This is a genomic window from Ruegeria sp. YTSA135, assembly GCF_059610165.1.
Window position 1 is genome coordinate 282,381 of the sequence record NZ_JBXWNC010000001.1, and the last position, 56,915, is coordinate 339,295.

A 56,915-nucleotide genomic window follows, 5' to 3' on the forward strand; every position below is an offset into this window, starting at 1 on the left:
GCTAAGATTCATTCTGGGATATCCCTCGTGCAAGGTCAGCCTAGCGGGGGCACACCCTCATTTAAACCCTTTGTTTAAATGTATCTTTTTCAGCACCCGCGGCACCGCGCAGACGACATGAGAGAGGCAAGTTCAATTCACCAATCGGTACAGGAAAGACAGGGGGCAAACCCCGTGCATAGCTTAATCGCCCTGCGCCTCGGATCGGCTTTTGCCCGCCACGTTCAGCGCAAGTGTCGCTGCCATGAACCCATCCAGATCACCATCCAGAACGCCCTTGGTGTCCGAAGTTTCATAATTCGTGCGCAGGTCCTTGACCATCTGATAGGGCTGCAAAACGTAGGATCTGATCTGGTTGCCCCAACCCGCATCACCCTTAGCCTCATGAGCCGCGTTGATGTCCGCGTTCCGACGGTCCAACTCTTGCTGGTACAAACGCGATTTCAGGGCCTTCATCGCGATGTCCCGGTTCTGGTGTTGAGATTTCTCGGACGAGGTTACGACGATACCTGTGGGAATATGTGTGATCCGCACCGCCGAATCCGTGGTGTTCACGTGCTGACCACCTGCACCTGAAGACCGGTATGTGTCGATGCGGATATCGGACGGGTTAACTTCAATCTCGATATTGTCGTCGACCACCGGATAAACCCAGACCGAACTGAACGAAGTGTGCCGCTTGGCTGCCGAGTCATAAGGTGAAATTCTGACCAGACGGTGCACGCCGCTTTCAGACTTTAACCAGCCATAGGCGTTATGCCCCGATATCTTATAGGCGGCGGATTTTATCCCCGCCTCCTCGCCCGCGGTCTCAGACTGCAATTCGACCGTATAGCCCTTTTTTTCAGCCCACCGCACATACATCCGCGCGAGCATCGACGCCCAGTCGCAACTTTCGGTGCCACCCGCGCCCGAGTTGATTTCGAGGAATGTATCATTTCCGTCGGCCTCGCCGTCCAGCAACGCCTCAAGTTCTTTCTTGGCGGCTTTGGATTTCAGGCCCTTTATGGCCTGCTCGGCATCGGTTACGACCTCTTCATCCTCTTCCATCTCGCCCAGTTCGATCAGTTCGATATTATCGCTCAGATCGGTTTTGATGGATTCGTAGGTCTCAATTGCATCGACCAAAAGCTGCCGGTCACGCATCAGTTTCTGCGCGTTTTCCGGGTTATCCCACAGATTGGGGTCCTCGACACGCGCATTGAACTCTTCAAGTCGATGTGGAGCGGTTTCATAGTCCATACGCTGCGCCAGCAGCTCTAGTGACTTTTCAATCTCTGCCACGATATTCTGGGTTTCGGCGCGCATGGTCTTGTTCCAACTCACTCAATAAGGACTGCCTGATAGCAAGAGGTTACGGGCACCACAAGACAGCAGCGCCGCGAAACACTTCAGATGTCAGTAAAGGCCACCGCCCTGTAGATCACCCTGGCTGGCATTGGGTCCGACGGTGACGGTACTGCCGGTTGACGTGGTGACCTGACGGCCCGAGCTTGCCTCTTCGAACAGCGGCAAGTCAGATCCCATCGCAAACCCACCGTCATAGACGCGGTCGATAAAGCCATCGACGCCGTCGCGGAAATATTCTGCCACCACATAGTCACCGGTGGCATCTTCCGGCAGCCGCGCTCCGCTGAAACGGTCGATTTTTATGAATTGACCACCCGGTGGCACCTCGAACGGTCCACCCCCATACTTCTCAACCGCTTTTTCCATGAAGCTTTGGAAGACCGGACCGCACAACGTGCCGCCATAAGCCCCCCGCCCCATCGGACGCGGGCGGTCATAGCCGATATAGCAGCCAGCCACGATGTTCGAGGTGAAACCGATGAACCACGCATCTTTGGATTCATTGGTGGTACCTGTCTTGCCGGCCGTCGGCACAGGCAGGTTGACAACTGACGACGCCGTACCGCGATCGACAACGCCCTTCATCATCGACGTCAACTGATACGCGGTAATCGCATCCATGACCTGCCAACGATCAGTCACTATGGTGGGCGACTCGTCTGGCTCCAGCCAGCCAGAGTCGCAGTCTACGCACTGGCGGTCATCGTGGCGGTAAATGGTCTTGCCGAAGCGGTCCTGAATACGGTCGACCAGCGTGGGCTCGACCCGCTCACCGCCATTTGCAAACATCGCGTAGGCGGCGACCATTTTGTAAAGCGTCGTTTCCTCGGCCCCCAGCGAATTCGCCAGGAATGCACCCATCCGGTCATAAACGCCAAAGCGTTCCGCATAACCTGCGACAACAGGCATCGTGACCTCTTGTGCCAGACGGATCGTCATCAAGTTTCGCGATTGCTCAATCCCTGTCCGCAGCGGCGTGGGACCGTAGAATTTGTTCGTAGAGTTCTTGGGACGCCACAAACCCTGTGGCGTATTCACCTCGATCGGAGCATCAACAACAATCGTCGCCGGGCTATAGCCGCTATCCAGCGCTGCCGCATACACGAAGGGTTTGAAGCTTGAACCTGGCTGGCGCTGTGCCTGCGTGGCGCGGTTGAACACCGAGTCCTGATACGAGAACCCGCCTTGCATCGCCAGAACACGCCCCGAGTTTACATCCATCGCAACAAAGCCGCCCTGCACTTCGGGCACCTGACGAGCGGACCACTGGCCTTCCTCGCCAGCCATCACCAAAATAACATCGCCGCGTTTAAAATTGGCCGCGAAATCGCCCTGCATCCACTTGATATCAGACCGCGGGACAACACCGTCTGCTGGTCCATCCTCAATACCCACTGTCAGCGACTGTTCGGCCACGTTCAAAACCACCGCCGGGTACCACTGTGTTGGCAGCACCACGTCGCGTGGGATTTCCATGATCGCCAGCGCCTCACGCCACTGGGTCTCATCGGCCAGTTTTTCTTCGGGGAGGACCTCACCCGTGCCGCGCCATCTGCCACGCGACCGGTCGTATTTCTGCAAAGCTTCACGCAGCGCACGGGCCGCCTCGACCTGCATTTCCTCATCGACCGAGGCGCGGACGGTAAAGCCACCGGTAAAGAACTCCCCCTCGCCAAAATCCTCGCTCAGTTGGCGGCGAATTTCGTCAGTGAAGTAATCACGTGGCGGCAAGGCTGTACGGAAGCTTTCAAAATCGCCGTTCTGAACCGAGCGCAGCGGTTGCGCGACTTCGTCTTCATAAGTGGCCCGATCAATGTAGCCGTTCTGCTGCATCTCGCGCAGAACATAGTTCCGACGCGCCAGCAACCGATCCTTTTGCCGAACAGGGTGGTAATCAGACGGCGCCTTTGGCATCGCTGCCAGCGTCGCGGCCTCGTGCGGTTCCAGCTCTTGCAGTGTTTTGTTGAAATAGGTCTGCGCCGCAGCGGTCACACCATAGGAATTCTGACCCAGAAAAATCTCGTTCATATAGAGTTCGAGGATCTGTTCCTTATCCAGCGTATCCTCAAGCCGGGTGGCAAGGATGATCTCTTTGATCTTTCGCTCGGCGCGTCGATCACCAGACAATAGAAAGTTCTTCATAACCTGCTGGGTAATCGTAGAGGCACCGCGCACGTTTTCGCCCTTGGATTTCACCGCCTCGACCCCGGCGGCAATGATCCCGCGCGGGTCATATCCCTGATGGGTGTAGAAATTCTTGTCTTCGGCCGAGATAAACGCCTGCTTCACCAGATCAGGTATCTCTTCCGACGGAGTAAAAAGGCGACGTTCCTGCGCGAACTCGTCAATCAGTTGCCCCTTGCCCGAATAAATCCGGCTGATCGTCGGCGGTTTGTACTGCGCCAGCGATTCATGGCTGGGCAGGTCGCGCCCATACATCCAGAAGATCGCGCCGATCACCAGCGCGGCCATGAAAATACCCAAGGTAACGAGGCTGAAGATTGCCCCGAAAAACGAAAGAATGAAACGGATCACGTCACTGCCTTTTACTCGCGCTGCCGCCTATATAGTGATGCCCCGTTGCGAGGTCAAAACGTGGTGGCTTATATTAGCCGGTTTGCGCCGCAGGGTCACTGGCCAATCAGGGACCTTTTTACCTGATCATCCCGGCGCCATTGCTCTAACCCGTGCAGAATTCCAAGCGCCATGGCTTTGCGCCATTCGGGGTCCTTTATGTTTTTCAGGTCTCTGGTGTCGGAGAGAAACCCAAGTTCTACCAAGACGGAAGGAATGTCAGCCGCCTTGAGAACAGAGAAAGACGCCCTGCGGACCGGGTGGTTGTTCATCGGCCCGCCCTGCTGCGCCATCCCGCCCGCAAGCGCCCGAGCCAGGGCGTCGGTGCGGGGCTTGGTTTCCTGGCGGGCAATGTCCAGCAGCACATCGGCTACTTGGTCATCTGCCCCGCTTAGATCGATACCCGAAATCAGGTCGCCCCGGTCATGACGTTCAGCCAACTTGCGGCTGGCGACGTCCGACGCATCGTCGGACAGCGTGTAAATAGCTGCTCCGTGCGCTTGTCCTTCCGACAGGATATCTGCGTGCAACGAGATAAAAACATCTGCGCCCGCCCGGTGTGCCAAGGCAATGCGGCGTTCAAGGCTGACGAAATGATCGTCAACACGCGTCAACACCACCTGATAGCCACCGGCACGCAACAGCGTTTCGCGTAACTCGCGTGCGAAGGTCAGCATCAGGGTTTTTTCATTTGTCCCGCCGGCCTCGGCCCCAGGATCAATGCCACCATGGCCGGGGTCCAGCATAACCAGTAATGGGCGCGTACCATCGCGTCCCGGCTTTGCAGGCCAGATTGCCGGTTCCGGCAAGTCCCAGTCCAGTTGGCGCGGCGCGCCGGCATTGGTGGTGAAACTGTCGAAATCAGTGCCGCGTAACCCAAGTGAAAGATGCGCTGTTCCGGTCACCTGATCCACGCGCAAGTCCGCAGTATCCACGGCCAACGGAGCACCAAGCTCTAACACCATCCGCGACCAACCCGGAACATACGCACCAAATTTCACGTCGCTGATCCGGTCAGTCTGCAAAAAACTTTCAACCTCAAGCCCCGTCCAATCAACTTCCTGGAAATCCAGAACCATTCGATAGGGATCGCGAAGGGTGAAAACCCGGTATGGCACACCCTGACTTAAACCAAGATCGACACGAACACCCGAGCGACCGTGATCCGCAATACGGCTCTGATCGGGCAGAATGCGTGCAAGCGCACTGAAGTCGTGCGCAAGCGCAGCACCCGTCAGCGCCCAGATCAGGGCGATGGTGTAGAAAATCCTGCTCATGGCCTCAAGTTTTCCCGAGATCGTTTGACCAACAGCCTAACCGAACCGCGCTGCTTTGTGAACGGGTTACGCTGGTGTTGTGCGCGCCGCACGTTGAGCCATGAAACGCTGCAGGCGAAGCAGCCCTTCCTCGATATCTTCGGACGCGCGGGCATACGAGAACCGCAGCGTGTGATGGCCCCTCACCGGATCGAAATCCAACCCCGGTGTAACGGCCACCCCGGCCTTTTCGAGAATTTCAGCAGCAAAGGCGCGGCTATCATCGGTCAGGTCTGAGACATCAGCATAGACGTAAAATGCCCCGTCAGGTGGAGCAATGTTGGTAAACCCGGCCTTTGGCAGCCCATCCAACATCAGCGAACGGTTGCGGCGATATACGTCAAGGTTGGCCTGAAGCTCGTCTTCACAATCCATAGCCGCCAGCGCCGCGACCTGGCTGGCATGTGGGGCGCAGATGAACATGTTCTGGGCAATACGCTCAATCACGCGCACCTGATCTTCGGGCACGACCATCCATCCGACCCGCCAGCCTGTCATTGAAAAATACTTTGAGAATGAGTTGATGACGTAGCACTCATCCGTCAATTCCAGCGCGGTTACGGCTTTGGCCTCATATTCCAGACCGTGGTAGATCTCATCACTGATAAAGGACGCCCCCTGCCCGTGCGCCGCCTCGATCAGCGCACCCATGGCGGTATGGTCCAACATCGTACCAGTTGGGTTGGCCGGGGATGCAACCATCAGACCTTGCAGATCAAGACCGTCAAAATCAGCAGGCACCGGTTGCAAACGATTTTCCGGCGCAGTCGGCAGATCGACCGGAACCAAACCCAGCGCCTTGAGGATCTGCCGGTAAGATGGATAGCCCGGCGCGCCGATGCCTACCCGGTCCCCGCTGTCGAACAGCGCCGTAAACGCAAGAAGGAATCCGCCCGACGAGCCCGGCGTAATCACCACCCGATCCGGATTTAGATCGAGGTTGTAACACTCGCCGTAAAGCCGCGCGATCCGCTGGCGCAGCGCGGGCAGACCCAAAGCCACTGTGTACCCCAACGGGCCCTGCTCCATTGCTTGTGCCAGCGCCTTGGTCGCCCCAGTGGGTGCGCCGGTTCCAGGCTGGCCCACCTCCATGTGGATAATGTGGCGCCCGGCTTCTTCGGCGCGGCGTGCGGCCTCCATCACATCCATCACGATAAAAGGATCGACCCCGGACCGGGTTGAGTTTTTCATGCCCATCTCCCATGTTGCGACCATGGCTTTTGAACGCTTATGCAGGGTGGCGTCAATCCCAGCCGTGTTGCTGGCAGCAGTGACATGGATGGCAGGCGTTGTTCCGGCATCCGCGCAAGGTTTGATTCGGGACCCTGATATAGAGCACGGATTGCGGGAATTGGCCTTTCCGATACTGCGTGCCGCGGGCCTGAATACCAACCGGGTTAGAGTTCTGGTTGTCAATGACGGCACATTCAACGCGTTTGTCATCGACTATGGAGCGATCTATTTGAATTACGGGCTGATTTTGTCGGTTGATAGCCCCGAAATGCTGCAGGCCGTTATCGCGCATGAGGCCGCGCATATCGCCAATGGTCATCTGGCCAGGCGCGTTGAGAACCTGGGGGCTGCGAACCGTAACGCCGGAATTGGCACTGCGCTGGCTCTGATTGCAGCAATTGCTGGCGGCGGCGAAGCCGCAGCAGGTATCGCTGCGGGCACCCAAAGCGCGGCTTTACGCAGTTTTCTGAGCCACACACGCACCGAAGAAGCCTCGGCCGATCGCAGCGCCGCCAGCTATCTCAGGTCGGCGGGAATTTCGCCCGCTGGTATGGTTGCATTGCATCGCAAATTCGCAGGTCAAGAACTGCTGAACCCGGTCAATCAAGACCCCTATATGCGTTCGCACCCCACCAGCCGCGAACGTCTGCGCGCAGCCGAGGCCTTTCTGGACCAATACGGCGACTGGTCGAAGACAGACCCAAATGCCGAGTACTGGTTCGCGCGTGTGAAAGGTAAATTATCCGCCTTCCTTCGATCATCAACGTGGACGATGCGGCGCGCGAAAGAAGAAACCGCACGGGACATACGACTGATGCGCGAAGCAGCAGCCTTTCATCAAAACCGTGATCTGCCATCAGCCCGATCTGCGATAGATGGCGCATTGGCTATTCGTCCGGACGATCCGTTCTATTATGAGTTAAAGGGCCAGATCTTGCTGGAAAACCGCCAGTTGCAGGACGCAGTCACTGCCTATAGCAATGCTGTGGACAAAGCCCCGAATAACGCATTGATTCTTGCTGGCTACGGACGCGCCCTTTTAGCAAGCGGTCAAACGAAGAAAGCACTACAAGCGCTTGAAAAGGCAAGACAAAGAGACTACCTGAATGCCCGCCTGATGCATGACCTTGGAATGGCGTATGCGAAGGTTGGAAACAACGGAATGGCTTCGGTCGTGACCGCAGAACGATATGCTTTGCAAGGCCAGTTGGCCGACGCGGGTATTCATGCAAAACGGGCCTTGGGACAACTGCCCGAAGGCTCACCAGGTTGGCAACGGGCACAGGACGTGTTGATTGCCTCGGAACGCGCAAAGAAAGCGAAAAGGAAACTGAAATGATCCTCAGACGTGCAGCACCCGCCCTTGTCGGGCTTTCTCTTTTGACCGGCCCGGCCCTGGCGTTGGACCTGAACGCGCTCAGCGATGCTGAAAAAGCAGAGTTTGGCGCACAGGTGCGCGAATACCTGTTGGAAAACCCCGAAGTGATCCTTGAAGCGATCGACATCCTGGAACAGCGCAATGCCGCGCTGGAAGTGGCGGCCGACAAAGAATTGGTCAAGGCAAATACGGATGAGCTGTTCAACGACGGCTATAGCTGGGTCGGCGGCAACCCCGAGGGCGACATTACCTTGGTCGAGTTCATGGATTATCGCTGCGGCTATTGCCGCCGTGCAGTGTCCGAGGTTGCCAGCCTGCTGACCGAAGACGGCAATATCCGGTTTGTAATAAAGGAATTTCCGATCCTGGGTGAGGCTTCGGTTCTGTCCTCGCGTTTTGCCGTGGCTACCAAACACGTGGCCGGTGACGACGCATATAAACAGGTCCATGACGCCCTGATGGAATTCAACGGTGAACCGAATGAAATCTCTTTGCGCCGTATTTCTGACGGTTTGGGATTGGACAGCGACGCAATCATTGCGGCGATGGACAGTGAACAGGTGACCGACGAAATCTCCCGCACCCGCGCGCTGGCCCAGCGTATGAATATCTCGGGAACGCCTTCTTTTGTCTTGGGGACCGAAATGCTCCGCGGCTTCCTGCCTGCCGAGCAAATGCAACAAATCGCCGACGGTGTACGCGCAAGTCGTAGCTAAACAATCGGGGCGGATAATCCGCCCCCTACCAGATTGATGGAGCATCGGAGCAAAAACTGCACATTCATTAAGCTCCGATTTGCCCACGAGTCGCAAAACGCTGCAAAAAGGGCTGCATCGCCGATCAGCCACAACTCTCTTAGCTGCGCCGGGAAGGACCACAGGCAGGATTAACTCCCCTCGCAACTGCTGAGACGTCACTCATGACCGCCTGCCTTGGGTGTCGGCAAATTTCAAGTTCACAACCCGCGTTTTGAACGATATCTTTGAATATATCAAAGTCATTGACCTATAGGCCGGGGTGCGCATGAGTAACAACAAGAACTCTGGACTTTCCCGCGCCGCGCGGCGTGTTCGTGATGCGGGACGAGTTCTTCGGGGAAAGAAAATAGCCTCTGATCCAGATGCTAATCGGCCGAAAGTCTCAAAAACGACCTCAGACGACACACCCCAATATCCAAAGGCGGATCAGGGTATCATTGTCGATGTCGGCATGAACGATGGTAAGGACACGCATTATTACCGAAAAAGAGGGTTTCATGTCATTGCTGTCGAGGCCATTCCGGACTTGTGCGCCACAGTGGCCAAACAGTTTGCAGATCTCGGCGTCGATGGGGTCGATATCCGAAATTTTGCTGTAACCGACGACACCACAGACGAAGTCGCGTTTTACGTGAATAAGCATATTTCAGCCTGGAGCTCAGTCGACGAAAGAATCGGCAGCCGACTCAAAGGGGCCGAAAAGATCAGTGTCCCGGCGGTAGATTTGTCCAGTGAACTAAGCTCGGTTTCCGGGCAGATTCTTTATATTAAGATCGATATCGAAGGTTATGATAGTGTTGCGCTTTCACAAATCATGAAACTTCCGAACCTGCCACGTTATGTTTCGGTCGAGAACGGCAGCTCGGACATGCTCAACATCCTGCATGAGAACGGGTATGACGGGTTCAAGTTTTCGAACCAAAAATATGTTGAAACCCAGACGGTTTCGCCCCTTTCGCCGCACGGCAAGATCGTTAAACATAAGTTCAAATCAAGCGCGTCGGGCGTATTTGGCGAAGATCTGCCCGGAAAATGGATTTCTTACGAAGACGCTTTGAAAATTCAAAAGGCGCTGAATCTAGCCACTCAAACCGCGCCTGACAACCTCTTTGCTCAGATCATCGGGTGGTTTGATCTGCACGCAAAGCATTCATCTGCGAAGTAAAACTGATAGCTTGTCTGGCACAGAACGCGGACCAAACGCACACGTTTTCCCCAGACAGAGCTGGTATACCCAACGCTGCAACGGCTGACAGATGTCTACCACTTGCAATTGTCCTTCAGCGGCTTTGATATCATCCACGCTTACCCACCGAGGTGGTTTACTCGGCGGCTTCCTGCGCCGCGTCTAACTCAGCCGCCTTTTTCTCAACCTGTTCGACGATGTGATCAATCATCTGATCGTTCGACATCTTATGGCTGGCCTTGCCCGCAAGATAGACCATACCTGACCCCGCACCGCCGCCTGTGAAGCCGACATCGGTCATCAGCGCCTCGCCCGGGCCGTTTACCACACAGCCGATGATCGACAGGCTCATCGGTGTTTTGATATGTTCCAGCCGGTGCTCCAACGCCTCAACCGTCTTTATCACGTCAAACCCCTGCCGCGCGCAGGACGGGCACGAGATGATGTTTACGCCGCGATGGCGGAGACCAAGAGATTTCAGGATTTCATAGCCAACCTTGACCTCTTCGACCGGATCGGCGGACAGGCTTACGCGGATCGTGTCGCCGATTCCCATCCACAGCAAATTACCCAGCCCGATAGCCGATTTGATAGTGCCTGAGACCAGCCCCCCAGCCTCGGTAATACCCAGATGTATCGGTGCGTCGGTTGCCTCGGCGATACCCTGATACGCAGCGGCCGACAGGAATACGTCGCTGGCCTTTACGCTTATTTTGAACTCGTGAAAGTCGTTGTCCTGAAGGATGCGGATATGCTCTAACCCGCTTTCAACCATCGCCTCGGGGCATGGCTCAGCGTACTTTTCAAGCAGGTGCTTTTCCAGACTGCCCGCATTCACCCCGATCCGGATTGAGCAATTGTGGTCTCGGGCTGCTTTGATGACTTCTTTCACCCGTGTTTCATCACCAATATTGCCCGGATTGATCCGCAAGCAGGCGGCGCCGGCCTCGGCAGATTCAATCCCTCTTTTGTAGTGGAAGTGGATATCGGCAACGATCGGCACGGGGCTTTCACGCACAATCTCTTTCAGCGCCTTGGACGATGCCTCATCCGGGACCGAGACCCGCACGATATCCGCGCCCGCCTCAGCCGCGGCTTGCACCTGGGCCACGGTCGCAGCCACGTCGGTTGTCAGCGTGTTGGTCATCGTCTGAACAGCAATCGGCGCGTCGCCGCCGACGGGAACATTACCGACCATGATCTGACGGGACTTGCGGCGATAGATATTGCGCCACGGACGAACATGATTAAGCGACATAAAGACAAATCCAAGGCTGGCTAGATTAGGTCTTTAAATAGTCCGCCTACCGGAGCATCGCAATGGCTAGATCACTCAGCAGGGGCTTCGGCTGCTTGCGCCTGCAATTCGGCCACCAACTGTTTGAGGGCGCTGTTTTGTTCTGCCTCAAGATCAGCAACGGCATAGCTTTCAGCAACGGCATCCTTGGACAGCACTACACCTTTGGCAACTGTACCCGGCGCACCCGCAGGTCCGTAGTGTTCGCCATTCATCGAAAAGAACACAGATCCCGAAGCACCTGCACGCAACAATGGTGGTTCTTCGGTCAGCGGAACCTCAAAAACACTGCCCTGTTCAACTGTGCCAAGGGTGCCTTCGAAAATCACGCTTCCATCCGCAGCCGTTACCCGCATCCATGATGGGTTCACTGCAACGATCTTTAACGTCGTATCAATCTGTTCAACCACCTGCGGCAACGCAGGGCGCTCAACCGTGTGAACCTCGGCAATCTCGACCTGCGGCAACTGCTGCGGCAGGAAGGTTCCAACTGTGCGCGGGTCCAGAGTTGAGATCGGCGCATCACGCGCCACTAAAACCGGCACGTCCAAAGCCTGTGGACGATACAGGCGGTCCAATGCCTCGGTGCTGGGATTGTCTGCAACGTTGGATTCGGTCGCAGAACCAGAGCGCGCGGCATCCAGTGGATCAAGATCAGACAGAACGACGGGCGCTTGCTCAACCGGGCTGACTTGCACTTGCTGAATCCGGTTCAGAACCGACCAGCCGCCATAGCCGATACCGCAGATCACCGCGATCAACACCAATGACGATCCAATAGCCCGCGGTTCAATCTGGCTGACCAACGATTCCCGACCCGGTAGGTACGGCGTATTGGGAGAGATGAACGGATCGCGGCCCATCGAGCCTTGCGTACGCAGACCGCCACTTGGTTTTCGCACAACCGACGCTTCGGCCGACATACCATGCGCGACCTCAAAACCGCTTTCTTCACAGAATGCAGCAAATGTATCGTCTGGGTTCATCCCGAGATATCGCGCATAAGAACGCACGTAACCGGCAATAAAGCCGGGTGTGTCGAACGCGTCTGGGTCCGCGTCTTCGATCGCAGCAATGTAGTTGGCTTTGATGCGCAATTCCCGCTGAACATCGAGAAGGGACTTGCCCATTGTTGCGCGCTCACCCCGCATCCTGTCGCCAAGCCGAACTTCATAATCATCATAGCCCTTTGGCCTGACGTCAGTATCGCGTTCGGATTCGCGCTGAGATCTGCGCCCAATCATCCCTGCTGCCCCATTTTGCCTTCGCGTGTTTCACGCTAACGGAGAATCGCTTTGTAAATGATTCGCCCGCTAATTTTGTTACTTAACTCTAACACGCGACAAACCAGTTGCACACTTTCCCGTGAGGCTAACCTGCAAGTTCGGCGCGATTTAGCGCACAATGTGACCAAAGTTCGTCCATGGCGTGAACCAAGCGGTCCATTTCGTTGGGTCCGTGTACTGGGGATGGGGTAAAACGCAGCCTCTCTGTTCCGCGCGGAACAGTCGGGAAATTTATCGGCTGCACGTAGATTCCAAAGTCATCAAGCAACCGGTCGCTGAGGATTTTGGTATGCACGGGGTCGCCGACGATCACAGGAACGATGTGGCTTCCATGGTCAATCAGCGGCAAACCCAGCCCCTTGAGGCGCAGCTTCAGGATTTTGGCCTGCGTTTGATGCTGCTCACGCAGTTCAACAGCTGTTTTCAAATGGGCGACGGATGCTGCCGCGCCCGCCGCAACCGCTGGCGGCAAAGACGTCGTAAAGATGAAGCCCGGCGCGTAAGAGCGTACGGCATCGCACATTTTCTCGCTGGCTGCAATATAGCCCCCCATAACGCCAAACGCCTTGGCTAGCGTTCCGTTGATGATGTCGATGCGATGCGCCAGGCGATCACGCTCAGTCACACCACCGCCGCGCGGGCCATACATACCAACAGCGTGCACTTCGTCGATATAAGTCAAGGCACCGAATTCGTCTGCCAGGTCACAGATCGCTTCGATCAGACCAAAATCACCGTCCATCGAATAGATCGATTCGAAGGCGATCAACTTGGGCGCATTAGGATCATCTGCTTCAAGCAGTTCGCGCAGATGGGCAACATCGTTGTGGCGGAAAATACGCTTGGCACCGCCATTACGGCGTACGCCTTCGATCATCGAGGCATGGTTCAGCGCATCAGAATAAATAATCAGGCCCGGAAACAGTTTCGGCAGGGTGCTAAGCGTGGCGTCATTGGCAATATACGCGCTGGTGAACAAAAGCGCAGCCTCTTTGCCATGCAGATCAGCCAGTTCAGCCTCAAGACGTTTGTGGTAAACCGTGGTGCCCGAGATATTGCGCGTACCACCCGAGCCTGCCCCGGCTGACTCAATAGCTTCGTGCATGGCATTCAGTACAATAGGGTTCTGCCCCATGCCCAGATAGTCATTGCCACACCAAACGGTGACATTCTGCTGTGACCCGTCCGGGCGAGTCCGCACCGCATGTGGGAAATGGCCGTTTCGGCGTTCGATATCGATGAAGGTCCGGTAACGTCCTTCATCATGTAGCCTGGCAATCGCTGTATCGAGCTGAGCAGTATAGTCCACCGATGTCTCCTTACGTGCCCGACCCAAGACTTATTCGGCCCGGCGATGTTCCTGACGCCATCACCGGACAAAGCCGAGCGCGCGCCTATGCGTTCCCTTGTAGCAATTACGTATAAACGACATTGGGATCACATGTTTGATTTGCATCAAATATCCCGTCACATCAGCATGGACAAGTAAAGTTACGGCCCCCAGACGCGGGGAAACGACGCAGGTGTTTCCAAGTGTTTCCGATATTGTACCACATCCAGCCACAGCGGACTGGACGGCGCTGGTGGCGCTGTTAGGTTCCCGCCAAGTTTTACAAGCAGGAGACCCCCATGTCGCTGGACGACGTTTTGAACCGCATCGACGCCGATTTGCAAACCTCTATCGATCGTCTGATGGAACTGCTGCGCATTCCGTCAATTTCGACAGACCCGGCCTATGACGCGCAGGTGGATCAGGCTGCCGATTGGCTGGTGGCTGATCTGCAAACGATTGGCATCGCAGCAGAAAAGCGCAAAACAACTGGTCATCCAATGGTCGTAGGCCATATCGGAGAAGACGGCGACGCGCCGCATGTCCTGTTTTACGGGCACTACGATGTGCAACCGGTGGACCCCTTGAACCTGTGGACGCGCGACCCGTTCGATCCAGCCATCGAAGAGACCAACAACGGACCCGTCATCCGGGGGCGTGGATCGTCGGACGACAAGGGCCAGTTGATGACATTTGTCGAGGCCTGCCGGGCGTGGAAAGCGGTGCATGGGTCCCTGCCCTGCCGCATCACCTTTTTCTTTGAGGGCGAAGAGGAATCTGGCTCTCCTTCCTTGGTTCCCTTCCTTCGCGAAAACGCGGCCGAATTGAAGGCTGACTTGGCGCTGGTGTGCGACACCGCTATGGTCTCGCGCGGCGTGCCATCGATTGCCTCGCAGTTGCGCGGGATGCTCAAGGACGAATTCACCATCATCGGCCCGCGGATCGACCTGCATTCGGGCCACTACGGCGGCCCCGGATTGAACCCACTGCGAGAAGTGTCGAAAATCGTCGCCTCATTCTATGACGATGAAACCGGTCGCGTCGCAGTCGAAGGGTTCTATGAAGGTGTCCACGAAGTGCCTGCCGAGCAGTTGAAGCAATGGGAAATCTGCGGCTTTGACGAGGACGACTACCTAAAGTCCGTCGGATACTCGCAACCCCATGGTGAAAAGGGATACTCAACGCTGGAACAGCAATGGGCACGCCCGACGCTTGAGGTTAACGGCCTGTGGGGTGGATATAACGGCGCCGGATCGAAAACGGTCATCCCGTCGCAAGCGCATTGTAAGATCACTTGTCGGTTGGTCGGCGACATGGACCCTGACGACCTGCGTGACAAAATTCGCAAACATGTCGAAGACCGCCTGTCACCCGATGCAAAGATCGAGTGGGACAACGATCTTGAGGGGTCTCCTGCTTCGGTCATGAACTTGGATCGCCCGGAATTCGAAGCTGCCCGTGGTGCCTTGTCAGATGAATGGGGCCGCGAGGCCGTGTTCACCGGAATGGGCGGATCGATTCCGGTTGTCGGATATTTCAACACGGAACTCGGGCTGGATTCGATGTTGGTCGGTTTTGCGAATGAAGACGATGCCATCCACTCGCCGAATGAAAAGTATGACGTGAAAAGCTTTCACAAGGGCATCAGGTCCTGGGCGCGCATCCTGGATGCCTTGACCCGCTAAAGAAAAAAGGCACCGCTTACCCAGCGGTGCCTTCAACTTGGTTTCAAGCCAAACTTACATGTGAATGACTTGACCGTAAGCGTCCAGAACGCTTTCATGCATCATTTCTGACAGCGTCGGGTGCGGGAACACCGTGTTCATCAGGTCTTCTTCCGTTGTTTCCAACTGTCGCCCTACAACATAGCCTTGAATCAACTCGGTCACTTCCGCACCGATCATGTGCGCGCCCAACAACTCACCTGTCTTGGCGTCAAACACGGTTTTGATCATCCCCTCGGGCTCACCCAAGGCGATGGCTTTGCCGTTGCCGATAAAGGGAAAGCGGCCCACTTTGACATCATGGCCAAGTTCTTTAGCCTTGGCTTCGGTGTATCCGACCGAGGCAACCTGCGGGTGGCAATAGGTGCAGCCTGCGATGCTTTCGGGTTTGACCGGATGCGCGTGTTTGCCTGCGATCAACTCGGCCACCATGACGCCTTCATGGCTGGCCTTGTGCGCCAGCCAGGGCGCGCCCGCGATGTCGCCGATGGCATAAAGCCCATCGACGCCGGTGCGGCAGAACTCATCAGTCACAACATGGGTTCGGTCTACTTTAACACCTAGCGCCTCAAGCCCGAGATTTTCAACGTTGCCGACGATGCCCACAGCCGAGATCACGGTGTCAAACTCGTGCTTTTCGACTTTTCCTTTCACTTCGATATGCGCGGTGACTTTGCCCTTGGCGCGGTCCAGTTGCTTGACCATCGCCTTTTCCATGATGGTCATACCTTGCTTGGTGAAGGCCTTCTTGGCAAAGGCGCTGATCTCGGCATCTTCAACCGGTAGCACCCGATCCATCACCTCGACCACCGTCGTATCCGCGCCGAGGGTATTGTAAAAACTGGCAAATTCGATGCCGATCGCGCCTGAGCCGATGACCAGCAGTTTCTTAGGCATGCGCGGCGGCATCAGGGCATGTTTGTAGGTCCAAACCAGATCGCCGTCAGCCTCAAGCCCCGGCAGCTCACGCGCCCGGGCACCCGTCGCAAGGACGATGTTCTTCGCGGTCAGCTCTTCGCTGCCCTTGTCGGTCTTGACGCTCACCTTGCCTTTTGCCGGGATCGTTGCCTCACCCATAATCACGGTGACCTTGTTTTTCTTGAGAAGATGGCCAACGCCGCTGGTCAGTTGTTTCGCGACTCCGCGAGAGCGTTTGACGACAGCATCGAGATCATAGCCGAACTTGTCTGCGGTCAGGCCAAAATCTTTGGCGCGCTCCATCAGGTGAAACACTTCCGAGGACCTCAGCATCGCCTTGGTTGGGATGCACCCCCAGTTCAGGCAAATGCCGCCCAGGTGCTCACGCTCGACCACGGCCGTTTTCAAGCCTAGCTGTGCCGCGCGAATGGCAGCCACATAGCCGCCCGGACCAGCGCCGATTACGATCAGATCAAAAGATTGTGCAGCCATGTTTCCCTCTCGGCGCAGGTCGGTTGTCAAATTAGTTTACCATTAAACTATATCCCGAAACGCATCAACACACCTTTCCCGCGACAAAACAGACGCGGGCGAAATGTAACGCTTCATGCGGATTTCAGCCTATACCGCACGAGTTTCAATGGCTAGAACATAGGTGTCGAATTAGACGTTCAGTCCTAAACGCAAGTTATTCGAGAGGCTTATCATGGCCAAAACGTTCAAAGACCTTTTGCTTGCCCTGCTCAATGCCACGCTTATCCTTGTGGCGCTATGCCTCTTTCTGGGGTGGCGGCTGGCAACGGCCGTAGAAGACATCACCACTGTATTTTCTGAAAAAGTGCAGATTGTCGCGCCGTTAAAAGACGAAATTCGCGGTATCCGAGGCGAAATTGCAGCCCTGCGCAGCGATCTTACAAATATTCAGGACAGCGGAACTGTTACGGATATTGCCGAGAAACTGCGCATTTCAACGGCTTTGGCAACGCTGGAGAACATGGAAGCCAGGATGCAGGATTCGCAGGCACGCATTGCTGAGATTACCGAGTCACCACAGACGTTGATTAACTCTGCCATAGAAAAATCGGCCGACGTGGTCGCCGACCGGATCATCGCTGTTCGAGGTTGCGTGCCCCAGTCCTAGCCGGCGGCCTGCAGTTCGCGAACCGTTGCACCATATCCGCCCATGTCAACATAGGCCGCTTCGTGTGCCGTCATCGGACGCTTCAGGGCTTCGTTTCGGTATGGAAACCGCCCAAACTTGCGGATCACTTCACGATGCGCACGTGCGTGCAACAGATTACTTTGGTCGCTGCTGGGCATATTTTGACACATCAGACGGACACAGCGTTCCTGATCGCACAAGTTTTCCGAATGCATCAAAGGCAGGTAAAAGAACTGCCGCGCGGGTTCGTCAATCTTCAGATCCCAGCCTTTGTCTATCGCACATTTGGCTGCCGACAAGGCGGCGCGATCTGATGCGAATGCCTTGGCGCTGCCGCGGAACATGTTACGCGGGAACTGGTCCATCAGGATGATGTAGGCCAGCGACCCATTGGGATAGGTCAACCAAAGAGAAAACTTGCCTTCATTCGCGACTTCCCAAGTGGTTAAAAACCGTTCGCGAATGTCTGCGTCCAAAGCGTCGTCTTGTAGATACCAACCCTTGGGACCAATCTTATCTAACCAAAAACTCAATACTTCTTCAGGCCCAACCATTGCCCTAAACTCCGTCTTGTTGCCCTCCCCAGGGACGTAAGGACATTAAATGCCTATTTACAGATTTGTTACAGTAAAAATTTGCAACACTTGCGACATAATCTTGTGTTTCAGGCAACATCTTGCGTTTCAGCGTCGGCTTCGGCGGCTTCTATAGCGACCTCCTGCGCCAGTTCGACCGCAACGGGCGAAGCTGTCGCATAGACCGTGGACATGGTGCCTGTCTCGTCAACCGGGATCGCGGCACGCTGGGTCATGCGGTACAGCGCGTAAACAGCCGTGGTAACAAGAAGCGCGGCGATGAACAGGAAAAACCCTTGCGGGCCGAACACCGCATCCCCCATAAGCCAACCCGTAATCAGCGGGCCAGCAATAGCGCCAAGGCCGTTAATGAACAACAACCCACCCGATGCGGCGGCCATATCCTCATGCTGCAAAAAGTCGTTCGCGTGAGCGATGAGAAGGGAATACAGCGGGTTCGACATCCCTCCGATCACAAAGGCCGAAACCAGCAGGATCGGGAAAGCCAAACCAAACAGCATTCCTGCAATCGCGCCGCACGCACCAGTGACCGCAACCACCATGATCAGGACGCGGCGGTCCATACGGTCCGAGAACCAGCCCAGTGGGTATTGCAGCACCAACGCGCCGATATAAAAGGCGGCCACAAAAGTCGAGATTTCGACCAGCGAAAGCCCTGCCCGCGCACCGTAAACCGACGCCATGCCGAACTGAGCCGAGAACACTCCGCCAAGCAAGAACATACCGACGCAGCCAAGCGGTGAATACCCAAACAATTCGCGTAGGGTCATCGGTTTGGTGGTGTCAAATGCGGGCGTAGGTGAAATCGACAACAGGATCGGCGCAAACGAAACCGAAACCAGGATCGAGGCGATCACGAACGTATCGAACCCAGCAGGGTCGCCCAAAAGGACCAAACCTTGCGCGCTGATAATACCTACCATCTGAAAGATCATATAAAGCGACAGGGCCTGTCCGCGGTTCTCGTTGCTGGCGGCGTTGTTCAACCAACTCTCGGCCGTGACATACACGCCGGAAAAGCAGAACCCGATCAGAACGCGCCCCAGAATCCAGACCACGGGATTGGTCATCAACGGGTACAAAATCATCACTGCCGAGATGAACGACGCCAGTGCCGCGAACACGCGCACATGGCCGACGCGTCTGATCATCTCGGGTGCCAGGCGCGAGCCGCCAAGAAAGCCAAGGAAATACGCCGACATCACAAACGACATCTCTAGGGTCGAAAACCCTTCGATTTCACCGCGAACACCAAGAATCGTGCCCTGTAGGCCGTTGCCGACCATCAGAAGCCCCATCCCCAGAAGAAGCGCCCATGCGCTGGAAAGAACCTGAAGCATTCGCGCCTCCAAGAAAAAAATTCGACCTGAACTGTGGAATCGCTTGTATAGGAAAAACGTCTCTGTTCGTGCTTGTCTACGACATTGCGGGCAAATGATCCCGACAACGCGCCTCTTACGGGATCAAAAGCGACGCGTCACCATAGGAAAAGAATCGGTATTCCTGCTCGATGGCATGGGCGTAGACTTCGCGCATTCTGTCCTGCCCCATAAGTGCCGACACCAGCATCAAAAGTGTGGATTTTGGCAGGTGGAAATTGGTCATCAACGCGTCTGCCACATGGAATTTAAACCCGGGGTAGATGAAAATATCCGTCTCACCTTCCCAAGGTTCAATCCGGCCAGAACGTCCTGCGCTTTCGATCAGGCGCAGGGCAGTTGTTCCGACGGGGATGATCCGACCGCCAGCCTCTTTCGTGGCGCGGATTTCTTCTGCGGCCTCAGCGCTGACCCGACCCCATTCCGCATGCATTTTATGGGTGGTTACGTCTTCAACCTTGACCGGCAGAAAGGTGCCAGCGCCCACATGCAGCGTCACATGGCTAAGCTCGACGCCGCGCACTGCAAGCGCCTGCATCAGGGGCTCATCGAAATGAAGCGAGGCTGTAGGAGCCGCAACCGCGCCAGAGTTTCGCGCCCAGATCGTTTGGTAATCTGTCTTATCCTGCTCGTCCGCCGGGCGTTTGGCGGCGATATACGGTGGCAGAGGCATCGCACCTGCCTGTTCCAATGCCGCGTCGAAATCATCCCCTGTCAGGTTAAACCTCAGATAGGCCTGCCCACCTTCCGCGCGTTCAAGCGTCGCGTTGAGGTCATCGGAAAACTGGATGTCTTCCCCTAGCCTAACCTTTTTTAACGGCTTGATCAGTGCCGCCCATGTGCCATCGGCCTGCGGGTCCAACAAGGTTGCCTCAATTGCAGCTGAAACTGGTCCCTGAGCGCTGTCACGATGGCGGCGACCATTCAGGCGCGCGGGGATGACGCGTGTATCATTTAGAACCAGCCGATCGCCGGGTTGCAGCCAATCGGGAAGATCGAACACATGCGCATCCGACAGCGTATCCTTGCTCGCAACAAGCATCCGCGCCGATGAGCGCGGGCTGGCGGGCCGCGTTGCAATCAAGTCTTCGGGAAGGTGGAAATCAAAATCGCTGAGTTTCATGGCCGCGCCATACAGCGCCCTTCAATCCAAATCAACGCTCCTCGGCCGATGATCCAAAAGTTCGTTTTGGCTCATCGGGCTTTATGGGCTGTGCGTTGGGTCCATCGGAAACTGTTGGGGCCGGGGGACGTAGCAGATTGCGCAGGAATAGTGGCGCCAGACCGGAAAGCGGGTTCACCGAGACCTTCGGCTGCCGCAACGGCCCGGTCAGAGTATAGTTGAACCCTATGACGCCCTCACCTTTCCGGGTGAAGACGCTGCCAATTGCGTTGACCAGATAGATCGGTGAGATCGCACCCCGCAAATCCAGAACTCCGGCCACCGTGTCGATGGTACCGTCGAACGACAGGCCCATTGACGGGCCAACGGCGCTGCCACTTAGAACTTTCACTTCGGTCGGCGTAATCCGCATGCGGCTGTCGATGCTGGCAAAAAAGATACCTTGCCCCGCCATTTCATCCAGCAAGCCCACAAGGCTGATTGCATTCAGCAGCGCAGCCATGGCCGGAGCGTCCTTGATGCGCGTGTCAGAAATATTGAGGATCACGTCGTAATTGCCCGGACCCGCCACCGGTTCCAGTTGTAAATCCAAATCTCCCCCACGCGCCTGCGTGATCATTCCCGCCGACCGCAACACCGCCCCGGCATCCCCCGACTTCAGCGTCACCGCGCTGCGGCCCTCACGCGGGGTGACCTGTCCGCGTACCGGTGCGCCACCGTTCACGGTGGCTGTGAAGGCACCGGTAGCACCCCCGCTGGTCTGAAACGCACCGTTAAACCCGGTCAAAGCAACGGTTTCAGTGACCTGAAGGCGATCCAAGGCCACATCAAGCCGGGGACCGGCGCCAGAGCCTCCACCGCCTTCACCACCGCTGCCGAAGGTCGCGCGCGCAAGGTTCATCACACCGCCCAGAACGCGGATATCGGGCACTGCCCCGCCGCTGTTGACCAGTTCGGCAGGTACCGCCAGCCAATCCCCCAGATCGAACGAGCTGAACTGTAAACGGTCGAAACCCCCGTCATTGAAGGAAATGGAGGCCGAGGTGCGCAATCCAGCGGCGTCGAGTACCAGTTCATCAACGCGTAGATTCTCGCCCAGCGTGGCCTCAACCTTCATGGTTCCAGTTGAGCCCGGCCCCTTGCGCCAGCCGAGTTCGGGAATGGCTAGGGAAACACCTGCCAGATCAGAAGACGCGGTTAGCCGTGGCGGCGTACCCGCACCCAGCCCTAGCGCAATATCCGCAGTGCCCCGCCCTGTCAGCATTCCCTGCGGCAGACCGGCTTTCAGTTCAGTCATCAGACGGGGGGACAGTTCGATCTGGCCGGTGACCTCGCTGCGTTGTGGTTCGGTCCCACCGATAGGTTGCCGCCAAGTGGCTTGGATCGGAACGTCACCGAACACCCCGTCGCCGGATACTTCAATCTCGGTCTCATTGCCCTTTAATTGAAGCCGGTCGGCACCGACTGAAAAACCCGGGACCAGCTTTTCGCTTTGGACATCATCTATTTCGCCGAGGAAGTGGAACTGCGTTTCGTCGAACTGCAATTTTTTCTTCATCGGCAGGAACAGCGTCCCGGACAGGCCCACCTGCCCTTCAGCCACGTCCACGGGCAGGTTAGCCTTGGTCAGCAATTCCAGCGGTGGCCTGTCAAGCAGAGACAAGGCCGCTGTCGTAGTGCCCTTTGCGGTGATCCGTGTGATCGATGGTGAGTCTTTCTTGATACCCGTATCGGGGATGATGAACGACGTGCCGGATGCATCGATTGCGCCCCCTTCATCTGCAAAGACCACGCCCGCCTCAGCCGTCGCGGTAAAGCGGCGATTGATCAGGCTGGCTTGGCCCTGCGCGTGTTCAAGCGGCGGCAGGGTCTTTGCAAACTGAATCTTTGCATCCTCGAACCCAAAATCCAGATATATGTCCGGCTTGCTTTCGGGCCGGGAACGCAGCGCGAAATCAACATCCGAAACCCTGCCTTCATACAGGTTTTTCTCTACCCAGGTCCGTGGCTTCGGTGCCAATCGTTCGGGCCAGTAATTCAGAAGTTCACCTGCGTTCATGCCGTCCAGATGCGCGTCCAAATCTGCCACCCAGCCATTGGCTTCACCAATCAAATTACCCGAGCCGAGCAGCTGGTAATTGGCGTCTTCGACCATGATCTGACCCAAACGCAACCGGAACGGAGCCAGCTTCATCTGCATGTCCAGATCGGCGCGCGCCAATGACAGCGGTACTGGAAACAGGTCGGCCGGATTGATGTTGATATTGCTGAGGCTGAGCTGCGAGGTCAGACTGTCCAGAGTACCATTCTCGATTCCCTCAAGATACGCTTTGCCCTCAGCCTGAAAAGAGCCCCACGCCGAAACCACTGAGACCTCGTTAAAGTCCAGTTCCTGCCGCTTGGGCTCATAAGTGAAGTAGGTTCGGGCGGACTCGAACGGGATCGGCTTGGTTTCTTGTGTCGGTTGCACCACCCCTGCCCCAAGATTCAGTGTGGCATAGAGCGGCCCAAGTGCCGTGGTTGCGTCGATGCTGCCACGCAACGCGCCTGAAATCGGTGCTTTGAGGACCTGCAACCATGACAGGGCCAGACTTTGGCTAGCGATGTCTTCCGCCGGAAGGTCGGTGATCGAAACGCCGAACTCAGCCTGAGATGACCCAAGAACGCTTGAGTAATTGGCCTCAATCGTGCTGGCATAATCGCGCCCGGTCAGAACCGAGAACCCGGTCGCCAGACGCAACTCATCCTTGTTGCGCGTAACTGTGACGTGACCGCCATCGAACACCCAAGCTCGGCCAAGGCGCAGGTCCTGATAGTCCAGCGTCAAGGACTCCAATTCCACCGACCGAATGCCAGACAGGATTGGCGATAAGAACACATCATTGGATTGGTCTATCAACTGGGCCAGATCCGGAGCTTCCTGAACCGGCGTACTTCCCGAGCCGACGGTCAGCGACAAGGCCCCATCCTGCCCTCGGGTCAGCGAGATTTGCGCATCCCGCACAATGATGCGGCGCGGACGGATTTGCCCCCTCAACAAGCCGCGCATTGAAAGGCGGGTCCGCAGGTCCGACATCTGCGCAATCTGTTGGCCTGACGCATCGCTGATCGTGACATCGGTTAGTCGCAGCCGTGGCCGCCATTCCTCATTGACGACGAAACTGGCGTCGCCGAACCGGAACTGAAGCCCCCCAAGGCTTTCTTCCAACCGCTGCTCGACCTTTTCGCGCACCCATTCAGGCGCGTGAAGGTTCTGGCCGAACAGGAAGTACCAACCGACGAAAGCCAGAACCCCAATCGAAAGCACGGTCCAACCAGAAAAATGCACAGCGACACGACGGCGCGACCGACGGCGCGGAGGGGTCTCCGACTGCGGCGCACTTTCGTCTTCGTGCTGCATCAATTTTCCATCCACGTCTTTCAACCCGCTCGCAGCGCCCTATGATGACGGGCAGCCCTTAGAAAACTTTAACGGAGTTTCCAATGCCCGACGTTTCAGACATCGCCCCGGATTTCACTTTGCCCCGCGACGGCGGCGATGAGGTCAGCTTGTCAGCCATGCGCGGCGGCGTTGTTGTTCTCTTTTTCTATCCCCGCGATGATACGCCGGGCTGCACCAAGGAATCCATCGGTTTCTCGGAACAACTTCAAGCCTTTGCTGATGCGGGCGCTCACGTTTTCGGGATTTCGCGGGACAGCGTTGCCAAGCACGACAAGTTCGTTGCCAAGCACAATCTGACCACGCCCTTGCTGTCAGATGAAGGCTCAACCGTTTGTGAAGACTACGGTGTTTGGGTCGAGAAAAACATGTACGGCAAAAAGTCTATGGGGATCGAGCGTTCGACCTTCATTATCGACGCCGAAGGCAAGATCGCCAAGGTTTGGCGCAAGGTCAAAGTACCCGGCCACGTGGATGAGGTGCTGGAAGCCGTGCGCGCGATGTGAACGCTCTCGACCGCAGTCGCCAACCGGTCTAAGACCCGTGCAACTCAACAGGTGGAGATACCCGGTGTCCAAGACGTTGACCCAGATGGCGACCGAAGTTCTGATCACGGCGAATGGGCGGGAAAAAACTGCCCTTTCCAAACGCCATGCCGCAACGTGGTTTGCCTCGCGCAAGGGTGAGTCACCCGCAATTGAGATCGGCACAGCGACACCTCCGTTGCAGCCCGCCCGCCCCGAGCGGCCCGAGCTTCTGTCTCCGCGCGAAGTTCCCAAACGCAAGCCCGGCTCTGAGGCTGGCCGCATCGCCTTGCTGCACGCAGTGGCGCATATCGAGTTGAACGCTGTCGACCTGCACTGGGACATCATCGCCCGGTTCGGGCACGTGCCCATGCCGATCGGGTTTTATGATGATTGGGTCAAATGCGCCGAGGAAGAGTCACGCCATTTCGAGATGGTCTGCGACTGCCTTGAAAACATGGGCAGTCATTATGGTGCCCTGCCCGCCCATGCCGGCATGTGGCGCGCGGCAGAGGACACCGCCGACGATCTGATGGGCCGATTGGCTGTCGTTCCCATGGTGCTTGAGGCGCGCGGGTTGGATGTGACACCCGGCATGATCAACATCTTCCGAAAGGCCAAGGACGAACAGGCCATCGCCGCGCTGGAAGTGATCTATGCCGAAGAGGTCGGGCATGTGGCCTATGGCTCGAAATGGTTTAACTTCTTGTGCGGGCGTGAGAATGCGGATCCCAAAGATGTGTTTCACCAACTGGTCCGGCGTTATTTCCACGGCGTTCTCAAACCTCCTTTCAATGAGGAGAAACGCGCCGAAGCCGGGCTGCCGCCTGACTTTTACTGGCCACTGACCGAGGATCTGCCGGCGCCCGGCAGCGCGGATTAGGTTTGCTCAAATCAGTGTTTTCGGCAATTTCCCGCCGAGAATTGGCGGGAAAAAGATGGTTTCAAGGGTGAACAGGTTAACAAACTTGCCCTATTCAAACGCGCCCTTTATGCAATGCGCCAAGGGACGGCGGACGCTCACGACCGGTCCCGATCATGGGGATTGAGAGGTAAAGACGCGTGCGAACCCGTCTGGCAATAAAACTACACTCACTGTTCGAACGGTATTTCCCGGAGCGCCGGGTCTTTCTTAAATCTGATAACGATACGCGGTTTATCCGGCTCAGCTCGGAAACGCAGGTGGCTGCTGTTGCCGGGGTGTCCGTAATCATAGGCTGGACCGCCGTTGCAACTGCAATCCTTTTAATGGACAGCATCGGGTCAGGCAATTTCCGCGAGCAGGCCAAACGGGATCAGGCAACCTATCAAGAGCGTCTGAACGTCCTGTCCGCCGAACGCGACGCCCGCGCGATCGAGGCGCTTGCCGCGCATGACCGGTTCAACGCAGCGCTTGAGCAGATATCGGCGATGCAATCCGAGCTTTTGGCGTCGGAAAACCGCCGCCGCGAGCTTGAAACAGGCATCGAGGTCATTCAGACCACCTTGCGCGCCACAATGAAGCAGCGCGAAGAGGCTCGCGCTGAACTGGCCAGCCTGCAGGTCGAAGCTGGCGAGAGCGATACGTACGTGACCGCCTTGGCCGCTCCCGAACAGATGACCTTTATGACTGAGGCGCTGTCACGCACGGCACAAGAACGCGATCAGATCGCGTCGGATGCACAAGACGCGTTGGAACAGCGTGAAGAACTAGAGCTGGAAATCCAGCTGATGCAGGAACGCAGTGACGAGATTTTCCGCCAGCTGGAAGAGGCGATGGTGATTTCGGTCGAGCCACTGGACAAGATGTTCCGCCAGGCCGGCATGCCTACGGACCGCATCATCGAAGAGATCCGCCGCGGGTACAGCGGCATGGGCGGCCCTCTTACCCCCATTTCGTTCAGCACCCGCGGCGGGGAACTGACGCCGGACGAAATCCGCGCTAATGTGCTTCTGCAACAGATGGATCAGCTGAACCTGTACCGCATTGCCGCCGAAAAAGCCCCCTTTGCCAGCCCTGTGCACGCAGCTGTCCGTTACACCAGCGGATTCGGAAAGCGCCGCGATCCCAAAACAGGTGGTCGACGCATGCATAACGGCGCAGATTTCGCTGGCGCGCATGGCACCGATATCTTTGCGACGGCTGACGGAGTGGTCACCCAGGCAGGCTGGCAATCCGGTTTTGGACGCTTGGTGAAAATCAAACACGCCTTTGGAATTGAGACGCTTTACGCTCATAATACCAAGATCCGCGTAAAGGTTGGTCAAAGGGTCTCGCGCGGGGATCATATTGCTGATATGGGTAGCACTGGACGGTCTACCGGAACGCATCTACACTATGAAGTGCGCGTTAATGGAAAACCTGTTAACCCAATGACTTACATCAAGGCTGCGAGAAATGTTTTCTAAAAGCAAAATCAACGAGCCCGCGTCCAACGCCCATGAGGCGACGAAACCCGCGGCACCGGCGAAACCGGCGGCACCTGCACCCGCAGAAAACAAGGCCAGTACCGCGCCAAAGCCCAAGCCTCCGGCATCGGTTCTGTCGTCGGACCTGCACATCACCGGCAACCTCAAGACATCGGGCGACATTCAGGTCGAAGGTACCGTAGAGGGCGACATCCGCGCGCACCTGCTGACCATCGGCGAAACGGCGACCATCAAGGGTGAAGTCACCGCAGACGACGTCGTCGTTAACGGCCGCATCGTAGGCCGTGTGCGGGGCTTGAAAGTACGCCTTACGTCGACTGCACGGGTCGAGGGCGACATTATCCACAAGACCATTGCCATCGAAAGCGGCGCGCATTTCGAAGGCTCGGTGCAGCGTCAGGACGATCCGCTGAACCCAGGCCGCAGTGCAAAACCGGGTGCGAACCCCGCGGCTGAGGTCAAACAGTAACACTGCACCTGCAGAAGAACGAGTGAGCGCCGCGGGTTGCCCTGCGGCGTTTTTCTTTGCTCTTGCTGAACGAAAAGGTCGGTATAATGTCTCTCTATGCTGATCTTTTTCTCTGTCCTGCTGCTGATTGTCGGTTTTTTCCTGTACCGCCATTGGTCAAAATCCCAAGCGCGGCAACGGCTGCTTGCGACATCACTGACCGATCATCAGCTCAAGATTATCGAGCAGCAAGTCCCGCTGATCCGCCGACTGCCCGCAGACCTGCGCGCCAAGCTTGATGGCAAGGTGAACCTGTTTCTGGATCAGGTCCACTTCTTCGGCTGTGATGGACTTGAAGTCACCGAAGAGATGGAGCTAGCCATCGCCGCACAAGCCAGCCTGCTGCTGGTCAACAGTGACCAATGGTACGATCATCTGACCACCATTCTGATCTACCCAAACGCGTTTAAGTCGCGGCAACGCAGGCAGGACGGCTATGTCGTGAGCGAAAAAGAAATCGTTCGCACCGGCGAAAGCTGGGATCGCGGTCCAGTGATCCTATCTTGGTCGCACAGCCGCAAAGGCGCAGCAAATGACCATGACGGCCAGAATGTTGTTTTGCACGAGTTTGCGCATCAGGTCGACGATATGTCCGGCGGAACCAATGGCGTTCCGATCCTGAGCGACGGGCAAAGCTTTGCAGAGTGGGAGCGCGTGTTTCTGACTGCCTATGACGCCCACGTAAACGCGGTCGAGCATGGCAGGCATACCGTCATTGCCCCTTACGGAGCGGTAGGCCACGAGGAATTTTTTGCCGTTTCGGTCGAGGTCTTCTTTGAACAACCAAAACAGTTGAAAGCTGCTGTGCCCGATGTCTATGCACAGCTTTCCAAACTGTTTCGGCTCGACCCTGTCAGATGGAGTTAAGCCGGGTCAAGCTGTGTAGTTTTGCAAGTGGTTATCAAATAACGGTAATTGAATTATAGTGAAACCGGTTGTTTTCGGGAGGATTTTTCATGTTGCCAAAACTCATGGCCGAATTTTTCGGTACGTTCTGGTTGGTACTCGGCGGCTGCGGGAGTGCAGTATTGGCGGCAGGCGTTGCAGATGTTGGCATCGGATGGCTGGGTGTTTCCTTTGCCTTTGGACTGACCGTTTTGACGATGGCATATGCTGTCGGGCATATCTCGGGCGGACATTTCAACCCGGCAGTCAGCCTCGGCCTGATGATAGGCGGCAGGTTCCCGGCAAGCGAACTGATCCCCTATTGGATCGCACAAGTGATCGGCGCGATTGCTGCCGCCGCAGTGCTATACCTGATCGTGAGTGGCGCGCCAGGCTTTGAGGGCGTTGGCAGTTTTGCCACAAACGGATACGGCGAGGCTTCACCCGAGGGATATTCGCTGACCTCGGCGCTGGTGATCGAGATCGTGATGACCGCATTCTTCGTCGTGGTCATTCTTGGCGCAACATCCAATTTCGCACCTGAAGGATTTGCTCCAATCGCCATTGGCCTGTGCCTTACGCTGATCCACCTAATTTCCATCCCTGTAACGAACACATCAGTAAATCCCGCGCGTTCAACTGGTGTGGCTCTGTTTGCTGATGGACCAGCTTTGGCGCAGCTTTGGCTGTTCTGGGTTGCCCCACTAGTCGGCGCTGCCATCGGCGCGCTGATCTGGCAAGCGATGGGCGACGACTAGACACTTGCAAGAGGAAAGCCCCGCAGCGATCAACTCCGGGGCTTTTCTATTCATTCAGTGACGGTAACCGTTTTCATCACATCGGGCTGACCAATCACGGCACCGTTGGGTCCGTCGCCCCGCTTGATCATATCAACCACATCCATGCCATCAGTGACCTGCCCAACAACCGTGTACTGGCCGTTCAGGAATGGACCCGGTTCAAACATGATGAAGAATTGCGAGTTCGCACTGTCCGGGTCCTGCGCCCGCGCCATGCCCACCACACCGCGGTCATAGTTGAAGTCCGAGAATTCGGCGGGTAGATCGGGACGATCCGACCCACCGGTGCCCGCCCGGCGCATGTCACCACCGATGCGACCGAACTCAACATCCCCGGTCTGCGCCATGAAACCGTCGATCACGCGGTGGAACACCACGCCATCATACTTGCCCTCGGCGGCGAGGGTGCTGATCTGTTCAACATGCTTCGGGGCAAGATCTTCGAATAGGTCAACGGTGACCGTCCCATTGGCCCCCTCACCTTCGATCTCGATCTGTAGGCCTGTAGCCAGCGCGGGGCTGGCCAGCAGTACAAATGCTGCAGCCAGTTTATACATCTGCTGCCACCTTGACGCTGATCATGCGGTCAGGGTTCGCAGGCGGCTCACCACGTACGATAGCGTCCACATGCTCCATTCCGTCGATTACACGGCCGTAGACGGTGTATTGGCCGTTCAGGAAGTGATTGTCCTTGAAGTTGATGAAGAATTGCGAGTTTGCCGAGTCAGGGTTCTGCGACCGCGCCGCACCCAGAGTTCCGCGATCATGCGGCAGCTTTGAGAACTCTGCCGGAACGTTGGGCAGCGACGAGCCGCCAGTTCCCGCCATGCGAATGTTAAACCCGTCTTCCATATCGCCGTGCTGCACGTCGCCGGTCTGCGCCATGAAACCGTCGATCACACGGTGAAAGGCCACGTTGTCATATTCGCCACCGCGCGCCAGTTCCTTCATCCGGGCACTGTGCTGCGGTGCTACGTCGGGCAGCAGTTCAATGACGACCTTGCCATCTTTCAGTTCGACGATGATGGTGTTTTCGGGATCCTTGATCTCGGCCATGTGGCCCTCCTGTCGTTTGTCTTGCGCATTTACCTATTCGCCATGCGCCTGAATGCCAAGTGACGCATTGACCTGAGGGCAAAATGCAGGAAAAGAACCGCCTAAACTTGTTTCAAAATACCAAGGATTGCGCGATGGGCTGGAAAACTCTTGACGATATGGACCTGAACGGCAAACGCGTGCTGATACGTGTGGATATCAACGTGCCGGTCGCTGACGGGGTGGTGACGGACGATACCCGCATCCAGCGCATCGTGCCGACCGTTCGCGATGTTCTTGCAGCTGGCGGCAAGCCAATCCTGCTGGCCCATTTCGGTCGTCCGGGGGGCGAACGGAAAATGGACCTTTCATTGCAACAACTGGTTCCTGCACTTGAAACCGCCTTTGGTGCCGCTGTCCGTTTCGCTCCCGATTGCGTCGGTGCCGAGGCTGAACAGGCCGCGGAAGCGCTGCCATCGGGTCAGGTTCTGCTGCTGGAGAACACGCGTTTCCACGCAGCTGAAACCAAGAATGACGCCGAATTGGCCGCAGGTATGGCCAAGCTTGGTGAGGTTTACTGCAACGATGCCTTCTCGGCCGCGCATCGCGCCCACAGCTCAACCGAGGCTATCGCCCGCCTGCTGCCCTCCTGCGCCGGTCGCTTGATGCAGGCCGAGCTTGAGGCGCTGGAGGGTGCTTTAGGTGATCCCAAGCGGCCCGTGACTGCCGTGGTTGGTGGGGCAAAAGTGTCGACCAAGCTGGAACTGCTGGGCAACCTGATCAACAAGGTGGATTATCTGGTGATCGGCGGCGGTATGGCGAACACTTTCCTCGTTGCTAAGGGGCTGAATGTCGGAAAGTCACTGGCCGAAACCGCGATGAAAGACACCGCAGCTGAAATTCTGGCCAAAGCCGAAAGCGCAGGCTGCACGATTGTTCTGCCTTCGGATGTGGTTGTTGCCGAAGAATTTGCAGCCAACGCGGCATACGAAGTTCTGCCTGCCAATCAATGCACGGATGACGGCATGATCCTTGATGCCGGTCCCGAAAGTGTCGCGGCCATCTCGGACATCTTTGCCAAAAGCAGGACCCTGATCTGGAATGGCCCGTTGGGAGCTTTTGAGATCGCACCGTTCAACGCCGCGACCGATGCCGCAGCGCTGAAGGCGGCGGAGCTTACCCGCGCGGGCAATTTGGTGTCCGTCGCAGGCGGGGGCGATACCGTGGCCGCGCTGAATGCGTCCGGTGCGGCAGCAGATTTCTCGTACATCTCAACAGCAGGTGGCGCATTTCTTGAGTGGATGGAGGGCAAAACCCTGCCGGGCGTCGCCGCGCTGGAAGGTTAATCATCTGGTCAATTTTGGGCAAATGGCACTGCTCATGGTAAAATCGCCTTTTGAGCGGAGGTTTTGCCATGAGAGGCCTTGCATTTCTGATAGCTTTCCTGCTTCCACCGTCTGCTGTCGCGCAATCCAGTTGCAATGGCCAAACGCAGATCGATGCCAATTTTTGCGCCAAGGAAAAGTGGGAGATCGCGGACCGTGAACTCAACCGCACCTGGGGCGAAGTCAAACCTTTGGCAGACGCGCGCGGTGACGGACAAGCCCTGCTGGAGCAGCAGCGCGCGTGGTTGAAGTCACGGGATGCGACCTGCGAACCCGAATTATTGGCAGGTGGCAGCGCAGACGCGATGTTCTACTGGAGCTGCATGGAAGAACAGACGCTGGCGCGAAACAAGGCGCTGAAAACGTGGCAGTGATTATCAACCACCTACACATGAAAAAATACCAAGTAAGGGATTCACAACCCGAATCACCTGTGACATAGTGCTTCGAGATGCCCGAAAAGGGCACGTTATTGAGGCAAACTTCATACGGCGGTAAACAGAGTGTCCCGTTCTCATCGACCCGGCTTGGGCGCAGTCGTCTTCTTCATGGTGGCATTTATGCTGGGTGTGTACTTCACCTTTGCCGCCGTGCAGGGCGACTATGGCCTGTTCAGACGGGTCGAAATTGCAGCAGAACGGGACGCCCTGTCGCGCGATCTTGCCAAGCTTGAGGCCGAGATCGCGGAAATGGAAAACCTGACACGTCGTTTGTCCGACACCTATCTGGATCTTGATCTGCTGGACCAACAGGCGCGTTCGGTTCTCGGCATGATCCGCTCGGACGAAATCGTCATCCGCTGAACTCGGTCTGATAATTCGTTTCAACCGCTGGCCTGGCCGCAAGCCAAAGGTCTGAACGCGCGCGATCCGATGCCGCGTCACATTTACCCTCGCCAGATTGCCGGAAATGCTTTATGAAATAGTTTAACGCTAAACTATCTGTCCGAAAGGGGGAGATCGCCACAATGGCTGCGCGAAAAACCACAAAGAAACCAAACGTTTCTGCGGAAGAACTCAAAACGTATTACCGCGAAATGCTGTTGATCCGCCGATTCGAAGAAAAAGCTGGTCAGCTTTATGGCATGGGTCTGATCGGTGGATTTTGCCACCTCTACATCGGGCAGGAAGCCGTCGTCGTGGGCCTTGAGGCCGCTGCCAAAGAGGGCGACAAGCGCATCACGTCCTACCGGGATCACGGTCACATGCTTGCCTGCGGGATGGAGCCAGGCGGTGTGATGGCCGAATTGACCGGACGCATCGGCGGGCTGTCCAAAGGTAAGGGCGGCTCGATGCACATGTTCTCGAAAGAAAAGCACTTTTACGGCGGTCACGGTATCGTCGCCGCGCAGGTGCCGCTTGGTGCGGGACTGGCCTTTGCCGACAAGTACAAGGAAAACGGGGGTGTGACCTTCACCTATTTTGGGGACGGTGCCGCAAACCAGGGTCAGGTCTATGAGACGTTCAACATGGCCGCGATCTGGAGCCTGCCTGTGGTGTTCGTGATCGAGAACAACCAATATGCGATGGGAACCTCTCAGGCCCGTTCGACTTCGACCAAGGATATCTACCACCGTGGTGAGGCGTTTGGCATTCCGGGTGAAATCGTCGACGGTATGGATGTGTTGGCCGTGAAGGCCGCCGGTGAAAAGGCCGTTGCCCACTGTCGCGCCGGAAAAGGTCCGTACATCCTCGAAATCAAGACGTACCGCTATCGCGGCCACTCGATGTCCGACCCGGCCAAGTACCGAACCCGCGAAGAGGTTCAGAAAGTCCGCGAACAAAGCGACCCGATCGAGCACGTGCGCGAGCTGCTGCTGACCGGCAAGCACGCAACCGAGGATGATCTGAAGGCGATCGACAAGGAAATCAAAGAGATCGTCAACCAGGCAGCCGAATTCTCGAAAGAAAGCCCCGAGCCTTCCGTCGAAGAGCTCTGGACCGATATCTACGCCTGAGAGGACGAATAAGACATGGCAACCGAAATTCTCATGCCCGCGCTCTCACCCACGATGGAAGAGGGCACGCTGGCCAAATGGCTGGTAAAAGAAGGCGACACCGTTTCCTCGGGCGACATCATGGCCGAGATCGAAACTGACAAAGCAACGATGGAATTCGAAGCAGTCGACGAAGGTATCGTTGGCAAAATCCTGATCGAAGACGGCACTGAGGGGGTTAAGGTCAACACCCCCATCGCGATCCTGGTCGAAGAAGGCGAAGACGCTTCCGCCCTGCCCGAGGCTGCGCCCGCAGCCGCAGCGGAGGCTGAGGCCGCCCCAGCGGCGGTTGAGGCCCCCGCTCCTGCTGCATCATCAGCCCCTGCCGCTCCGAAGGTCGATCTGTCGCCTGACTGGCCCGCCGACGCGGAAATGGCGCAGCAAACCGTGCGTGAAGCGCTGCGCGATGCGATGGCCGAAGAGATGCGTAGCGACGAAGACGTTTACCTGATGGGCGAAGAGGTCGCGGAGTACCAAGGCGCTTACAAGGTCTCTCAGGGTCTTCTGGACGAGTTCGGCAGCAAGCGCGTGATCGACACCCCAATCACCGAGCACGGCTTTGCCGGGATCGCCGTTGGCTCCGCTTTTGGCGGGCTGAAGCCGATTGTCGAATTTATGACCTTCAACTTCGCCATGCAGGCGATTGACCAGATCATCAACTCTGCCGCGAAAACACTGTATATGTCCGGCGGTCAGATGGGCTGTCCCATTGTGTTCCGAGGTCCTAACGGTGCCGCCGCCCGTGTGGCCGCGCAGCACAGCCAGGATTACGCGGCGTGGTATATGCAAATCCCCGGTCTTAAAGTCGTTATGCCCTATTCGGCGGCCGATGCAAAAGGTCTGTTGAAATCGGCAATCCGTGACCCCAACCCGGTGGTCTTTCTGGAAAACGAAATCTTATACGGTCGCTCGTCCGATGTGCCGCAAGTCGATGACCTGACCATCCCTCTGGGCAAGGCCCGCATCTGGCGCGAGGGATCGGATGTAACCATCGTCAGCTTTGGCATCGGTATGCAATACGCATTGGAAGCCGCCGACAAACTGGCCGAGGAAGGCATCAACGCTGAGGTGCTCGACCTGCGCACGCTTCGTCCAATGGATACGGGCGCAATCATCAACTCGGTGATGAAAACCAACCGCCTGGTAACCGTCGAAGAAGGTTGGCCGCAGGGTTCCGTCGGCAGCTACATAAGCTCGATCGTGATGCAGGAAGCGTTCGACTACCTTGATGCGCCCGTAATCAACTGCACCGGTAAGGATGTTCCGATGCCGTATGCAGCAAACCTTGAAAAGCTGGCCCTGATCACCACCGATGAGGTGATCGCCGCCGTCAAACAAGTGACCTACCGGTAAGGAGCGACAGACAGATGCCCACCGAAATTCTGATGCCCGCCCTTTCACCGACTATGGAGGAAGGCACACTTGCAAAATGGTTGGTCAAGGAAGGCGATACCGTGTCCTCCGGCGACCTGCTGGCCGAGATTGAAACCGATAAGGCAACGATGGAGTTCGAGGCCGTCGATGAAGGCACCATTGGCAAAATCCTGGTCCCCGAAGGTTCTGAAGGGGTAAAGGTCAACACCGCCATTGCGGTACTGCTGGAAGAGGGTGAAAGCGCCGATGATATCGCTGCCACACCCACAGCAGCACCGGAGGCTTCGCCAGAAGCCGCCGCAGGCAACGAGGCCGCCGCTCCAGTGGCGCCCGAGGCGCCTGCCCCTGCCCCGGCTGCTCCAGTCAAAGCGGATGGCGGTCGCATTTTCGCATCTCCGCTGGCTCGCAGGATTGCCGCTCAGAAAGGTCTTAACCTATCGCAGATCAAGGGGTCCGGGCCGCATGGCCGTATCGTCAAAGCAGACGTTGAAACTGCGACCGCCACTGCTCCGGCGTCCGCACCTGCCTCGGCTCAGGCAGCACCTGCACCCGCAGCCGCCCCGGCAGGACCATCAGCGGATGCTGTCGCCAAGATGTACGAAGGTCGGGAGTACGAGGAAATCAAACTCGATGGTATGCGCAAGACGATTGCCGCACGCCTGTCCGAAGCCAAACAGACCATCCCGCATTTCTACCTGCGTCGCGACATCAAGTTGGATGCGCTGCTGAAATTCCGCGGCCAGTTGAACAAACAACTGGAAGGCCGTGGCGTAAAGCTCAGCGTTAACGACTTTATCATCAAAGCCGTCGCTAACGCTTTGCAGCAGGTCCCTGAATGCAACGCAGTTTGGGCCGGTGATCGCGTATTGCAACTGAAACCTTCGGATGTGGCCGTTGCCGTCGCTATTGAGGGCGGCCTGTTCACCCCGGTCTTGCAGGATGCTGACACGAAATCTCTGTCAGCTCTGTCAACTGAGATGAAGGACCTTGCAGCCCGTGCCCGCGACCGCAAGCTGGCCCCGCATGAATACCAGGGCGGGACCTTTGCCGTCTCGAACCTGGGCATGTTCGGCATCGACAATTTCGACGCAATCGTGAACCCACCCCATGCCGGTATTCTTGCAGTCGGCACCGGCCTCAAAAAACCAGTGGTGGGCGATGATGGAGAGTTGACGGTTGCCACCCTGATGTCAGTTACAATGTCGGTCGATCACCGAGTTATTGACGGCGCGCTTGGCGCACAACTGCTACAAGCTATCGTCGATAACCTCGAAAACCCGATGGTTATGCTGGCCTGAAAACCGGACAAAACTGGACCGTGCATGAATCGAAAAGCCCCTCCTTATTGGTTGGGCTTTTCGATTTGCCCTGCGGCACTGATAGATTGCCCCGTCCGGAAACGTCGGATGGTGTCACACTTTTGCAGGATACACTTCGTATCCTCGGTGTTGAAACACCAAAGCGAGACAGAAAAAGCACGCCAGGTGGGGCGCGCTTATTTGGCTGGGCCTCGTTACCTGTCTTTGCCCAGCATGTGATCCATCGAGATTGATGGCTGATCACAGCCTGCCTCACCAACGATCTTGGCTGGAATGCCAGCAACCGTTTTGCAGGCCGGCACGTTTTGCAAAACGACGGAGCCCGCAGCGATACGGCTACAACGGCCAACCGAAATATTACCAAGCACTTTGGCCCCGGCACCAATAAGCACGCCATTTCCTATTTTTGGATGGCGGTCTTCTTCTTCCTTACCTGTTCCGCCCAATGTTACGGAATGCAGCATCGAAACATTGTCCCCTACCACGGCCGTTTCACCAATGACGATGGAATGTGCGTGGTCGATCATGATACCCTTGCCGATTTTTGCGGCGGGATGGATGTCGGTTCCGAAGATTTCGGACGAACGCATCTGGAAGAAATACGCCAAATCATGGCGCCCTTTCCGCCAAAGCCAATGCGCAACGCGGTAGGTCTGCATGGCCTGATAGCCTTTGAAATACAGGATCGGTTGCAACAAGCGGTGGCAGGCTGGATCACGTTCGTAAACGGCCATCAGGTCTGCACGCGCCGCCTCAATCAGCGTTGGGTCATCCGCATATGCTTCGTCCACGACCTCGCGCAGGACCATCATCGACATTTCGTTCGAACACAGCTTGGCCGAGATGCGATAGGACAGAGCCCGACCCAGGCTGCGATGGTGCAATATGCAGGCATGAACTAACCCGCCCATCAACGGCTCATTTTCGACAGCCGCTTGGGCTTCGCTCGTAATACGTGTCCAGACCGGATCAACCGGTGTCACATGACTGCGCTTTTCCAACATAACTATTGTTCCTTTGCTGCGCTTAGCATGCCATTTAGTGGGTAAAACGCCAAACGCAAACCCGTGATCGGTATGGTAACGAAAAAATATGAAACGGAATAAACCGGCAGCAAGGTCCACAATTGCATCTAAATCTGCATATGATCACGGCAAATTCCCTTGCTTTAACGGCATGCTGCCTGAAACAGGCGCAGGTGGCGCAGGACCAGTTCAAAACACCGGCAATATTGTATGTCATCAAAGCAAGGCTCATCGGCTAGCCGTCTGTTGCGCGCGACGGCCATCAACGAGCCATTGCCGAACTCGGGGTGCAGTTGTCCTGTCTGGGAAACGTGTTTGTAGGCCAGTTGAGCTTCGCGGAACATGCGAGCACACAAGCTTTCACGATCTTCCAGCGGCGCGGCCAGCAAAGCCCGCGCCGCCGCGCTGACGTCCCCGTGTAATACAGGACGCATCGTTTGGCCTACCCAACTGTCAGGTTGGCGTACAAGCCCGGCCCATAGCTGGCCGATACTTGCGCAACCCGAAAGCTGTACGCGCCGCTGACACCATCTGACGCCTTGGTCGCGGTGGGGTAGAACAGGTTTGGCTCATTTACGACCTGTTCCCGCACCAAAGTGCCATTGACGCTAATTTGAACAAGGTAGGATTCATTCTCCTCTGCAAGCGGCACGTCTAGACCCGCCCAATCATCCCCATCCAGACGGGTCCGACGAATCCAGGACAATTGATCACCGGCTGGCGTGTGCTTTGCGCATAGGTGTACTGGCGAGTACGGGCGCAATCCGTTTCCGTTGAATGCCTCGACCAAGTGTACAAAAGACGGGTCTTCATAACCACGTGCCGCGGGACCGATACGATAATGCTTGGTCACCCGCCGCTCGGATCGCAACAGGCCGGTTTGGTAGACGCGTTGATCAAGCAAAACGAACATCGAACCTTCGGGCCAGACATCGGGAATGATTGCATCTGTTCCAAGCTGACCACGCAACCGGCTGGACAAGGAGTACGTGCCCGCCTCTTGCAAATTTGCCTCGGCGAATTGAAAGACTTCCCAGTTTCCGGGTGTTCCGTCTCCAATTGCGGCCAGGTTGGCGCCATTCAGCAGCGCCTCTTGTGTGTGCGACTCCAACAAGCCGTCGATAAGCCTGATCCGCAGCGCCGCCCCTTCATCCCAGATGCCTGAGCTTGCGCGTTCGAGGGGCGTTTCAGTAAAACCAATCACTGCCTGCCCCGGAATGACGTCTTGCAATGCATAGCCTTCGTCGCCTGATGCCGAATAGACCGCAACGCTGCCGGGCCACGGATTTGCCGACGCGGCCAGATACGGTGCATGCGGTGTTTCCGACCCGGTGATCAGCGGCAGGTCCAGGAACACGGGCAACACAGGAACAGGTGCAACGAAGGGTTTTTCGGAAACCGCGTCGTCCGGCAGATTCGAAGGTGCATAGACATCCGGCTCAACCCGGACCGCCTCGACCAACTGCAATTCAGACTGTTCCAACCGGTCGATGCGATAGCGCGCATTCTGCCCCTCATTAGTCAGGCTGACGATATCACCTGCACCCAAGTGTAGCATCGACGGCGGCAAGGCAAATCTGGCTGTCTCGCGCGCAGTACGCGCCTCACTTAACCACCGTTCGGCGGTCTGGCGACCTTCGGCACGGGTCATCGACAGGGGAAACTCGTTCACCGATACTGAATGCGTTTCATTGTCCGGCAAGATGGCCTCTTCCGAAACGACGTCATGATCCGCATCGGATTGAACAAAGCTAATGCGCACACGGCCGGTCATCTCGGCCTCTGCCTCGCGGCGAAACTCGACACGTCCAGTGATTTCAGAACTATCGGCCAGAACGTCGCTTGCAAGCTCTTTGGCCCCGTGACCGCCGCGCATCTGAAACCGCAATACACCGTCCCCTTCGATCGCATCGAAACCATAGCGCAGCATCAACGGCTGCAAAGCTGCCCGCGCAGTTGTGACATCCTCGACCACATACCCTCGAACAACCCCGTAAAGGCGAGAAACATCAATATCCGTAACACCAGCGCCGCAGCAGATTTCCGCAACGACCGAGGCCAAAGTCCGCGTGCCCGATCGCCCGTTCAGCCAGTGACCACGTGGATAGTTTTCCCCATCGCTCCACTGGCTTTGCAGGTTAGGAAAAGCAGGAAAGGGACGCGCATCCCAAGCCCATATGTATGCGTTCGACATATCCACCATCTGACCGCCATACTGATCGGAAACGGGGTTTGCGTTGGGATCAGACCAGTAGCCAAGCATAGCCTTCAGGTACTGCACCTGCATAAAGTCGTCGCGCGCACCATTGGAATAGCGTGGAATACTGGATTCTGACGACTTGGGGTCAAGAAACTTGTTTGGTTGATTGCTTCCCTTGTCGATCGCCGCGCAACCCAGTTCCGTGAACCAGATCGGCTTGGATCCAGGCAGCCAATCCGTCGGGTCCGTTTGCCGGACACCGCCGATACGTTCATGGTGGCGGTTCGACCACCAGTTTCGCAAATCCTTGTACCGCCAGACCCACGGTTCATCGTGTTCATGATCCGTTATTGGCGTCCGAATCTGCGCTTCGGCTTCCTCGGGTGAGGCATAGAACCAGTCGTATCCTTCACCGCCCTCGATATTTCCGCGAAGATAGTTGAGATCATAGATCGCATCGGCCCCGGCCTGTCGGTCCAGGTGATCCTCGCCGTTCCGCCAATCGGACAATGGCATGTAATTGTCGATGCCAACAAAGTCGATATTCTCGTCGGCCCAAAGCGGATCGAGGTGGAAATACCTGTCTCCTGTTCCATCGCTGGGCTGATAGCCAAAATACTCACTCCAATCCGACGCATAGCCGATTTTCGCGTCCGGCCCCAATATCTCACGCACATCCGCGGCAAGCGCCCGCAACTGTGCAACAGCCGGAAAACCAGAAAGGCCACGGATTTGTGTCAGCCCCCGCATCTCAGAGCCAATGCAGAACGAATCCACCCCACCGGCGGCCTTGCACAGCGCCGCATAGTGCAGGATAAACCGGCGAAAGCCCCATTCCTGCGGACCATTGTAGGCGACGACACCATCGCCGATTTCAAAATCGCTGGCACGCGCGTCTCCGAAGAAAGAAGCTACCTGTGCATCCGCCGCTGCCGTCTGATCAGGCGATCCTTCCCGCCCCGGAGCGATGCTTAGCGTGATCCGCCCCCGCCACGGCAAGTGTGGCTGGCTGTCCGAACTTGACCACGGATCGGGCAGACCGTTGTCCTGCAGCTGGTCCATCAGGATAAACGGGTAGAACATCACACGTTTTCCGATGCTTTTCATGTGCTGAATCGCCTGTATGACGGAAGGGTCCGCTGGAGTCGCACCGTAAACGGGACGTTCATCTGCATACCGAACAGTCTCGGCGGTTTGACGGTTTACCCCGGCTACGGACCAGGGCATGTTTTCCCCTTCAATATCCTTGTGCAAAACCTTTGGCTGTATCTGACATTGCCCACACCGCAGGTCGCCCCCAAACCAAGATACGATTAGCGAAGCCGCATCACAGGCTGGCAGTTCGGCTTGCAGCGCCCGGACCGAGGTCACCAGATCCGGCTGCCCCGAAGCAGAGTTGACATTCGCGGCCCAGCTTTGCCCCCGTCCCTTGGTGTAGTTGATCTGTTCGCTGGCCAAGGCGTATTCTCCGGTACCAGGCATCAATGCGACGCCCCGGACCGTTTTCGACAATGCATCAGATGTGTCCGGCAAATCCAGCTGTTCTTGTCGCACGACTTCAAACGAAAACTGTGGCACCCTGTTTCCGAAAGGTGCCAATTGAAGATCTTCGATAACGACGTAGGCTGTCCCGCGATAGGCTGGAACACTATCTGACCCTTCGATGGCTTCAATCAGGGGATCCGGCAGTTGATGATTGTCGCCCGGATAAATCCGCATGTTCAGACCCGCACGCTCTAACTCTTCTCCGTCCGCCCAAATACGTGAGACGTCCGAAATCTGGCCGCCACCTACTGCGATGGCCAGCGAGATCGAGTAGCTGTAGCTATGTGTGGTTGTCGTGACCTCTGGCGATTTAGGAGAACCCTTGCCACCACCGCCACCTTGGGTGGTCGTGCTCGTGCTTTTTGTCTCAAGAAAATCCGAGGCCCAGATGACCTGACCACCCACACGCATACGCCCATAGATCGTTGAAACCGGGGCGCCTTCTCCGGTCTCTGTCAGGCGAAATCGGTCCAGGCGTCCCGTCTCAACGACTTCGCTGCCGCCACCCATAACCGACTGCCCCATCAAACGCTGATCAATGACCCGACCCAGTGTCGCACCAACAGCACGCCCAACAACGGCCGAGGACAACCCCGCAACAGTGCCGCCGATTGCGCCACCGACCGCAGCACCGGCTGCAGACAGAATTATTGTTGCCATTCACTTGTCCTCCAGCGGAAATTCAAAACAGGCAACCACCCGGCGTCGCCAGGGGGTGCTCAGCGTGCTTTCGACGACTCCGTACCCGGAATAGGCGTGGACAAAGCGCGGCACGGGTTCTGTTTCACTGACGATACCTACATGCTTGGCGACGCGACCGTCGCGCATGCGAAACAACAGGACATCGCCGGTCATCACATTGTCGGCTTTCTTTTCGATCAGATGACGGCGTGTAGCAGCCCACATTCGTTCTTCGCCCTGCGGTTCGGACCAATCCATGCTGTAGGTCGGTACAGCTTCGGGTTCGTTCCCAAGCAAAGCGCGCCACACACCGCGCAAAAGGCCCAGGCAATCCGTACCGACCCCCTTGACCGACGCCTGATGCACATAGGGTGTGCCCAGCCAACTGCGCGCCTGATCCGCTACACTCTGCCTTTGCGCACTCATCGTCTGCTGCCCCCGGTATTTGGATTACTCTGCTTTGGGACAGCCATCATCCAATCCTCGCCAGGAAGATCAGGAAACCCCTGAAAGTTTATGAAATTATTGAATTTCTCGCGACACGCATCCATGCTTTTGTCGCAGCCAGCGGTCAGCCTGACGCGATCGCCGACTGCCAGACCACCCGTGATACCGGACCACAGCGTGATGTTTCGTCCACCCGCCAGCCGTTCATCTTCCTTGATCGAGGCCCACAGCCCTTGCGCTTGTCCAGAGACTACGTCCACCCTGCCGTGCTTAAACCACGCTGTGTCCGGCCCTTCGGCACCTTTCACTTGCAAAACGGCGTGTGAAACCAAGCTTACAATTTCGGCCTCTCCCTGATAGCCGGGCGTATTCAGATTAAACTTGCAAGCCTCATCCCCCAGAACCGCCGTACACGGTTTCTGATAAATCCGGCCCAACGGTCGGTTCAGCAAATCCGTCAGGCCGCGCAATTCTGCATGGAACGCGCCGCCAGCACGGCGCATTTCACCGATCGAGCCCTTGAACTGCAGCACGCGTTGTTCGGGCTTTGCCCAGTTGACCAACCAAGCGCGCACCTCTGCACCATCGAAACGGCCCGCCTCGATGTCCTGCTCAGCAACGGCTGCATCAGACAGGGCACCCATTGCCTCAGAGTTATCAATGGACAGACCGGTGGCCTGCTCGATGACCGAGGCAGTCAGGCCGGTACTGGCCTTAAATTCAATCCCTTCAAAGCTCAGCTTCATGTCGTGGTCCGTAAAACCGTATTCTCGCCCGTCCTTACGTCGGATAGCCCAACACCGACAGGTTGTGGTCAGCCCACTTTGTAGGTGGGCGTAGAGGCCTTGCTTATCACTACTCATCAGACACGCACCTCGACCACTGGAACATTGGGTACGTCGCCCGCTTGAAAGCTGGCTACACTGGTCTGGATTTTGTCGGTGTCGAAACGAACCGGAACGTCGAACTCAAACCCGGCAGTCACCTCTACCTCTTCGGGTGGCGGCGCTAAAAAGGTTACAAGCCCATTTGTAAGGTCTATTTCAAAATCGACCCCCTCGCGCATCTGATCTTGTTCCAGGCCGATCCGGACCGTCCCCAAAACGGGTTTGACGATGGGACGGACATAGGTGAATCCACCGGAACTGTAGGTTTTCACCAACTGAAACGCAGTACGGGTTCCGTCGCCTCGTGCTATGACCTGATCGCCTTGGCTTACGTCTGCGGTTGCCGGACCGGACTTGTAGTCCGACCAGTCTTTCCACCGAAAACCAAACATTTGCCCCTGACGAGCCTCAAAGAACGAAACCAGCGTTTCGATATCGTCCAGCGATCGCATCCCAAGCCCGGCGTCATAGCGACGACGCGAATGCGCCCAGGGCGTGTTGCGCTCTTCGAACCCGTTGGCAAGCGTCACGATATCGGTTCGCCGCTCGGGACCACCAACCGAACCAAAGCTCAGACTGGCGGGAAATCTTACTTCATGGAAATTCATCGGCTGCTCTCTCGTGTTACCTGTTTCGATTGCCACGTCCAAGCGCGCGGCCCATCTGAGCGGCAATCTGCCCCTGGCTGCGCCGGAAGCTCTGCACATCTGGTGTTGTGATGTTCATCACCACGTTCACTGCGCGGCCGGCACCGGATGTGCGCACGCCCAGTTTGCCGTCGGGACCGCGCGCCAGCGGCATGATGGCCTCTGGTCCAGCCTCGCCCATCAGACCGGTGCCGCTGCGCATTGGAAATGTCGTTGGGCCACTGATCACGCCGCCATTGGCAAAGGGCATCACCCGCCCCTGAGAAAAGCTGCCGCCATCTGCAAAAGGCAGGACGCCTTGCACGAAACTGCCGACCGTATTGGCCAGCATGCCGCCAAAATGATCTGTCACGGGCTTAATTGCAGCCGCATATGCTGTCTGAATCATCGAATTTTTTAGCACGCCTAGCGCATCGGACAGGTTCATCCCATCCAGCACCACACCATCAAAAGCCTTACGCAATCCGCCGGACATACCGCGCTCAAGTGTTGCAACGTCTTTGCCTGTCTCTTCAAATGCTGCGCCAATGCGTTTCATTTGACTGTCAAAAGCCGCAGCCATCGACGCCGCATCCCCAAGCGAGTCACCCAGTGCCTCACCCCGTTCCTGCAGGTCGTCCAAACCATCACGATCCGTCATCACGGTCTCCTTGTTTTTTGTCCGGGTAAGCCGCAAGCAGCGCGTCAAGACCCGCCCGGTTCATCGCTGGCAGCCCTGCGCCCTGTCCTAACATCAACCTCAACTCTGCCGGGGTCAGACGCCAGAATTGATCCGGCGTCAGACGCAAGCCAACGAAACCCGCCCGCATAAGGGCGGGCCAGTCGAACCCATTCATGCGCCACCAGGTGCCATGAAGGCGCGAGCCAGCAGCTCAGCCGCGGCCCGTACACCAGCCATCGGCCCACCTTCGATCTCGGCACGCAGCAAGTCGGCTTGGGCTATATTGGCCCCACCGCCCCGCAGCCCGGCCACGATCAACGCCAGCACGTCACCGCTGGAATAGACCCCGCCTTCGAACCGCTGGACCAAGTCCACCAAAGACCCCGTACCCAGTGCCTGCTCCAATTCAGCCAAAGCGCCCAGCGTCAGCTTGAGCACCTTCCGCTCCCCATCGATGGTCAATGCCACCTCGCCCGTCCATGGATTAGCCATCGACTACAGCGCCGTGAATGCCAGTGCGCCGGCGCTGGCCAAGCTCATCTCATACGTTGCCTCGCCATTATGTGAGCCTGCGTACTCGATTCCGGTCACCTGAAACGCCCCTTCAACGATTCCAAAATCAGGAATAATGACTTGGAAATTGGGCGTTTCCCCGTCAAAGAACAGCTGTCGCGCGCGTTCATCGGTGTCAGCGTCTTTGAAAACCCCCGACCCAGAAATCGCGGCGGATTTCACCCCGGCCCCCGACAAAAGCTCACGCCAGCCGCCCTGACTTTCAAGGCTGGTAACATCCACACTTTCCGCGTTGAAACTGACCCGCGTGGCCCGCAAGCCCGCGATCGTCTCGAACAGGCCCGAGCCGTTCATATCCACTTTGACCAACAGGTCTTTTCCGTTTTGGGCAGCCATGTGCTCTCTCCGTTGATTGGTTAGTCATCTTCCACGCGGGCGCGGAATTTCAGGTCGATCTGGCGAACTGCACCGCCAGTACCCGTGCGACGGGCAGAAGCGCGCTCGAACCACAATCCGACCAGCCGCCCGCGATCCAGCGTCAGCGCGGCACCCTCAAGCGCATCGCACACCGATCCAGCCAATGCTTTGGCGGCACCAAACCCGCCGGCCTCAGATATTACCGACACGATGAAGCGATGCGTCGCCCCTACGCCAGATTGGTCCGACGCGTCGCGTACCTCTTCCGGTCCCAGCGTGACATAGGCCTGGGGCACCGATCCCGCAGGTACCGCGTCGTAAATTGCGCCATCCGAGAGCGTGCTGACCTGCGCATCATCCGAAAGCTGTTGAAACACCGCCGCTTGCAGGGCGGCTGAAACACCGTAGCTCATGCAGCGACCTCCTCATCTGCGAAACAGGTCAGGTATTGACCGCGGGGGTCACGGTCCGCGACGGCGCGGATCACAAAACGACGCGATCCCTCTGCAAAACGCTGATCTGGTGAAGGCCGCATCTCTGTCCCTTCGGGTGCACCGCGAACCACGATCCGATACCCGACACGTGATACGGGCACGCCCGCCACCTGACGCTCAGACCCGCTGCGCGCAGTGATCTCGGCCCAAACGATGCCAAGCGCCTGCCAGGTCTCGGTGTATCCACCCGCGCCATCAGCCGTACGGACTGGCGCCTCAAGCACCAGCTTTCGGTTCAGTTGTGGCTTTTTCATCAAGCCACCCCTGCGCCGAAGCGGACCGTGCGATAGCGCTGGATCAGGCTGGTCACACCAAACGGCATGCAACCTGCACCAAGGGCCGTTTCGTCCCGATATTCGTAGTAGTGCGCCGCCAGCAACAGCACTGCCTGCCCCAGATCAGCTGGTAAGCCATCCCAATCCACCGACATACCTGCGATAAAGGTGATCTTGGCCGTGCCACCAGTTGCAAGTCTCGGCAACATCAAGCCAGCCGGGCGCAGCCGGGGGCGTTGGCTATCCTGTTCCAACCGGTAAGCTTCCGGCGCGATTGCGCTTTCCGCACCCGCTGCGTCAAAGACTGAAACCCCTCCCACAGCTTTCACTGGGGCGACCGGCAGCACCTCGCCAGCAGAGTCACGCCACGCATTCAGGGTCCAGGAAAAGTCGCGTTCAATCAGCACCTTGCCGGTGCGCGCCTCAATCGCTGCGATCGCTGCCCGCAGAAAGCCATTCAAAACCTCGTCCTGCACGCTGCCCTCGGCAAAGCCGGTTCCCAGCCGCAGATGCGCCTTGAACTGATCCACCGGCAGCGCCGCATCCGCGATGGCGGTTTCTTCGATCAACATCATCCATTCACTCCGCAATCTCGGCCCCGTTACGGGGGTCGTAACTTCAGTAAACTGGCGGGCACGTGCCGCCCCACGTTGCTCGGACGGAGGGGAGCAGCTAGACAACGCGGGGGATCTCACCCCAGCCCGCGCCCGCCGCCCGAAAGGCCGATTTCCGGCCCCTCGGATCCGTCACCGCTTAGGCGATGCCGAATTTCACAAGCTTGATTGCGGCAAAGTCGCTCACATCACCGCCAACGCGTTTGGTCGCGTAGAACAGGACATGCGGCTTGGCGCTGAAGGGGTCGCGAAGCACCCGCAGGTCAGGACGTTCGGCGATGGTGTAACCGGCCTGGAAGTCACCGAAAGCGATCGAGAAACTGTCGGATGCCGAATCCGGCATGTCCTCGGCGATCAAAACGGGATAGCCCATCAGGCGCGCGGGCTCACCGGCAGCCAACCCATCAGACCACAAGAATCGGCCATCGCTGTCCTTCAGCTTGCGGATCAAACCAGCGGTCTTCGAGTTCATGACGAACGTGCCATTGACCCGGTACTGCGCACCCAGTGCATAAACCACGTCAACGATGGCATCGGCATCAACACCGCCATCAATGCCTGTGGGAACATATCCAACGTTGCCCCATGCCCAGACATCATTATCGACCTTGGCGTGGTCCAGAATGCCTTTCGGCTTGTCGACGCCATCACCGTTGATAAAGGCTGACGCCTCGGCGCGGGCAAATTTGTCGGCGATGCGACCGGCCAGCCAACCTTCGACATCGAACGCACTATCGTCCAGAAGACGTTGCGAAGCTTTGGGAAGCGCGCTCAGTTCGTGCAGCGCGATTGAAATACGGTCAATCGACGGGGTCGCGGTCTCAGTAGCAGACGAAGCCTCATCCGCCCAACCAGCACCAACATCCGTGTGGTCGATCAGAACATCGAAAGAGTTCGCCTCGACATTCACCACTGCTGCAATCGAACGGATCGAAGCGGTGGATTTCAGCACCGACTTGATAATCTCGGCCGTCTGCGGATCTACCAGGTAGCCACCGTCACTATTGACCGCGCTGGTCAGAGACTTAGCCTCCATCTCCAGACCCCGAAGGCCGTCATCATTGCCCGAACGCACATAGGCATCAAACGCCTTTTGGTGCGGCGCGCCGTCAAGGGTCGAGGCCGCAAGGTGCGGACGCGCCGCGATGGTTGATTTACGATCCAGCATTGTCAGTCGCTCTTCTGTCTGTTGCAGTTTGGTTTTAACTTCAGCCTTCAGGCCTCTGAATTCACACACGAAGCCAGCCATCGCCTGCTTCACCTCCTGAACCAGGGGCGCACCCTCTCCGGTCAAGGCCGGGGTCTCGGTCTTGCTCATCAGCACTTCCATTCTTTGGGTGGGTTTGAGGCGCGCTAGGGTCGCGCCAGCTCCTGCCGGGCGTCATTGAACACCTCGGCAATATTGCGCCAGGTATCCTCGGCCGCAGGCTCAGTGCCCTTAGCCGCCACCCGCGCACTGGGCAGCATCGGGAAGGTCACCAAAGACACCTCCCACAGCTCCAGTTCGGTCAAGAGCCGCTGGCCCTTGTTATTCTTCACGGCCCGCTTTGTACGATAGCCAATCGAAAGGCCGTCCATGGCTCCTGCTCGGATCAGCTCCGCCGCCTCACGGCCCTTTTGAGTGCTTTCCAACAATCGTCCCTTGACCCATAGGCCCCGGTCATCTTCGCGCACTTCGTCCCAGACGCCGATAGGCTGCGCAGGATCGTGCTGCCACAGCATCTTGACCCGCTGACCCGCCGTAGCCAGCCCCGCAAGCGACGCGTGATAGGCACCTTTCTGCACGACGTCACTGCCCTGATCCACCTGACCAAACAGGCTGGCATAGCCCGCGATCACCGCATCGTCCGATACCGACAACCCATCTCCAAAGCGTGCGAATTTATGCTCTAAATCCATTAATAACTCCTCATAAGCCATTGACCTCACGGCGTTACCGAAAGAAACGACTGAAACGCTTGTGCAAGGATCACGGCTGCCACACCGTAAACAGTCAGCCACAGCCGCCGCTCAAGCCGCTCCATCATCTCTTCGATCTGATCCAACCTCCTGCACAGATGCGCGTGCTGGATTTCAGCCACCCTTTCATGCGCTGCCAGGCGCAAACCTGGCGCGCAATCAAACGGGGGATACCCCTCAGCCATCCGAATCCTCCGCCAGCGCCGGCAGGCCCAGCAGAGATCGTTTCTCGGCATCCGTCAGGAAATCGGCATTGCTGACGCGGGTCCACTGCGCATCCCGCTCGGTCGCTAACGCCGGTACCTGATCCAGATCGGGTTTCAGCATCAGATCCTCACCAGAAAAGCCCGAGAGCCACTCTGACACCGCCGCCGCCACCCGCGTCACCAGGGGCAGTACTGTCAGGCGATAAAACGCCCGGTTGGCCTCCTGATAGTTCAAATAAGTCGCGTCACCTTGAATTCCCAGCAGCATTGGCGGGACCCCAAAGGCCAACGCGATCTCGCGGGCGGCGGCTTCCTTGGTCTTTTGAAACTCCATGTCCGAGGGCGAAAAACCCATCGGCTTCCAATCCAACCCTCCCTCCAGAACCATCGGACGGCCAGCATTGCGCGCGCCGCGATAGTTCTGTTCAATCTCATCTGACAGGCGACGGAACTGATCCTCGGCCATCACCCCGTGACCGTCACCGCCCTTCCACACCAGCGCCCCCGAGGGCCGCGCGGCATTGTCTAACAGCGATTTAGACCACCGAGACGCGCTGTTATGCACATCAATGGCCATCGCCGCCGCATGCATGGGCGAGAACCCATAGTGGTCATCCTGCGGGTGGAAGGACTTGATGTGGCAGATCGCGTCGGCCGGAAAACGATGTGTTTTTCCTCCAACGCTGTAGTCATAGGCCTTCGGCCACCCATCCGCGCCAGGCACCACGCTCATCCGGTCGGATCGCAGGACGTGCAGTTCAACCGGAAGCCCATCTTCGGCCTGGACCGCCTCGATATAGGCGTTGCCGGACAACAGAAGCTGGCCAAACACGGCCTCCATCAACTCCGCCCGCCCTTGCGCTGCGTTCGGACGGCGCAACAATGTCAGCGTGGGATGCGTCTCGTACCGCTGCTCGCGATCCTGCAACACCAGAGGCAAAGCCGCCGCCGCCTCGGCAATCAGCTTGACCGAGCGAAACCCAACCGGGTTCCCCGAAAACCCCGTCCGCGTCAGCGACACCGTGTCCCGAGGGCTCCACGCCACGCGTCCGCCCGTCTGCCACGCCACCACCGGCCCCGCCGCACTTGCCTTCGCCTCAGGCGCTTCCCCGGCCGATCCACGACGCAAGAAATCGAATACCATCTGTGCTCCTTTCTGCCGCCGCTCTGCCCGGCTTGTTGAAAAGAGTTATGACGGAAAGAAGTTTAGGGCTTGGGAATGGGGCGTACGGGGGTTGGGCAACGGGGAACACAAAGAAGGGCTGTCGAACATCTGGAAACAAGTCTAACGATTTCTCGCTAAAGAAGATCAATCTAGACGTGCAATGTGTTTTCGAATATTTCTACCTAAAATCATGGTAGTTATTCAGAAGGTAGTTGGTTCTTATGACATTCTTCAAAGCATTTACCCCGGTCCTGCTCTGCTCAATGTGCGGGTGTTTTGGGCCAAACTTGGACTATGGGGCTGAACCCACAACCCTAAAGTACACAGAAGCCAGCGCCTCGGGGTTGAATGCGGTCCGGCCCTACCCCACGCCTGAAGATGTCTGCCGGGTTATCCAGGAAAATCCCGAAATTCGTGAACCTGCCAATGACGGGTCATTTCTGATAGCCTGCCCAAAGCATGAACGCGGCGCTATCGGCGACAGACAAAATGAAGGGGCAAAGACTGTAGCCCACGCGCGACACTGGGCAATACTGACAGTACCTGCTCGCTAGTGTGACATTTGGCCAAGCAACAGCGGCTTCTTGAAGGTGTGGGGCGTTACAAAGCCCTTACCCTAGGCCGTCGATACGCCCCCGCAGGCCCGACAACCAACTCATGCAGCGCCCAGACCAGCGCATCCACCCGGTCGGGCGAACCCTGCCCCTCGAACCCCCTCGCGGTCATCTGGCACATCTGCTCCTCCAGCGCGTCCAGCCCGGAGACATGCGCCACCCGCCCCTGCTCGTACAACGCCGCCACAGGCTCGGCCCGCGCCACCTTCCCGCGCGAGGCCCGCACCGCCCGGAACGGGACCAGAGGGTCCACCTGCCGCACGACCTCTTCCACCAGCTGCCCGCCCTGATTGACCTCGGCCACCAGCCGTTCACCGCCGAACTCATCCATCGCGTCAATCGCCGCCTGCGCCCAGCCTGCCGGGCCAACGCCCTGCACCGTGCGGTCGGCCAGCACATAGGCGCGCCAGCCTTCGGGCGGCCCCTGCACCTGCGCGCCCACAACCACGATCCCGCAAGCATCCGAATCCGAGCCCGCCGTTACCGCCGGGTCCAACGCCACTACGATACGATCCAACTCAGGCAGCCGCACACACCGCGCTGCCTCCAGCATCGAACTTGTCCACAGCGCCCCGTCCGCATCCGACAGCAGCACGCCATCCAACTCCTGCCGCCCCAATCGCGTGCCAGCGTAGCGCGCGCGGACCTCGTCCAAAAACGAGTCCGCGAGGTTGGCCCTGTTCGCCTCGGTCGGGGCATGGGTCTGCACTGTGGACGGCGAGGCCAGCAACTCTTTCAAAACCTTCACGTTGCGCGGCGTGGTTGTCACACAGACGCGGGGCTGCTCACCTAACCGCAAAGCAAATTGCAGCATGTCCCACGTCTCGCCCGCCTTCTTCCACTTGGCCAGCTCATCCACCCAGGCCGCATCGAATTGAGGACCGCGCAGCCCCTCGGGATCATGCGCCGAAAACGCCTGTGCCTCGGCCCCGTTGGGCCAGATCAGTTTGCGTTCCGACGCCTTCCACGCAGGTCGCCGGTCCGGCGGCGAACACTGCAAAATCCCGCTATCACCAAAAATCATCACGTCGCGCACCTGATCAAAGGTTTCACCGACCAAAGCCACGCGACACGCCTCACCCTTATCCAACGGCAAAGACCCTTCAACCATCGACCGCACCCATTCCGCTCCGGCCCGCGTCTTGCCTGCGCCACGCCCGCCCATGATTACCCAAGATCGCCAATCACCCTCGGGCGGAAGCTGATGTGGCAGCGCCCAGAACTCAAACAAGAAAGGGAGGGCACATAGCCCCCCCTCCCCGATCTCACTCAGAAATCTTTCCCGAACCGCAGCATCGGCGGAGGCGAGCCAACCTGCACCCGATTTCAAATCGAGCGCGCTCAAGGTCGAGCGCATACCCCCCTTGGGCAATTCCGGCTTGTCTGTGATGTTGTTCGACAAAGCTTGTCTCCACTTTCTGACAACTTCGGATCAGCCCCTCTAGCTGCCCGAGTTGTTTGGCTGCACCAGCCAGGTCTGCATCCTCCCCGGTGCCAATTTGCCTGCGCAGTTCTTCCGCTGCCTGGCGCAAACCGCGAATGGATGTCTCAAGTGACTGCAAAAGCTCGGCCGTATGTGACATCCGCTCTTCCGGGGTAATCAAAGTCATGTTTGCCTGTGACCTCATGCGTGAGTTTTTCCGCACGAGAGAAACGGAAAAACGGCCACCGGGCTGCCCCGGGGCCGTTTGCCCAATTCTTCTAGCATGACACAATTCGTACGGGGAAAAGCACGTAAAGTCAATGCTTTGCGCAACAGGGGCGCAACGGGCACCGTACTTGGCATCTTAACAAAGCGTAATCGTTGGTTGTGTCGGCGGCTGTTTATGACTTGGCGCAACCCGAGGGACCGCTAAGACGCACCTGTACCGCCTGACGCGCTCCACGCAATTCCACCAACTCGCTGCATGTTCTTTTCGATACAGACGATACTGGCGTAGTTCAGAGCGTGATTTTTAGCGGCGGCATGACTGACTTGTCCACTCACCCCCGGCCACTATCAAAAAAACCACCGCTTGACATTCCAGCGACAAACCCGCATGTGCCCTTTAACCAAAGCGCTGCCGCGTGAGCATTACGGGCTTTATTGGCCCGAACAGCGCACCACGATACTCCAGTTCCCCATCACGCAGGGTTCTTGACGCGTCGACCGGACACCACAGGAAGCGCCTGTGTGTCCCGAGGTTACGCGTAACCCTTGCCGGTCACGTTTTAAACGTGGCCAAACTCGCTCGTCCGTGACTGATAAATCTTCGCGGATCATAAAGGAATGACACTTGTTCGACTTCGACATGCTGGGCCTTGCCCCAGCCCTGAATGACGCGCTGAAACGCGCCAATTTTTCCCAACCCACGCCGATCCAAAATAAGGCGATCCCGCTGGCACTTGAAGGCCATGATATTCTTGGACTGGCCCAAACCGGCACCGGCAAGACATTGGCTTTCGGTCTGCCGCTGATTGATCATCTGCTGGCACAGCCCGGCAAACCCGCTCCTAAGACGGCCAAGGCTCTGATCTTGGCCCCTACCCGGGAATTGGTTAATCAGATCGCCGAAAGCCTCCGCAATTTGACCAAAAAGACAAAACTACGCGTTGCCACCGTTGTCGGCGGGCAATCCATCGGCAAGCAAATCTCATTCCTGTCGCGCGGCACCGATATTCTGGTCGCCACGCCGGGCCGCCTGATCGATTTGATGGAGCGCGGCGCCGTTGATCTCAGCTCAGTGCGCCACCTTGTTCTGGATGAAGCCGACCAAATGCTGGACATGGGCTTTATCCACGCTCTGCGTCGGATTGCGCCGGAACTGGGTACCCCGCGCCAGACAATGTTGTTTTCAGCGACTATGCCCAAGCAGATGGAAGAACTCAGCCAAGCATACCTGTCCAACCCACAAAGGGTGCAGGTTTCACCTCCGGGCAAAGCCGCAGACAAGATCACGCAATCCGTGCATTTCCTCAGCCGAGCGGAAAAGCCCGGGAAACTGCGCGACATCCTTTCAAAAGACACGGATGCCCTGACGCTGGTTTTCGCCCGTACGAAGCATGGCGCGGAAAAACTTATGAAAGGTCTTGTAGCCGATGGCTTCAATGCCGCTTCGATCCACGGGAACAAAAGCCAAGGTCAAAGAGACCGCGCGATCAAGGCATTCCGAGCCGGAGAGATCACGATTTTGGTCGCCACAGACGTGGCCGCGCGGGGTATCGATATTCCCGGCGTTGCCTATGTGATCAACTACGACCTGCCTGAAGTGCCTGACAATTATGTTCACCGCATCGGTCGTACAGCGCGCGCAGGACGTGAAGGCGAAGGCATCGCCTTTTGCGCGCCCGATGAAGTGGACCAACTGCGCCAGATACAAAAGCTGATGAAGATTGAGATTCCGATCGCCAGCGGCTCGATGCCTGAGGTTGCAGAACCCAAAGCCCCGCGCAAACGCGGAGGAGGTTTCCGTGCCCGCCGACCTCAGGGCACCAACACGGAAAGGAAGCCGCAAGCGTCCAAACGGCGCCGTCCGCGCAGACGTTCAGCCGCGTAGGCAAAAGAAAAGGGCCGCGTTGCGAAACGCGGCCCGTGGTCTAATTGTTGGAGCCGTTTCTCTCCGCTTCGATCTCGCGCCATTTGGCAACGTTGCGGTTATGCTCATCCAGAGTTTCCGCAAAAGCGTGTCCACCTGTGCCATCAGCGACAAAGAACACATACCGGGTCTCTTCCGGGGCCACCGCTGCCTGAAGACTGGCCAAACCGGGATTGGCAATTGGCGTCGGCGGCAGACCGTCAATGACATAAGTATTCCAGGGTGTGGCCCGGCGCAGCTCACTCTGGCGCAAACCACGGCCCAATACGCCCTGTCCCTTTGTGACACCGTAGATCACGGTCGGATCTGTTTGCAGCCTCATACCCCTTTCAAGGCGATTTACGAAGACGCTGGCAACCTGTCCCCGCTCATGCGGTACACCGGTTTCCTTTTCGATGATTGAGGCAAGGATCAGCATCTCTTCCGGGTTGGAAATCGGTAAGCCGTCCTGACGGCTTTCCCAAACCGCGTTGATGCGAAGCTGCTGTTTCTCCTGCATATTCTGAAGCAGAGTTACACGGTCATCTCCGGGCCTCACGTCATAACTGTCCGGTGCCAGCATGCCCTCGGCCGGGACTTCGGTGACATCACCCGTAAGCGCGTCAACTCCCTTCAAGGCTTCAACCACCTGCCACGAGGTCACCCCCTCAGCAAGGGAAACACGGTACCGGGTATCAGCATCCTGACGCTTTTCGGTGTATTCCACAGGGGTTTCATCTACTCCGACTTCAAAATTGGCGATTTCAACAAAGTCCAGTGTCGCGGGGTCCAACTCGCGTACCCGTGTTTGCAAGCGGGTTACGCCGATCCGATACTCGATCTCAGAACCGCAAGTGCTGGCACCACTGCTGGTGATCTTGTCGACGATTTCCTCCATCGACGAACCTTCATGCACCAGAAAGCTTCCCGCTTTCAGTTGACCAGCCTTGTCGGTGTAATCCGCACCCATCCGGAAGATAACAGCGCTGCTGATAGCACCATCCTCTTCCAGCTGTTTACTGACCTCGGTCATGTTCGAGCCACGCTTGACCTGCAAGCAAATGGCGGTTTCCAGCGGGCCTTCGCTTTTAAACTGCGACTGGCCCCACAGGATCACGCCGCCAATCAGGAACAGGCCGACCACTAGAATGGTCAACGCATTCGAAGCCAAAGCCCGCCACATTTAACCAACCTTCCCGAAGATCACGCTAGCGTTGGTGCCACCAAAGCCAAACGAGTTCGATAGGGCGACGTTGATGTCCCGCTCGCGCTTTGCGTTCGGAGCAAGGTCGATCGGAGTTTCGACTGCGGGGTTATCCAGGTTGATCGTCGGCGGAGCCACCTGATCCCGGATCGCCAGGATCGAAAAGATCGCCTCAATCGCGCCGGCCGCACCCAGCAAGTGACCAGTGGCCGACTTTGTCGAGGTCATCGTCGCATCGCCCGCATGTTCGCCCAGCAGGCGTTCCACCGCACCCAATTCAATTGTATCCGCCATGGTTGAGGTGCCGTGCGCGTTAATATAGTCCAGATCTTTCGGCTCCAGCCCGGCACTGCGTAGCGCAGCCCGCATCGCGCGTTCGGCACCGTCACCATCTTCGGACGGGGCCGTAATGTGATATGCGTCACCGGACATGCCATAGCCCAAGACTTCGGCGTAAATCTTTGCGCCGCGTGCCTTGGCGTGTTCGTATTCTTCCAGAATCAGGACACCCGCACCTTCGCCCATTACGAACCCATCACGATCCACGTCATAGGGCCGGCTGGCTTTCTTGGGGTCGTCAGCGTATTTGGTCGACAGCGCCTTACACGCGTTAAAGCCCGCAATGCCAATCTCGCAAATGCAGCCTTCACCGCCGCCCGCAACCATAACGTCCGCGTCACCGGCACGGATAATGCGGCTGGCATCGCCAATGGCATGCGCTCCGGTCGAACAGGCTGTGACCACCGAATGGTTCGGACCTTTAAAGCCATGGCGTATCGAAACCTGGCCCGAGGCCAGGTTGATCAGCGCGCCCGGAATAAAGAACGGCGACACACGGCGCGGGCCTTTGTCCCTGATAAGGTTGGCCGTGTTCGCAATGGAGCCGAGGCCGCCGATACCAGAGCCAATCAGGACACCTGTCCGCAGGCGCTCCTCTTCGTCTTCGGGCAACCAGTCCGCATCCTGACAGGCCATATCGGCCGCCGCGATGGAATAGAGAATAAAGTCCTCGATCTTACGCTGCTCTTTTGGCGGCAACCAATCGTCCGGGTTGAAGGTTCCGTTCTTACCATCGCCGCGCGGGACTTCGCAGGCATAGGTCGTGGTGACCCCGCTTGCCTCGGCGTCGAACTGGGTGATCGGGCCTGCACCGGATTCTCCGTCCAGCAGCCGCGACCAGGTTTCCTCAACCCCACTGGCCAACGGCGTGACCAATCCCAGACCGGTTACAACGACTCTGCGCATGAATTGCCTCTTGCCTGCTTCCTATTTGAGAACCGCTCTTACCCCGGCCCGGGGTCCGGGGGCAAGAGCCACGGCAGATTCCCCTCCGACACGATTTCGCCACACGAAGCAAAAGCTTGGCAATAAAATCGGTTCTTTCGACAAAAAAACCGCCGGTCATCGGTAACGACAACAGGCGGTTTTGAATTGCAGTTGGCTTACTGAAACTGTGCCACCGGCTCATGCGCCTTTTTGGCGACTTCCAACGCATCCGCCAGGCCAAGTGTTTTGCGGAACAA

At 57.4% G+C, this 56,915-nt stretch carries 54 protein-coding genes (2 of these 54 cut by a window edge); 18 read left to right on the top strand and 36 right to left on the bottom strand.

All coding sequences use genetic code 11. The features are described 5' to 3' along the window. The 5 genes from AC2FIT_RS01385 to AC2FIT_RS01405 all read right to left on the bottom strand — a co-directional run. A protein-coding gene (locus tag AC2FIT_RS01385) for an amidase (RefSeq protein WP_496825928.1) crosses the window boundary here: on the bottom strand, positions 1-12 show its start. 1,383 nt of this gene lie to the left of the window's left edge; 12 of the gene's 1,395 nt are visible here — the first part of the coding sequence; the start codon lies at positions 10-12; its stop codon lies off the left edge, out of view. 171 nt (positions 13-183) lie between these two features. Continuing rightward, entirely contained in the window at positions 184-1,308 is a 1,125-nt protein-coding gene (gene prfB, locus AC2FIT_RS01390) for a peptide chain release factor 2 (protein ID WP_496825930.1), read from the bottom strand. A 90-nt stretch (positions 1,309-1,398) separates the two neighbouring features. Further along, positions 1,399-3,885: a penicillin-binding protein 1A gene (locus AC2FIT_RS01395; protein ID WP_496825932.1), complete on the bottom strand. Its 2,487-nt coding sequence runs from the start codon at positions 3,883-3,885 to the stop codon at positions 1,399-1,401. 95 nt (positions 3,886-3,980) lie between these two features. Further along, on the bottom strand, positions 3,981-5,201 hold the full coding sequence (locus AC2FIT_RS01400; RefSeq protein ID WP_496825934.1) for an N-acetylmuramoyl-L-alanine amidase: 1,221 nt from the start codon (positions 5,199-5,201) through the stop codon (positions 3,981-3,983). Positions 5,202-5,267: 66 nt separating this feature from the next. After that, complete coding sequence (locus AC2FIT_RS01405; RefSeq protein WP_496825936.1) at positions 5,268-6,431, bottom strand: pyridoxal phosphate-dependent aminotransferase; 1,164 nt, start codon at positions 6,429-6,431, stop codon at positions 5,268-5,270. Between AC2FIT_RS01405 and AC2FIT_RS01410 the strand changes: the two genes are divergently transcribed. The 3 genes from AC2FIT_RS01410 (at position 6,430) to AC2FIT_RS01420 (ending at position 9,774) form a co-directional block, all read left to right on the top strand. After that, positions 6,430-7,812, top strand: a complete 1,383-nt coding sequence (locus tag AC2FIT_RS01410; RefSeq protein WP_496825938.1) for a M48 family metalloprotease — start codon at positions 6,430-6,432, stop codon at positions 7,810-7,812. The genes AC2FIT_RS01405 and AC2FIT_RS01410 overlap by 2 nt on opposite strands. Then, a complete protein-coding gene (locus AC2FIT_RS01415; protein WP_496825940.1) occupies positions 7,809-8,567 on the top strand; it encodes a DsbA family protein in 759 nt (252 codons plus the stop codon). Before AC2FIT_RS01410 ends, AC2FIT_RS01415 begins: the two co-directional genes overlap by 4 nt. A gap of 307 nt (positions 8,568-8,874) precedes the next feature. After that, complete coding sequence (locus AC2FIT_RS01420; protein ID WP_496825942.1) at positions 8,875-9,774, top strand: FkbM family methyltransferase; 900 nt, start codon at positions 8,875-8,877, stop codon at positions 9,772-9,774. Between the two features lie 157 nt (positions 9,775-9,931). Here AC2FIT_RS01420 and ispG read toward each other — a convergent pair whose 3' ends face one another. The 3 genes from ispG to hemA form a co-directional block, all read right to left on the bottom strand. Further along, positions 9,932-11,053, bottom strand: a complete 1,122-nt coding sequence (ispG, locus tag AC2FIT_RS01425; protein ID WP_496825944.1) for a flavodoxin-dependent (E)-4-hydroxy-3-methylbut-2-enyl-diphosphate synthase — start codon at positions 11,051-11,053, stop codon at positions 9,932-9,934. 71 nt (positions 11,054-11,124) lie between these two features. Next, positions 11,125-12,336: a helix-turn-helix domain-containing protein gene (locus tag AC2FIT_RS01430; RefSeq protein ID WP_496825946.1), complete on the bottom strand. Its 1,212-nt coding sequence runs from the start codon at positions 12,334-12,336 to the stop codon at positions 11,125-11,127. Positions 12,337-12,463: 127 nt separating this feature from the next. Further along, positions 12,464-13,687, bottom strand: a complete 1,224-nt coding sequence (gene hemA, locus AC2FIT_RS01435; protein WP_496825948.1) for a 5-aminolevulinate synthase — start codon at positions 13,685-13,687, stop codon at positions 12,464-12,466. A gap of 320 nt (positions 13,688-14,007) precedes the next feature. On the opposite strand from hemA, the gene AC2FIT_RS01440 reads away from it, so the two are divergent. After that, complete coding sequence (locus AC2FIT_RS01440; protein WP_496825950.1) at positions 14,008-15,393, top strand: M20/M25/M40 family metallo-hydrolase; 1,386 nt, start codon at positions 14,008-14,010, stop codon at positions 15,391-15,393. Between the two features lie 54 nt (positions 15,394-15,447). On the opposite strand, the gene lpdA is transcribed toward AC2FIT_RS01440, so the two are convergent. Next, positions 15,448-16,842 (bottom strand): dihydrolipoyl dehydrogenase, encoded by a 1,395-nt coding sequence (gene lpdA, locus AC2FIT_RS01445; RefSeq protein ID WP_496825952.1) that lies wholly within the window; start codon positions 16,840-16,842, stop codon positions 15,448-15,450. Positions 16,843-17,056: 214 nt separating this feature from the next. Here lpdA and AC2FIT_RS01450 point away from each other — a divergent pair, with 214 nt between their 5' ends. Next, the gene (locus AC2FIT_RS01450; RefSeq protein WP_496825954.1) at positions 17,057-17,491 is read left to right on the top strand and encodes a hypothetical protein; all 435 of its coding nucleotides are present in this window, start codon (positions 17,057-17,059) and stop codon (positions 17,489-17,491) included. Here the strand turns inward: AC2FIT_RS01450 and AC2FIT_RS01455 are convergent. From AC2FIT_RS01455 to AC2FIT_RS01470, 4 genes are all read right to left on the bottom strand, one after another. Continuing rightward, positions 17,488-18,066 (bottom strand): DUF924 family protein, encoded by a 579-nt coding sequence (locus AC2FIT_RS01455; protein WP_496825956.1) that lies wholly within the window; start codon positions 18,064-18,066, stop codon positions 17,488-17,490. The two genes, AC2FIT_RS01450 and AC2FIT_RS01455, sit on opposite strands and share 4 nt — an antisense overlap. A gap of 110 nt (positions 18,067-18,176) precedes the next feature. Next, entirely contained in the window at positions 18,177-19,448 is a 1,272-nt protein-coding gene (locus AC2FIT_RS01460) for an MFS transporter (RefSeq protein WP_496825958.1), read from the bottom strand. Positions 19,449-19,563: 115 nt separating this feature from the next. After that, positions 19,564-20,610 (bottom strand): tRNA preQ1(34) S-adenosylmethionine ribosyltransferase-isomerase QueA, encoded by a 1,047-nt coding sequence (gene queA / locus AC2FIT_RS01465; RefSeq protein ID WP_496825960.1) that lies wholly within the window; start codon positions 20,608-20,610, stop codon positions 19,564-19,566. A 31-nt stretch (positions 20,611-20,641) separates the two neighbouring features. Then, on the bottom strand, positions 20,642-24,010 hold the full coding sequence (locus AC2FIT_RS01470) for a YhdP family protein (RefSeq protein ID WP_496825962.1): 3,369 nt from the start codon (positions 24,008-24,010) through the stop codon (positions 20,642-20,644). A gap of 83 nt (positions 24,011-24,093) precedes the next feature. Between AC2FIT_RS01470 and AC2FIT_RS01475 the strand changes: the two genes are divergently transcribed. The 6 genes from AC2FIT_RS01475 to aqpZ all read left to right on the top strand — a co-directional run bounded on the left by AC2FIT_RS01475 (position 24,094) and on the right by aqpZ (position 29,133). After that, complete coding sequence (locus tag AC2FIT_RS01475; protein WP_496825964.1) at positions 24,094-24,555, top strand: peroxiredoxin; 462 nt, start codon at positions 24,094-24,096, stop codon at positions 24,553-24,555. A gap of 85 nt (positions 24,556-24,640) precedes the next feature. Further along, positions 24,641-25,456 (top strand): ferritin-like domain-containing protein, encoded by an 816-nt coding sequence (locus AC2FIT_RS01480; protein ID WP_496826491.1) that lies wholly within the window; start codon positions 24,641-24,643, stop codon positions 25,454-25,456. A 179-nt stretch (positions 25,457-25,635) separates the two neighbouring features. Then, positions 25,636-26,961, top strand: a complete 1,326-nt coding sequence (locus AC2FIT_RS01485; RefSeq protein WP_496825966.1) for a DUF5930 domain-containing protein — start codon at positions 25,636-25,638, stop codon at positions 26,959-26,961. Beyond that, complete coding sequence (locus tag AC2FIT_RS01490) at positions 26,951-27,451, top strand: bactofilin family protein (protein ID WP_496825968.1); 501 nt, start codon at positions 26,951-26,953, stop codon at positions 27,449-27,451. Before AC2FIT_RS01485 ends, AC2FIT_RS01490 begins: the two co-directional genes overlap by 11 nt. A gap of 96 nt (positions 27,452-27,547) precedes the next feature. Next, positions 27,548-28,357 carry a M90 family metallopeptidase gene (locus tag AC2FIT_RS01495; protein WP_496825970.1) on the top strand — a complete coding sequence of 270 codons (810 nt, stop codon included), beginning with the start codon at positions 27,548-27,550 and terminating at the stop codon, positions 28,355-28,357. Positions 28,358-28,446: 89 nt separating this feature from the next. Continuing rightward, complete coding sequence (gene aqpZ, locus AC2FIT_RS01500) at positions 28,447-29,133, top strand: aquaporin Z (RefSeq protein ID WP_496825972.1); 687 nt, start codon at positions 28,447-28,449, stop codon at positions 29,131-29,133. Positions 29,134-29,183: 50 nt separating this feature from the next. On the opposite strand, the gene AC2FIT_RS01505 is transcribed toward aqpZ, so the two are convergent. After that, a complete protein-coding gene (locus tag AC2FIT_RS01505) occupies positions 29,184-29,732 on the bottom strand; it encodes a peptidylprolyl isomerase (RefSeq protein ID WP_068331919.1) in 549 nt (182 codons plus the stop codon). Beyond that, positions 29,725-30,231, bottom strand: coding sequence for a peptidylprolyl isomerase (locus tag AC2FIT_RS01510; RefSeq protein WP_496825974.1), 507 nt, complete (start codon positions 30,229-30,231; stop codon positions 29,725-29,727). Before AC2FIT_RS01510 ends, AC2FIT_RS01505 begins: the two co-directional genes overlap by 8 nt. A 134-nt stretch (positions 30,232-30,365) precedes the next feature. Between AC2FIT_RS01510 and AC2FIT_RS01515 the strand changes: the two genes are divergently transcribed. The 6 genes from AC2FIT_RS01515 to AC2FIT_RS01540 all read left to right on the top strand — a co-directional run bounded on the left by AC2FIT_RS01515 (position 30,366) and on the right by AC2FIT_RS01540 (position 36,263). Further along, positions 30,366-31,556, top strand: coding sequence for a phosphoglycerate kinase (locus AC2FIT_RS01515; protein ID WP_496825976.1), 1,191 nt, complete (start codon positions 30,366-30,368; stop codon positions 31,554-31,556). A gap of 68 nt (positions 31,557-31,624) precedes the next feature. Continuing rightward, the gene (locus AC2FIT_RS01520) at positions 31,625-31,969 is read left to right on the top strand and encodes a lysozyme inhibitor LprI family protein (RefSeq protein ID WP_496825978.1); all 345 of its coding nucleotides are present in this window, start codon (positions 31,625-31,627) and stop codon (positions 31,967-31,969) included. Positions 31,970-32,098: 129 nt separating this feature from the next. Beyond that, positions 32,099-32,398, top strand: coding sequence for an FtsB family cell division protein (locus AC2FIT_RS01525; protein ID WP_068331927.1), 300 nt, complete (start codon positions 32,099-32,101; stop codon positions 32,396-32,398). A 164-nt stretch (positions 32,399-32,562) separates the two neighbouring features. Next, complete coding sequence (gene pdhA / locus AC2FIT_RS01530) at positions 32,563-33,552, top strand: pyruvate dehydrogenase (acetyl-transferring) E1 component subunit alpha (protein WP_068331930.1); 990 nt, start codon at positions 32,563-32,565, stop codon at positions 33,550-33,552. A gap of 15 nt (positions 33,553-33,567) precedes the next feature. Further along, a complete protein-coding gene (locus AC2FIT_RS01535) occupies positions 33,568-34,944 on the top strand; it encodes a pyruvate dehydrogenase complex E1 component subunit beta (RefSeq protein WP_496825981.1) in 1,377 nt (458 codons plus the stop codon). 14 nt (positions 34,945-34,958) lie between these two features. Further along, positions 34,959-36,263, top strand: a complete 1,305-nt coding sequence (locus AC2FIT_RS01540; RefSeq protein ID WP_496825983.1) for a pyruvate dehydrogenase complex dihydrolipoamide acetyltransferase — start codon at positions 34,959-34,961, stop codon at positions 36,261-36,263. A 215-nt stretch (positions 36,264-36,478) separates the two neighbouring features. Here the strand turns inward: AC2FIT_RS01540 and cysE are convergent, their stop codons facing one another. The 18 genes from cysE to AC2FIT_RS01630 all read right to left on the bottom strand — a co-directional run bounded on the left by cysE (position 36,479) and on the right by AC2FIT_RS01630 (position 51,991). Beyond that, a complete protein-coding gene (gene cysE / locus AC2FIT_RS01545) occupies positions 36,479-37,288 on the bottom strand; it encodes a serine O-acetyltransferase (RefSeq protein WP_496825985.1) in 810 nt (269 codons plus the stop codon). A gap of 164 nt (positions 37,289-37,452) precedes the next feature. Further along, positions 37,453-37,743 (bottom strand): DUF7742 family protein, encoded by a 291-nt coding sequence (locus AC2FIT_RS01550; RefSeq protein ID WP_496825987.1) that lies wholly within the window; start codon positions 37,741-37,743, stop codon positions 37,453-37,455. A gap of 8 nt (positions 37,744-37,751) precedes the next feature. Further along, positions 37,752-41,714, bottom strand: coding sequence for a baseplate multidomain protein megatron (locus AC2FIT_RS01555; RefSeq protein WP_496825989.1), 3,963 nt, complete (start codon positions 41,712-41,714; stop codon positions 37,752-37,754). Next, a complete protein-coding gene (locus tag AC2FIT_RS01560) occupies positions 41,715-42,161 on the bottom strand; it encodes an NlpC/P60 family protein (protein ID WP_496825990.1) in 447 nt (148 codons plus the stop codon). Then, positions 42,158-43,045, bottom strand: a complete 888-nt coding sequence (locus AC2FIT_RS01565; RefSeq protein WP_496825992.1) for a phage/gene transfer agent baseplate hub protein — start codon at positions 43,043-43,045, stop codon at positions 42,158-42,160. Before AC2FIT_RS01565 ends, AC2FIT_RS01560 begins: the two co-directional genes overlap by 4 nt. After that, positions 43,045-43,677, bottom strand: coding sequence for a phage distal tail protein, Rcc01695 family (locus AC2FIT_RS01570; protein ID WP_496825994.1), 633 nt, complete (start codon positions 43,675-43,677; stop codon positions 43,045-43,047). Before AC2FIT_RS01570 ends, AC2FIT_RS01565 begins: the two co-directional genes overlap by 1 nt. Positions 43,678-43,693: 16 nt before the next feature. Further along, the gene (locus AC2FIT_RS01575; protein ID WP_496825996.1) at positions 43,694-44,356 is read right to left on the bottom strand and encodes an RcGTA-type gene transfer agent tail tape measure protein; all 663 of its coding nucleotides are present in this window, start codon (positions 44,354-44,356) and stop codon (positions 43,694-43,696) included. Beyond that, entirely contained in the window at positions 44,343-44,552 is a 210-nt protein-coding gene (locus AC2FIT_RS01580) for a rcc01693 family protein (RefSeq protein WP_475182901.1), read from the bottom strand. Before AC2FIT_RS01580 ends, AC2FIT_RS01575 begins: the two co-directional genes overlap by 14 nt. Next, positions 44,549-44,869 carry a gene transfer agent family protein gene (locus AC2FIT_RS01585; protein WP_496825998.1) on the bottom strand — a complete coding sequence of 107 codons (321 nt, stop codon included), beginning with the start codon at positions 44,867-44,869 and terminating at the stop codon, positions 44,549-44,551. Before AC2FIT_RS01585 ends, AC2FIT_RS01580 begins: the two co-directional genes overlap by 4 nt. Positions 44,870-44,872: 3 nt before the next feature. Beyond that, entirely contained in the window at positions 44,873-45,286 is a 414-nt protein-coding gene (locus tag AC2FIT_RS01590; RefSeq protein ID WP_224889277.1) for a phage major tail protein, TP901-1 family, read from the bottom strand. Between the two features lie 20 nt (positions 45,287-45,306). Then, positions 45,307-45,720: a DUF3168 domain-containing protein gene (locus tag AC2FIT_RS01595; protein ID WP_496826000.1), complete on the bottom strand. Its 414-nt coding sequence runs from the start codon at positions 45,718-45,720 to the stop codon at positions 45,307-45,309. Continuing rightward, the gene (locus tag AC2FIT_RS01600) at positions 45,717-46,055 is read right to left on the bottom strand and encodes a phage head closure protein (protein WP_496826002.1); all 339 of its coding nucleotides are present in this window, start codon (positions 46,053-46,055) and stop codon (positions 45,717-45,719) included. The genes AC2FIT_RS01595 and AC2FIT_RS01600 overlap by 4 nt, the downstream gene beginning before the upstream one ends. Beyond that, positions 46,055-46,651: a head-tail connector protein gene (locus AC2FIT_RS01605; protein ID WP_496826003.1), complete on the bottom strand. Its 597-nt coding sequence runs from the start codon at positions 46,649-46,651 to the stop codon at positions 46,055-46,057. The genes AC2FIT_RS01600 and AC2FIT_RS01605 overlap by 1 nt, the downstream gene beginning before the upstream one ends. A 178-nt stretch (positions 46,652-46,829) precedes the next feature. Then, a complete protein-coding gene (locus tag AC2FIT_RS01610) occupies positions 46,830-48,008 on the bottom strand; it encodes a phage major capsid protein (RefSeq protein ID WP_496826004.1) in 1,179 nt (392 codons plus the stop codon). Between the two features lie 35 nt (positions 48,009-48,043). Continuing rightward, on the bottom strand, positions 48,044-48,589 hold the full coding sequence (locus AC2FIT_RS01615; RefSeq protein ID WP_496826005.1) for an HK97 family phage prohead protease: 546 nt from the start codon (positions 48,587-48,589) through the stop codon (positions 48,044-48,046). Positions 48,590-48,615: 26 nt separating this feature from the next. Then, positions 48,616-48,834 (bottom strand): GTA head formation protein, RCAP_rcc01685 family, encoded by a 219-nt coding sequence (locus AC2FIT_RS01620; RefSeq protein WP_496826006.1) that lies wholly within the window; start codon positions 48,832-48,834, stop codon positions 48,616-48,618. Further along, complete coding sequence (locus tag AC2FIT_RS01625) at positions 48,827-49,999, bottom strand: phage portal protein (protein WP_496826008.1); 1,173 nt, start codon at positions 49,997-49,999, stop codon at positions 48,827-48,829. The genes AC2FIT_RS01620 and AC2FIT_RS01625 overlap by 8 nt, the downstream gene beginning before the upstream one ends. 621 nt (positions 50,000-50,620) lie before the next feature. Further along, positions 50,621-51,991 (bottom strand): DNA-packaging protein, encoded by a 1,371-nt coding sequence (locus tag AC2FIT_RS01630; RefSeq protein ID WP_496826493.1) that lies wholly within the window; start codon positions 51,989-51,991, stop codon positions 50,621-50,623. Positions 51,992-52,910: 919 nt separating this feature from the next. Here AC2FIT_RS01630 and AC2FIT_RS01635 point away from each other — a divergent pair. Next, the gene (locus AC2FIT_RS01635; protein ID WP_496826010.1) at positions 52,911-54,170 is read left to right on the top strand and encodes a DEAD/DEAH box helicase; all 1,260 of its coding nucleotides are present in this window, start codon (positions 52,911-52,913) and stop codon (positions 54,168-54,170) included. Positions 54,171-54,210: 40 nt separating this feature from the next. On the opposite strand, the gene mltG is transcribed toward AC2FIT_RS01635, so the two are convergent. The 3 genes from mltG to AC2FIT_RS01650 all read right to left on the bottom strand — a co-directional run. Further along, positions 54,211-55,371 carry an endolytic transglycosylase MltG gene (gene mltG / locus AC2FIT_RS01640; RefSeq protein WP_496826012.1) on the bottom strand — a complete coding sequence of 387 codons (1,161 nt, stop codon included), beginning with the start codon at positions 55,369-55,371 and terminating at the stop codon, positions 54,211-54,213. After that, positions 55,372-56,637, bottom strand: a complete 1,266-nt coding sequence (gene fabF, locus AC2FIT_RS01645; protein WP_496826014.1) for a beta-ketoacyl-ACP synthase II — start codon at positions 56,635-56,637, stop codon at positions 55,372-55,374. It abuts the gene before it with no gap. 197 nt (positions 56,638-56,834) lie between these two features. Beyond that, positions 56,835-56,915: the 3' portion of a 1-(5-phosphoribosyl)-5-[(5-phosphoribosylamino)methylideneamino]imidazole-4-carboxamide isomerase gene (locus AC2FIT_RS01650; protein WP_496826015.1), read on the bottom strand. It continues 663 nt past the right edge of the window; 81 of the gene's 744 nt are visible here — the last part of the coding sequence; the start codon falls outside the window, past its right edge; it ends in the stop codon at positions 56,835-56,837.

What these genes read in the sequence shown, in the direction of transcription:
- AC2FIT_RS01595 (WP_496826000.1), bottom strand. Translation starts at nt 45,720, where the DNA reads ATGAGCTACGGTGTTTCAGCCGCCCTGCAAGCGGCGGTGTTTCAACAG.
- AC2FIT_RS01570 (WP_496825994.1), bottom strand. Translation starts at nt 43,677, where the DNA reads ATGAATTTCCATGAAGTAAGATTTCCCGCCAGTCTGAGCTTTGGTTCG.
- AC2FIT_RS01510 (WP_496825974.1), bottom strand. Translation starts at nt 30,231, where the DNA reads ATGGCCGAGATCAAGGATCCCGAAAACACCATCATCGTCGAACTGAAA.
- AC2FIT_RS01430 (WP_496825946.1), bottom strand. Translation starts at nt 12,336, where the DNA reads ATGATTGGGCGCAGATCTCAGCGCGAATCCGAACGCGATACTGACGTC.
- AC2FIT_RS01555 (WP_496825989.1), bottom strand. Translation starts at nt 41,714, where the DNA reads ATGGCAACAATAATTCTGTCTGCAGCCGGTGCTGCGGTCGGTGGCGCA.
- AC2FIT_RS01405 (WP_496825936.1), bottom strand. Translation starts at nt 6,431, where the DNA reads ATGAAAAACTCAACCCGGTCCGGGGTCGATCCTTTTATCGTGATGGAT.
- prfB (WP_496825930.1), bottom strand. Translation starts at nt 1,308, where the DNA reads ATGCGCGCCGAAACCCAGAATATCGTGGCAGAGATTGAAAAGTCACTA.
- AC2FIT_RS01490 (WP_496825968.1), top strand. Translation starts at nt 26,951, where the DNA reads ATGTTTTCTAAAAGCAAAATCAACGAGCCCGCGTCCAACGCCCATGAG.
- AC2FIT_RS01410 (WP_496825938.1), top strand. Translation starts at nt 6,430, where the DNA reads ATGCCCATCTCCCATGTTGCGACCATGGCTTTTGAACGCTTATGCAGG.
- AC2FIT_RS01585 (WP_496825998.1), bottom strand. Translation starts at nt 44,869, where the DNA reads ATGGCTAATCCATGGACGGGCGAGGTGGCATTGACCATCGATGGGGAG.
- AC2FIT_RS01600 (WP_496826002.1), bottom strand. Translation starts at nt 46,055, where the DNA reads ATGAAAAAGCCACAACTGAACCGAAAGCTGGTGCTTGAGGCGCCAGTC.
- AC2FIT_RS01590 (WP_224889277.1), bottom strand. Translation starts at nt 45,286, where the DNA reads ATGGCTGCCCAAAACGGAAAAGACCTGTTGGTCAAAGTGGATATGAAC.
- AC2FIT_RS01420 (WP_496825942.1), top strand. Translation starts at nt 8,875, where the DNA reads ATGAGTAACAACAAGAACTCTGGACTTTCCCGCGCCGCGCGGCGTGTT.
- AC2FIT_RS01575 (WP_496825996.1), bottom strand. Translation starts at nt 44,356, where the DNA reads ATGACGGATCGTGATGGTTTGGACGACCTGCAGGAACGGGGTGAGGCA.
- AC2FIT_RS01470 (WP_496825962.1), bottom strand. Translation starts at nt 24,010, where the DNA reads ATGCAGCACGAAGACGAAAGTGCGCCGCAGTCGGAGACCCCTCCGCGC.
- AC2FIT_RS01565 (WP_496825992.1), bottom strand. Translation starts at nt 43,045, where the DNA reads ATGAGTAGTGATAAGCAAGGCCTCTACGCCCACCTACAAAGTGGGCTG.
- AC2FIT_RS01455 (WP_496825956.1), bottom strand. Translation starts at nt 18,066, where the DNA reads ATGGTTGGGCCTGAAGAAGTATTGAGTTTTTGGTTAGATAAGATTGGT.
- AC2FIT_RS01520 (WP_496825978.1), top strand. Translation starts at nt 31,625, where the DNA reads ATGAGAGGCCTTGCATTTCTGATAGCTTTCCTGCTTCCACCGTCTGCT.
- AC2FIT_RS01625 (WP_496826008.1), bottom strand. Translation starts at nt 49,999, where the DNA reads ATGGTATTCGATTTCTTGCGTCGTGGATCGGCCGGGGAAGCGCCTGAG.
- AC2FIT_RS01620 (WP_496826006.1), bottom strand. Translation starts at nt 48,834, where the DNA reads ATGGCTGAGGGGTATCCCCCGTTTGATTGCGCGCCAGGTTTGCGCCTG.
- AC2FIT_RS01495 (WP_496825970.1), top strand. Translation starts at nt 27,548, where the DNA reads ATGCTGATCTTTTTCTCTGTCCTGCTGCTGATTGTCGGTTTTTTCCTG.
- AC2FIT_RS01535 (WP_496825981.1), top strand. Translation starts at nt 33,568, where the DNA reads ATGGCAACCGAAATTCTCATGCCCGCGCTCTCACCCACGATGGAAGAG.
- cysE (WP_496825985.1), bottom strand. Translation starts at nt 37,288, where the DNA reads ATGTTGGAAAAGCGCAGTCATGTGACACCGGTTGATCCGGTCTGGACA.
- fabF (WP_496826014.1), bottom strand. Translation starts at nt 56,637, where the DNA reads ATGCGCAGAGTCGTTGTAACCGGTCTGGGATTGGTCACGCCGTTGGCC.
- AC2FIT_RS01515 (WP_496825976.1), top strand. Translation starts at nt 30,366, where the DNA reads ATGGGCTGGAAAACTCTTGACGATATGGACCTGAACGGCAAACGCGTG.
- ispG (WP_496825944.1), bottom strand. Translation starts at nt 11,053, where the DNA reads ATGTCGCTTAATCATGTTCGTCCGTGGCGCAATATCTATCGCCGCAAG.
- AC2FIT_RS01415 (WP_496825940.1), top strand. Translation starts at nt 7,809, where the DNA reads ATGATCCTCAGACGTGCAGCACCCGCCCTTGTCGGGCTTTCTCTTTTG.
- mltG (WP_496826012.1), bottom strand. Translation starts at nt 55,371, where the DNA reads ATGTGGCGGGCTTTGGCTTCGAATGCGTTGACCATTCTAGTGGTCGGC.
- queA (WP_496825960.1), bottom strand. Translation starts at nt 20,610, where the DNA reads ATGAAACTCAGCGATTTTGATTTCCACCTTCCCGAAGACTTGATTGCA.
- AC2FIT_RS01460 (WP_496825958.1), bottom strand. Translation starts at nt 19,448, where the DNA reads ATGCTTCAGGTTCTTTCCAGCGCATGGGCGCTTCTTCTGGGGATGGGG.
- AC2FIT_RS01580 (WP_475182901.1), bottom strand. Translation starts at nt 44,552, where the DNA reads ATGAATGGGTTCGACTGGCCCGCCCTTATGCGGGCGGGTTTCGTTGGC.
- AC2FIT_RS01440 (WP_496825950.1), top strand. Translation starts at nt 14,008, where the DNA reads ATGTCGCTGGACGACGTTTTGAACCGCATCGACGCCGATTTGCAAACC.
- AC2FIT_RS01550 (WP_496825987.1), bottom strand. Translation starts at nt 37,743, where the DNA reads ATGCGTCCTGTATTACACGGGGACGTCAGCGCGGCGGCGCGGGCTTTG.
- lpdA (WP_496825952.1), bottom strand. Translation starts at nt 16,842, where the DNA reads ATGGCTGCACAATCTTTTGATCTGATCGTAATCGGCGCTGGTCCGGGC.
- AC2FIT_RS01610 (WP_496826004.1), bottom strand. Translation starts at nt 48,008, where the DNA reads ATGAGCAAGACCGAGACCCCGGCCTTGACCGGAGAGGGTGCGCCCCTG.
- pdhA (WP_068331930.1), top strand. Translation starts at nt 32,563, where the DNA reads ATGGCTGCGCGAAAAACCACAAAGAAACCAAACGTTTCTGCGGAAGAA.
- AC2FIT_RS01475 (WP_496825964.1), top strand. Translation starts at nt 24,094, where the DNA reads ATGCCCGACGTTTCAGACATCGCCCCGGATTTCACTTTGCCCCGCGAC.
- AC2FIT_RS01605 (WP_496826003.1), bottom strand. Translation starts at nt 46,651, where the DNA reads ATGATGTTGATCGAAGAAACCGCCATCGCGGATGCGGCGCTGCCGGTG.
- AC2FIT_RS01615 (WP_496826005.1), bottom strand. Translation starts at nt 48,589, where the DNA reads ATGGATTTAGAGCATAAATTCGCACGCTTTGGAGATGGGTTGTCGGTA.
- aqpZ (WP_496825972.1), top strand. Translation starts at nt 28,447, where the DNA reads ATGTTGCCAAAACTCATGGCCGAATTTTTCGGTACGTTCTGGTTGGTA.
- AC2FIT_RS01630 (WP_496826493.1), bottom strand. Translation starts at nt 51,991, where the DNA reads ATGCGCTCGACCTTGAGCGCGCTCGATTTGAAATCGGGTGCAGGTTGG.
- AC2FIT_RS01450 (WP_496825954.1), top strand. Translation starts at nt 17,057, where the DNA reads ATGGCCAAAACGTTCAAAGACCTTTTGCTTGCCCTGCTCAATGCCACG.
- AC2FIT_RS01480 (WP_496826491.1), top strand. Translation starts at nt 24,641, where the DNA reads ATGGCGACCGAAGTTCTGATCACGGCGAATGGGCGGGAAAAAACTGCC.
- AC2FIT_RS01540 (WP_496825983.1), top strand. Translation starts at nt 34,959, where the DNA reads ATGCCCACCGAAATTCTGATGCCCGCCCTTTCACCGACTATGGAGGAA.
- AC2FIT_RS01560 (WP_496825990.1), bottom strand. Translation starts at nt 42,161, where the DNA reads ATGAGTGCGCAAAGGCAGAGTGTAGCGGATCAGGCGCGCAGTTGGCTG.
- AC2FIT_RS01505 (WP_068331919.1), bottom strand. Translation starts at nt 29,732, where the DNA reads ATGTATAAACTGGCTGCAGCATTTGTACTGCTGGCCAGCCCCGCGCTG.
- AC2FIT_RS01400 (WP_496825934.1), bottom strand. Translation starts at nt 5,201, where the DNA reads ATGAGCAGGATTTTCTACACCATCGCCCTGATCTGGGCGCTGACGGGT.